This is a genomic window from Streptomyces sp. a15 (genome assembly GCF_059026085.1).
In genome coordinates this window covers 112,246-167,474 of sequence record NZ_JBWLKM010000015.1, presented here as the reverse complement: position 1 = coordinate 167,474, position 55,229 = coordinate 112,246, and the positions used below count along the sequence as shown (strand labels likewise).

Sequence of the window (55,229 nt, the reverse complement as noted above, 5' to 3'; positions counted from 1 at the left end):
TTGGCCACGCTTCGCCCTTCGAATCGACTACCTTGATCGACTCCCTTTGCGTCCCTTACGGGCGCATGCGGACATGCGGGTGCACGAGAGCCGACGAGTCAGTCTACGTCAGCGCACCCGGAATGACGAATCGAGAGAGTCTGCCCCGAGCGGGAGATCTCTAAGCGCGCGTCGGGCATCCCGGAACGCGCTCAGACCAGCGGGTCCGGCGCCGCCGTGATCCCGTGCTCCGCGAGCTTCGCCTTACCGCCGTCCGGAGCCGTCAGGACCAGCGGTCCCTGCTCCGTGAGGGCGACGGAGTGCTCCCAGTGGGAGGACCAGGTGCCGTCGGTGGTGATGACCGTCCAGTCGTCCTGGAGGACCTCGGTCTTCGGGGTGCCCAGGGAGACCATCGGCTCGATGGCGAGGCAGAAGCCGGGGACCAGCTTGGGGCCCTTGCCGCGGCGCCGGTCGACGTAGTTCAGCAGGTGCGGGTCCATGTGCATCTCGGTGCCGATGCCATGGCCGCCGTAGTCCTCGATGATGCCGTAGCGACCGCCGCCTGCCTTCGGCTGGCGGCGGATGTACGTCTCGATGGCCTTGGAGACGTCCACGAGCCGGTTGCCCTGCTTCATGGCCGCGATGCCGGCCCACATCGACTCCTCGGTGACCCGGGAGAGCTCGATGAGCTCCGGAGCGTGTCCGGAGCCCACGAAGGCGGTGTACGCGGCGTCGCCGTGCCAGCCGTCGATGATCGCGCCGCAGTCGATGGAGATGATGTCGCCGTCCTTGAGGACGACCTCGTCGGACGGGATGCCGTGGACCACGACCTCGTTCACCGAGGTGCAGATCGTCGCGGGGAAGCCGCCGTACCCGAGGAAGTTCGGCTTCGCGTCGTGCTCCGCGAGCACCTTGCGCGCGACCTGGTCCAGGTCCTTCGTCGTGGCCCCGGGCACCGCGGCCTCACGCGTCGCCGCGTGGATGGCGGCCACGACCAGCCCCGCCTCACGCATCTTGGCGATCTGCTCGGGGGTCTTGATCTGCACCATGGGGGCGGGGGCCTTTCTCGGACCGGGGGTGTGACGGGCGCCTTCAACGATACGTGCACCCACGCAGCAGCCGCGGCCCCCTGGGAAGGGAACCGCGGCTACGGCGACACGTATGAAGCACGTATGAAGAAGGATGTACGGAGAACGGCTACGCGGCGTCCTCGCGCTTCAGGGCCTCCATGGCCCGCGCGGTGACGTCCTCCACCTTGCCGAGCGCCGAGATCGTGACCACCAGGCCCTGCGCCTTGTAGTAGTCGATGATCGGCTCGGTCTGCGTGTGGTAGACCTCCAGCCGCTTGCGGACGGTCTCCTCGGAGTCGTCGTCGCGCTGGTAGAGCTCGCCGCCGCAGACGTCACAGACGCCGTCCTGCTTCGGCGCCTTGTACGACACGTGGAAGACGTGCGCCGAGTCGTTACGGCAGATACGACGGCCGGCGATGCGCTTGACGACCTCTTCCTCGGGGACCTCGAGGTCCAGGACCCCGTCGAGCTTCATGTCCTCGTCCTGCAGCATCTCGTCCAGCGCCTCGGCCTGCGACACGTTCCGCGGGAAGCCGTCGAGAAGGAAGCCGTTCTCGGCGTCCGGCTTCTCCATGCGGTCCTTGGCCATCCCGATGGTGACCTCGTCCGGGACCAGGTTGCCCGCGTCCATGTAGGACTTCGCCAGTTTGCCGAGTTCCGTCTGCTGGCTGATGTTGGCCCGGAACAGGTCGCCCGTGGAGATGTGCGGGATCGACAGGTTCTGGGCGAGGAACGCGGCCTGCGTTCCCTTACCGGCACCCGGCGGCCCGACGAGGACGATACGCATCAGCGGAGGAACCCTTCGTAATTGCGCTGCTGAAGCTGACTCTCGATCTGCTTCACCGTCTCGAGACCCACACCCACGATGATCAGGATGCTGGTCCCGCCGAACGGGAAGTTCTGGTTTGCCCCGAAACCAGCCAACGCCATCGTCGGCACGAGAGCGATCAGCCCCAAGTACAGCGAACCCGGCCAGGTGATCCGGTTGAGTACGTAGGACAGGTACTCAGCGGTCGGTCGGCCAGCCCGGATGCCCGGGATGAAGCCACCATACTTCTTCATGTTGTCGGCGACTTCCTCGGGGTTGAACGAGATAGCCACGTAGAAGAAGGCGAAGAACACGATGAGGAAGAAGTACAGGATGATGTGCGGCGTGGCCGCCGTATCCGCGAGGTTCTTCTCGATCCAGGTCGCCCAGCCCGCAGTGGATCCGGCGAACTGCACGATCAACGCCGGGATGTAGAGCAGCGACGACGCGAAGATGACCGGGATCACACCCGCCTGGTTGACCTTCAGCGGGATGTAGGTCGAGGTACCGCCGTAGGAACGGCGGCCGATCATCCGCTTCGCGTACTGCACCGGGATACGGCGCTGGGCCTGCTCGACGAAGACCACCAGGCCGACCATGACCAGGCCGACCAGGATCACCGTGCCGAACTCGATCCAGCCGCCGGCCAGCGAGCCCTGCTGCTTGATGGCCCACAGCGCGGACGGGAAGGTCGCGGCGATCGAGATGAACATGAGGATCGACATGCCGTTGCCGATACCGCGGTCGGTGATGATCTCACCGAGCCACATGACGACGGCCGTGCCGGCGGTCATGGTGATGACCATGGTCATCGTGGTGAAGATCGAGCGGTCCGGCACGATCGAGGTCGCGACCGGGCAACCGCTGAAGAGCGCACCGCTGCGGGCGGTGGCCACCAGGCCGGTGCCCTGCAGGACGGCGAGCGCCACCGTCAGATAGCGGGTGTACTGCGTGATCTTCGCGGTACCGGCCTGTCCCTCTTTCTTGAGGGCCTCCAGGCGCGGGATCACGACGGTCAACAGCTGCAGGATGATGCTCGCCGTGATGTACGGCATGATGCCGAGCGCAAAAATCGTGATCTGCAGCAGCGCGCCACCACTGAACATGTTGACCAGCCCGAACAGACCCTGGTTCGCGCTGGCCTGGTCGATGCAGGTCTGTACGTTCTTGTAGTCGACACCCGGGATCGGCACATGCGTGCCGACTCGGTAGACCACGATGATGCCGAGCGTGAAGAGCAGCTTCTTGCGCAGGTCGGGCGTCCTGAACGCCCGGGCGAACGCGGTGAGCACGGAGCCTCCTGCGCCCCCCGCACGCAGAGCAGGGAGGCTAGTCGTTGACAAGGCATTGAAAGCCAGTAGACGGTCGCCCAACAGTGCTGAGGGAGACAGACACCTGTCACCACTAGCTATGGATGGACCACAGGACTCTAACAGTGCCGACCCCCTTGCAAGAAGCGGACGAACCCGACGACGGTCGCCCGGGAGCGGCTCTCCGCCACGGCCAGGAATCGTCTCTTCCTCACACACCCCCGCATTTCGCATCAATCACCTCTACGAAAGCGGCCGAACTGTGCGGAGACGCGTGCGGTGACACGTCTCATGACACGCCTCATATGAAAAAGGCCCGCCGAAATATCGGCGGGCCTTTTTCGGCCGGGGATACCCACAAAAGAGGTATCCCCGGTCGGGATCGTTCAAGTCAGCGAGACGTCCGAGGGAATCAGACGAGCTCGGTGACGGTACCGCCGGCAGCGGTGATCTTCTCCTTGGCGGAGCCGGAGACGGCGTCGACCGTCACCTGCAGCGCCACGGAGATCTCGCCCTGGCCGAGGACCTTGACGAGGCTGTTCTTGCGAACGGCACCCTTGGCGACGAGACCCTCGACGGTGACCTCGCCACCCTCCGGGTACAGCTCGCCCAGCTTGTCGAGGTTCACGACCTGGAACTCGGTCTTGAACGGGTTCTTGAAGCCCTTGAGCTTCGGGAGACGCATGTGGAGGGGCATCTGGCCACCCTCGAAGCGCGCCGGAACCTGGTAGCGGGCCTTCGTGCCCTTGGTACCACGACCTGCCGTCTTACCCTTCGACGCCTCACCACGACCCACACGGGTCTTGGCGGTCTTGGCGCCCGGGGCGGGACGGAGGTTGTGGATCTTGAGCGGGTTGTTCTCCGCCATGATCAGTCGACCTCCTCGACCGTCACGAGGTGGCGGACGGTGTGCACCATGCCGCGGAACTCGGGACGATCCTCCTTGACGACCTGCGTGTTGATCCCCTTGAGACCAAGGGAGCGCAGGGTGTCACGGTGGTTCTGCTTGCTGCCGATGTACGACTTCGTCTGCGTGATCTTGAGCTGAGCCATTACGCAGCACCAGCCCCGGCACGCGCACGCAGCAGAGCCGCGGGAGCGACGTCCTCGAGCGGCAGACCGCGGCGGGCCGCGACCTCCTCGGGACGCTGCAGGCCCTTCAGGGCCGCCACGGTCGCGTGCACGATGTTGATCGCGTTCGACGAGCCGAGCGACTTCGACAGGATGTCGTGGATACCGGCGCACTCGAGCACGGCACGCACCGGACCACCGGCGATAACGCCGGTACCCGGAGACGCGGGCTTGAGCAGCACGACGCCGGCAGCCTTCTCACCCGTGATCGGGTGCGGGATGGTGCCCTGGATACGGGGGACCTTGAAGAAGTGCTTCTTGGCCTCCTCAACACCCTTGGCGATGGCGGCCGGCACCTCCTTGGCCTTGCCGTAACCGACACCCACGGTGCCGTCACCATCGCCCACCACGACCAGCGCGGTGAAGCTGAAGCGACGACCACCCTTCACAACCTTGGCGACGCGGTTGATCGCGACAACGCGCTCAACGTACGCGGTCTTCTCGGCAGCAGAAGCGCCACCGTCGCGACCCTTCCGGTCCCGCCGCTCGCCGCCACCGGCACCGCCACCGCGGCGCTGGGGTCCAGCCATTGGAATTACCTCTCTCTGTTTCCGCTAGCTACGGAACCGGCTCAGAACTTCAGTCCGGCTTCGCGGGCGGCGTCCGCCAGCGCAGCGATGCGCCCGGCGTACTGGTTGCCTCCACGGTCGAATACGACAGCCTCGACACCGGCGGCCTTGGCGCGCTCGGCGACCAGGGCGCCGACCTGCTTGGCCTGCGCGGACTTGTCGCCCTCCGCTCCGCGGATCGAGGTGTCCAGGGTGGACGCCGACGCAAGGGTGTGACCCTTGAGGTCGTCGATCACCTGGGCCACGATGTGGCGGTTCGAGCGGGTCACGACCAGACGAGGACGCTCCGCCGTACCGTTGATCGACTTGCGGATCCGGATGTGGCGGCGCTTGATCGCGGCGCGCTTGTAGGCGTCGCCCTTGAGGATCTTCTGTCCGTATGCCATGGCTTACTTACCCGCCTTTCCGACCTTGCGGCGGATGACTTCGCCCTCGTACTTGACACCCTTGGCCTTGTACGGGTCGGGCTTGCGCAGCTTGCGGATGTTGGCCGCAACCTCGCCGACCTTCTGCTTGTCGATGCCCTCGACCTGGAAGCGGGTCGGGTTCTCCACCTTGAAGGTGATTCCCTCGGGCGCCTCGACGGTGATCGGGTGGCTGTAGCCCAGAGCGAACTCGAGGTTCGATCCCTTGGCCTGTACGCGGTAACCGACACCGCTGATCTCGAGCTTCTTCACGTAACCCTGGGTCACGCCGGTGATCATGTTCGCCACCAGCGTGCGGGACAGGCCGTGCAGGGCCTTGTTCTGACGCTCGTCGTTGGGGCGGGTGACGTTGAGCACGCCGTCCTCACCCTTGGCGATGTCGATCGGCGCAGCGACGGTGTGGCTCAGGGAACCCTTGGGGCCCTTGACCGAAACCGTACGGCCGTCGATGGTGACGTCCACGCCGGCGGGAACCGTGATGGGGAGCTTGCCAATGCGCGACATAGCTGTTTCCTCCGTTCCCTTCCGCTACCAGACGTAGGCGAGAACTTCTCCGCCTACGCCCTTCTTGCCGGCCTGCTTGTCGGTGAGGAGCCCGTGCGACGTGGAGATGATCGCCACGCCCAGGCCGCCCAGCACCTTCGGCAGGTTGGTGGACTTCGCGTACACCCGGAGACCGGGCTTGGAGATCCGCTTGATGCCCGCGATGGAGCGCTCACGGTTCGGGCCGAACTTCAGCTCGAGGACGAGGTTCTTGCCGACCTCGGCGTCCTCGATCTTCCAGCCCGTGATGAAGCCCTCCTGCTGGAGGATCTCCGCGATGTGCGACTTGATCTTCGATGCCGGCATCGTCACGGAGTCGTGGTATGCCGAGTTCGCGTTCCGCAGACGCGTAAGCATGTCTGCGATCGGATCAGTCATGGTCATGAATTGGCCTTCGGCCTCTCTCGCCGGGGTTTCCTGGTGCGCCATCCCTCTCCCCGATCCGAGACGGGGCGGGTGCGGCGCGGTGGACCTACGGCGTAGTAAGTCGTATGGGCGTCCAGGCGCCCAACCCTCCTAGCCTAAGCCACGAAGGGGTGGGCACCTGACACCGCCCTTTACTTACCGAGAGTTCCTGACATCCCGAAGTACGGGACTACCAGGAGCTCTTGGTCACGCCCGGCAGCTCGCCACGGTGAGCCATCTCACGAAGGCACACGCGGCACAGGCCGAACTTGCGGTACACGGAGTGCGGACGACCACAGCGCTGGCAGCGCGTGTAGCCACGTACTCCGAACTTGGGCTTACGAGCAGCCTTGGCAATCAGAGCCTTCTTCGCCATCTCGCTCACGCCTCCTTGAAGGGGAAGCCGAGGTGACGAAGGAGCGCACGGCCCTCAGCGTCGTTGGTCGCCGTGGTGACCACGGTGATGTCCATACCCCGGACGCGGTCGATCTTGTCCTGGTCGATCTCGTGGAACATGACCTGCTCGGTGAGACCGAAGGTGTAGTTGCCACGACCGTCGAACTGCTTGGGAGACAGGCCGCGGAAGTCGCGGATGCGCGGGAGCGCCAGCGACAGGGTGCGGTCCAGGAACTCCCACATGCGGTCGCCACGAAGCGTGACGTGGGCACCGATCGGCTGACCCTCACGCAGCTTGAACTGCGCGATGGACTTGCGGGCCTTGGTGATGGCCGGCTTCTGACCGGTGATGGTGGTCAGGTCACGGACGGCACCGTCCATGAGCTTCGAGTCACGGGCGGCGTCGCCGACACCCATGTTGACCACGATCTTGACGAGACCGGGGATCTGCATGACGTTCTCGTACTTGAACTCGTCACGCAGCTTGCCCGCGATCTCCTCGCGGTACCTCGTCTTCAGACGCGGAGTGGTGGTGGTCGTCATCAGATGTCCTCACCCGTCCGCTTGGCAACGCGAACCTTGTTGCCCTCTTCGTCGAAGCGGTAACCGACACGCGTGACGACCTTGTTGCCGTCCTTCTCCACGACGAGCTGAACGTTGCTCACGTGAACAGGGGCCTCGGTCGTGACGATGCCACCGGCCTGCGAACCCTTGGCGGTCGGGCCGGCCTTGGTGTGCTTCTTGACCCGGTTGACACCCTCGACCAGGACACGGTCCTCACGGGGGAAGGCCGCGATGACCTTGCCCTGCTTGCCCTTGTCCTTACCGGTGATGACCTGGACCAGGTCGCCCTTCTTGATCTTCATGCTTACAGCACCTCCGGCGCGAGAGAGATGATCTTCATGAACTTCTTCTCGCGCAGCTCACGACCCACCGGGCCGAAGATACGGGTGCCGCGAGGGTCGCCGTCGTTCTTGAGAATGACGGCGGCGTTCTCGTCGAAGCGGATGTACGAGCCGTCCGGACGGCGGCGCTCCTTGACGGTGCGAACGATGACCGCCTTGATGACGTCACCCTTCTTCACGTTGCCACCGGGGATCGCGTCCTTGACGGTGGCGACGATGACGTCACCGATGCCCGCGTAGCGGCGACCGGAGCCACCGAGCACACGGATGCAAAGGATTTCCTTCGCACCAGTGTTGTCGGCGACACGCAGTCGCGACTCCTGCTGGATCACGTCTATCTCCTGTTTGTCTGCCGGTTCCCGGCAGGGGCCGCCTCGTTACGAGGTGGAGCCCCTGCCGAGCCTGGCGGAACTGTCCTGCGGGGATGCCCGCAGGAGATTTACTTGGCCTTCTCGAGGATCTCGACGATGCGCCAGCGCTTCGTGGCGGACAGCGGACGCGTCTCCATCAGGAGGACGCGGTCGCCGACGCCGGCAGCGTTCTGCTCGTCGTGTGCCTTGAGCTTGTTCGTACGGCGGATGACCTTGCCGTACAGCGCGTGCTTGACGCGGTCCTCGACGGCGACGACGACGGTCTTGTCCATCTTGTCGCTGACGACGAGACCCTCACGGGTCTTGCGGAAGCCGCGGGCCTCTGCAGTCTGCTCAGTCACGTTGTTCTCACTCATCAGGCGCTCTCCACCGTCTCGATGCCCAGCTCGCGCTCACGCATCAGGGTGTAGATCCGCGCGATGTCCTTACGGACGGCCTTCAGCCGACCGTGGTTCTCGAGCTGACCCGTCGCCGCCTGGAAGCGGAGGTTGAACAGCTCTTCCTTGGCTTCGCGGAGCTTCGCGAGAAGCTCCTCGTCACCCAGTTCGCGCAGCTCGGACGCCTTGGTACCGGCCGACATCACGCTTCACCTGCCTCGCGCTTGACGATCCGGCACTTCATCGGCAGCTTGTGGGCTGCGCGAGTCAGGGCCTCACGGGCGATCTTCTCGTTGGGGTAGGACAGCTCGAACATGACCCGGCCCGGGTGCACGTTCGCGATCCACCACTCAGGCGAACCCTTACCGGAACCCATGCGGGTCTCAGCAGGCTTCTTCGTGAGCGGGCGGTCCGGGTAGATGTTGATCCAGACCTTGCCACCACGCTTGATGTGGCGGGTCATCGCGATACGGGCCGCCTCGATCTGGCGGTTGGTCACGTACGCCGGCGTGAGGGCCTGAATGCCGTACTCGCCGAACGCGACCGTCGTACCGCCCTTGGCCTGGCCACGGCGCTTCGGGTGGTGCTGCTTGCGGTGCTTGACCCGTCGGGGGATCAGCATTTCGGTCAGGCCTCCGTTCCGGTGCTCTCAGCCGGAGCGGCAGCCGGAGCGTCGGCCTTGGGGGCCTCGGCAGCGGGAGCCTGCTGCGGCTTGCGACCGCGACCGCCACGCTCGCCACCACGGCCACCACGGGCCGGGCGGTCGGCGCCGCCGCCACCACGGGCCGGGCGGTTGCCGGCGCGGGCAGCAGCGTTCTCGGCGCGGACCTCGGCGATGTTCTTGACGTCGCCCTTGTAGATCCAGACCTTCACGCCGATGCGGCCGAAGGTCGTCTTGGCCTCGAAGAAGCCGTAGTCCACGTTCGCGCGGAGCGTGTGCAGGGGCACACGGCCCTCGCGGTAGAACTCCGAACGGGACATCTCGGCGCCACCGAGGCGGCCACCGCACTGGATCTTGATGCCCTTGGCGCCGGCCTTCATCGTGCCCTGCATGCTCTTACGCATGGCGCGACGGAAGGAGACGCGGGAGGAGAGCTGCTCAGCAACGGCCTGGGCAACCAGCTGAGCGTCGGTCTCGGGGCTCTTGACCTCGAGGATGTTCAGCTGGACCTGCTTGCCCGTGAGCTTCTCGAGGTCACCGCGGATGCGGTCGGCCTCGGCGCCACGGCGGCCGATGACGATGCCCGGACGGGCCGTGTGGATGTCCACACGGACGCGGTCACGGGTGCGCTCGATCTCCACCTTGGAGATGCCGGCGCGCTCCATGCCGGACGTCATCATCCGACGGATGGCGACGTCTTCCTTGACGTAGTCCTTGTACAGCTTGTCGGCGTACCAACGGGACTTGAAGTCCGTGGTGATGCCGAGCCGGAACCCATGCGGGTTAACCTTCTGGCCCATTACCGGGTTCCTTCCTTGCTGCTGACGACCACGGTGATGTGGCTGGTCCGCTTGCGGATCCGGTAGGCGCGGCCCTGGGCACGCGGACGGAACCGCTTCAGGGTCGGACCCTCGTCGACGTACGCCTCGGAGATGACGAGGCTGTCGGCGTCGGTGTGGTCGTAGTTGTGTGCGGCGTTGGCAATGGCGCTGTCAAGCACCTTGCCGACCGGCACGCTCGCGGCCTGCGGGGCGAAACGCAGGACCGCCTGAGCCTCCGTGGCGTCCATGCCACGGATAAGGTCCACCACTCGGCGGGCCTTCATGGGCGTAACGCGGATGTACCGCGCCTGGGCCCTGGCTTCCATGGTTGTCCTTCCAGTGTCTGTCATGGTCATTCCACCCCGCGTTAGCGGCGCTTCGACTTCCGGTCGTCCTTGACGTGACCCCGGAAGGTGCGCGTCGGCGAGAACTCGCCGAGCTTGTGGCCGACCATCGACTCGGTGACAAACACCGGAATGTGGGTCTTGCCGTTGTGCACCGCGATCGTGTGGCCCAGCATGGCCGGGACGATCATCGAGCGACGGGACCAGGTCTTGATGACGTTCTTGGAACCCGCTTCGTTCTGGACGTCCACCTTCTTGATCAGGTGGTCGTCGACGAAGGGCCCCTTCTTGAGACTGCGCGGCATCTAAACCCGCTCCTAGCGCTTCTTGTTCGTCTTGCGGCGGCGGACGATGTACTTGTTCGAAGCCTTCTTCGGCGAACGAGTACGACCCTCCTTCTGACCCCACGGGGAGACCGGGTGGCGACCACCGGAGGTCTTGCCCTCACCACCACCGTGCGGGTGGTCAACCGGGTTCATCGCCACACCGCGAACGGTCGGGCGGACGCCCAGCCAGCGCTTGCGGCCGGCCTTGCCCCAGTTGATGTTGCTCTGCTCGGCGTTGCCGACCTCGCCGACCGTGGCGCGGCAGCGCTGGTCGACCAGGCGGATCTCACCGGAGGGCATACGAAGGTGGGCCATCGTGCCCTCCTTCGCCAGCAGCTGCACCGAGGCGCCGGCGGAGCGGGCGAACTTGGCGCCGCCACCGGGACGGATCTCGATCGCGTGGATCGTGGTACCGACCGGGATGTTGCGGAGCGCCAGGTTGTTGCCCGGCTTGATGTCGGCCCCGGGACCGTTCTCGACGCGGTCACCCTGCTGCAGGTTGCGCGGGGCGAGGATGTAGCGCTTCTCGCCGTCGGCGTAGTGCAGCAGCGCGATGCGCGCGGTGCGGTTGGGGTCGTACTCGATGTGCGCGACCTTCGCCGGCACGCCGTCCTTGTCGTGACGACGGAAGTCGATCACTCGGTAGGCGCGCTTGTGTCCGCCACCCTGGTGGCGAACGGTCACACGACCGGAATTGTTACGGCCGCCCTTGCTGTGCAGCGGGCGAACCAGCGACTTCTCCGGCGTGGACCGCGTGACCTCGACGAAGTCGGCGACGCTGGAGCCACGACGGCCCGGCGTAGTCGGCTTGTACTTGCGGATTCCCATTTCTCAGTCCTCGTCCGATATCGGACGATCCGGACCGCCGTCAGGCGGTCGGACCGCCGAAGATGTCGATACGGTCGCCCTCAGCGAGGGTCACAATCGCGCGCTTGGAGCCGGCGCGCTGACCGAAGCCGGTCTTGGTGCGCTTGCGCTTGCCCTGGCGGTTGATCGTGTTGACCCCGGTGACCTTGACCGAGAAGACCGCCTGGACGGCCTGCTTGATCTGGGTCTTGTTGGCGCCCGGGGCGACGATGAACGTGTACTTGCCCTCGTCGAGAAGCGCGTAGCTCTTCTCGGACACGACCGGCTTGAGCAGGATGTCACGGTGGTCCGTGAACGACTTGCTCACCGGTGTGACGACGGTGTTCTTGCCTTCGGCCTCGTGGCGGCGCGCCTTGGCGACGCGCGCGACCTTCTTGGCCTTGGCGGCCTTCGAGGCGATGCTCGGGTGACGCGTAGCCATCAGGCCTCGCTCCCTTCGGTGTCGGTGGCCTGCGGGCCGGACACGAAGGACTCGAAAGCGGCCTGGGTGAAGACCACGTCGTCGGAGACGATCACGTCGTACGTGTTCAGCTGGCCCGGCTCCAGGATGTGGACCTGGGGCAGGTTGCGGGCGGAGAGCCACGCGGCCTCGTCGGCGCGGTCGATGACCAGGAGCACGTTCTTACGCTCCGAGATCTTGCCGAACAGCGTCCTGGCGGCCTTCGTGGAGGGGTTCTCGCCCTCGATCACGCCGGTGACGACGTGGATGCGGTTGTGGCGGGCCCGGTCGGTGAGGGCGTGACGCAGAGCGGCAGCCTTCATCTTCTTCGGGGTCCGCTGCGAGTAGTCACGCGGCTGCGGGCCGTGGACGACGCCACCGCCGGCGAACTGCGGCGCGCGGGTCGAACCCTGGCGGGCGCGACCGGTGCCCTTCTGGCGGTACGGCTTCTTGCCGCCACCACGGACTTCACCGCGACGCTTGGTCTTGTGCGTGCCCTGGCGGGCAGCGGCGTTCTGCGCGACGACGACCTGGTGGATCAGCGGGATGCTGATCTTCTCCACGCCGAAGATCTCCGCGGGGAGCTCGACGCTTCCGGTCTTCTCGCCTGCAGGCGAAAGGATGTCAACAGTGCTCATCGGTACCTCAGGCCCCCTTGGCCGCGGTGCGGACCAGGACGAGGCCGCCGTTCGGACCGGGGATGGCTCCCTTGATGAGGAGCAGTCCCTTCTCCGCGTCAACAGCGTGGACGGTCAGGTTCTGGGTGGTGACCCGCTCGTTGCCCATGCGGCCCGCCATGCGCATACCCTTGAAGACACGGCCGGGGGTGGCACAGCCACCGATGGAACCGGGGGAGCGGTGCTTGCGCTGGGTGCCGTGACCGGCGCCGAGGCCCTTGAAGTTGTGACGCTTCATGACACCGGCGAAGCCCTTGCCCTTGCTCTTGCCGGTCACGTCGACCTTGATGCCGGCCTCGAACACCTCGGCGGTGATCTCCTGGCCGAGGGTGTACTCGCTGGCGTCAGCGGTACGGATCTCGACGAGGTGGCGGCGGGGAGTGACGTCGGCCTTGGCGAAGTGACCCTTGAGGGGCTTGTTCACCTTGCGCGGGTCGATCTCGCCGAAGGCGATCTGGACCGACTCGTAGCCGTCGGAGTCATTCGTACGGACCTGGGTCACGACGTTGGGGCCGGCCTTGACGACGGTGACGGGAACAACACGGTTGTTCTCGTCCCACACCTGCGTCATGCCGAGCTTCTCGCCCAGGATGCCCTTGATCTGCTTAGCCATTCTCAGATCACCGACCCCTAGAGCTTGATCTCGATGTCGACACCGGCCGGGAGGTCGAGTCGCATCAGAGAGTCAACGGTCTTGGGCGTCGGGTCGAGGATGTCGATCAGGCGCTTGTGCGTGCGCATCTCGAAGTGCTCGCGCGAGTCCTTGTACTTGTGCGGCGACTTGATGACGCAGTACACGTTCTTCTCAGTGGGCAGCGGCACCGGGCCCGCGACCGACGCACCAGTACGCGTCACCGTCTCGACGATCTTCTTCGCCGAGGAATCGATGACCTCGTGGTCGTAGGCCTTGAGCCGGATGCGGATCTTCTGTCCCGCCATGGCTACTAGTAGTCCTGTCTCTCGTTTAACGCTCTGGAACCCGGTGTTCCGAACACTTCGCTCCTCCGACCCACGCGGTCGGGTGTGTCGCGCTCTCACTGACACAGAGGTCCCATCTCTGGAACTTCCCTGCTGGGAAAGCACGGCCCTTCCGGAACCGCAAGCCAGGGGTGAAAAACCCACCGGGTGCCTGGCCGGCGCTGCACTGACACTTCCCGAAAGATTCCCGTACGTCCGCCCCAGCGCTGCCATGTGGCAGTTGGGGCGACGAGTACTGTGGGACTCGCTTCCGGTCCTCCCGGCGGGAGGCGCGCAGCATCAACACTCGACCGAGCAACTCCGACAGTCTGCCATATGGGGCAGGGGCCTGGCCAATCGAGCCGGAGACAATACCCCGCACGTGACGCAGGTCAAACCAGCGGGGCGAGCAGGGACCGGTCAGGGCCCCGCCGGCCTCACAGCTTGCCGAAGACCACGCTGCGCCAGGTCCAGCCCGACGTGAGGACGGCGTCCCGCAAGGGGTTGCGCAGCTCCCCGCTGTCGAAGCGGAACGTCTCCGTCGCTTCCAGGCTGCCGCTGTCTCCACGCTGGACCGTGTAGCGGCGGGAGACGGTCCTGTCAGGCCCGCGCGTGTACTGCTTCGAGATCGCGAGCCTCGGCGGATTCCCGACCCGGGTGACCTCCCACCCCTCTTCGAGGACGCGCACCTCATGGCCGTCCTGGACGAGGCGCATCCGGATCCGGACGGCGCGGGACAGCTGCGACCGGACGAAGAAGTTCTCCCAGGCGGGGTCCCGCACCCGCCACTCCGCCACCAGGTCGGCGTCCTCCGGAGCGCCGTCGCGGATGACGTACGGGGCATCCGGCCGGTTGAGGCCGAGCAGGGCGGTCCGCACCTCCTCGGCCGAGCGCGGCGCGACCCCTTCGTCGGGGTGCTTGGTTCCGGTCAGCTTGTCGAGGAGTCCCATGAAGTCAGCCTATTCGGGGGCGAGTTGCTCCGGTTATCCCCCTGACCCCGCGTTCCGCAGCCGCGCGAACGACGTGTCCAGCCCGCTCTTGAGCAGCCGCGAGACCGGCCGTTCCACAGCCCGGTGCACCAGCCAACTCAGCACCAGGAAACCGGCGATCACCACGGCGACCAGCAACCGGGCGTCCATGGTGTCCCGCAGGCGGTTGATGAGCGTCGTACCGGCGGCGTAGTGCATCAGGTACAGCGGATACGTCAGTGCGCCGGCCGTCACCAGCCACTTCCAGCGGACGCGGTCCGTCGCGCCGAGGGCGATGGCCACCATGGCCAGCAGGAAGACCGTGAAGATCAGGACACTTCCCCGCCACCCGGACACATGCTCGACCTCGTCGATCCGGTGCCCGAGCTCCAACTGGCCCATCAGCCACGCCATGGTGAGGATGCCCCACAGCAGCAGGTCCTGGCCGAAGCGGTGCATGAGGTACAGCGCGAGCCCCGCGATGAAGTACCAGGCGCCCTCCGGGTTGGCGACCAGCTCCAGCAGGGGGAACTCGGACACCGGTGCGAGCATCGCCGCCGCACCCCACACACAGCAGAAGACCACGACCTTGCGGTACGTCAGCCCGGTGGCGACCACCAGCAGGAACAGCAGGTAGAAGCGCAGCTCGGACCAGAGTGTCCAGTACACGCCGTCGACGTTGGCCACGCCCGAACCGGACTGCAGCATCGTGAGGTTGAGCAGGACCTCGCGCAGCCGCAGCCGCTCCCACACCCCCGGTACGGCCATCAGCACGCCCGTGGTGAACAGCACCGCGAACCAGTACGCCGGGTACAGCCGGATCACCCGCGACACGAAGAACTGCCGCGGCGTGCGCCCCCAGCAGGACATGCAGATCACGAAGCCGCTGATCACGAAGAAGATCTCGACGCCGATCCAGCCGTAGGAGGCGAAGCGGAACACCGTGGGCATGATCTCGGAGACCGGCCGGTCCCAGATCGCGTTGCCGCGCTGGTTGACGCGGTTGGTGCCGGCGAAGTGGTGCACGGCGACCATCAGGGCGGCGAGCAGCCGGATGCCGTCGATGGCGTACAGCCGGCGGCCCACCCGCTCTCGTACGACGGCCCGGCGGCCCGCTCGGGCGGGCTGCGGCGGCCGTCCTCCGGGCGCGACGAGCGGGGGCAGCGGCTGCTGCAGCCCGCCGCCGAAGCCCGCCACCCGCGTCGTCGGGATCGTCGTTCTGCCGTCCGCAGCACGCATCGGCACCTGTCAGTCCGTCCTCACGAGGGAATCCCGGTCCGGGCGGCTCCCGGCCGCCGCTCACGCTACGACCGTCGCCATCACCCCAGAGAGAACAGACCAGAACATTCCGCACCATCGCGACCCGGAGTTGCCCGAAACCTCGCCGGCACGTCTCCCGGCGTTCCGCAACACTTCACTTGACGCACGCCCCTCGGCAACTCCCCTGCCCGCAAAGGACGTTCGGCACATAGCCTCGGCCCCATGCCCCGCACCACCCCACCCCGCCCGGTCGACGTCGCCGCCCACTTCCCCGAGCTCGCGCCCTTCGCCCGCACGACCGTGCGACTGCACCCCCGCCCCGGGTCCCCCACCGCGGCGGACAGCTCGATCGGCGGCCCCCTGCTGTGGCCGGCCCAGGAGCCGTGGCCCACCTGCCCGGACCATGGTGGCCCCCGTCAGCTCAGTCCTCGGTCACACACCCGAGGACGTACGGCTGCGACGGCGGATCCTCCGTGAGGCCTGGAGCAGGCCGCGCGAGGAGGGCGCCGCCCTGCTGACTCCACAGGAGCGCGCGCTCGTCGACCGCATCGAAGAGGCCAGGCCGATCTCGCTCGACGGCCCGCTCCCCCTGCTGCCCGTCGCCCAGCTGTACGCCACCGACGTCCCCGGACTCCCCCGCCCGGACGGCACCGACCTCCTGCAACTCCTGTGGTGCCCGTTCGGCCACGAGGGTCACATGCCCCGCGCCGCACTGCGCCGGCGCACCGCCGCCGAGGTCACCGATCCGGTCCCGGCCCCGCGGACCCCCGTACTGGGCAGCGAGCGCTTCCTCCCCGTGCTGCACCCCGAGACGGTCACCGAGTACCCGGCACCGCACGAGCTGCCCGAGGAGCTGGCGGACCGGGTCGAGGCGTGGGCGGAGGAGCAGGGGCTCTTCTACCAGTACGACCTCGGCGTCGCCCCGGGCTGCAAGGTCGCCGGCCACGCCCCCTGGAGCTACACCGACCCGTTCCCCATGGCCTGCCCCGACTGCGGCTCGGCCGTGCGCCCCCTGCTCACCGTCGACAGCGGCGAATGGGGCGGCGGCAGCCGAAGCCGGCGGCCGCTGGAGGACACCGACCGCACCCCGGCCGGTCCCACAGAGCTCCGCATCGGCCGGGACCACGCCCTTCAGTTCTACGTCTGCACGGTCTCGTACGACCATCCGCAACTGCAGAACATCCAGTGACGCCTCTTGTCACGTCTGCCGGCCCGACCTCATGATCACGCCCATGTACAAGCGAAGACGCATGGTCGGCACCTCCCTGGGAGTGGCCCTCGCCACCGCCCTGCTGACCCACGGCGCGATCGGCCTCCTCCAGGACACGCTGATCTGGCTCCTCGTCTCCTGGCTGGGCTCGCGGATGGACTACGGCGTCCATGTCGACGGTCTGCTGGCCGCGCTGCTCGGGGGCCTCATCGTCCGGGCGACCGTCCTCGTGTGCCTGGCACTCGGCCCGCAACCCGTGCCGGAAGCGTCCTGAAGGCGCCCACGGACAGCGAAGAGGCCCGCACGACCGAAGTCGTACGGGCCCCTTCAGGTGCTCGCGCTGGAGCTACCAGGTCAGGTCAACAAGCTTACTTGTTGATCTTGGTGACCTGGCCGGCGCCGACCGTCCGGCCACCCTCACGGATGGCGAACTTCAGGCCCTCTTCCATGGCGACGGGCTGGATGAGCTCCACCTTCATCTCGGTGTTGTCACCCGGCATGACCATCTCGGTGCCCTCGGGGAGGGTCACGACGCCGGTCACGTCCGTCGTACGGAAGTAGAACTGCGGACGGTAGTTGTTGAAGAACGGCGTGTGGCGGCCACCCTCGTCCTTGGACAGGATGTAGGCCTGCGCCTCGAACTCGGTGTGCGGGGTGACCGAGCCCGGCTTGATGATGACCTGGCCGCGCTCGACGTCCTCGCGCTTGATGCCACGAAGCAGCAGACCGACGTTCTCACCGGCCTGGCCCTCGTCGAGCAGCTTGCGGAACATCTCGATGCCGGTGACCGTGGTGGTGGTCTTCTCCTGCTTGATGCCGATGATGTCAACGGTCTCGTTGACCTTCAGGACACCACGCTCGATACGGCCGGTGACGACCGTACCGCGACCGGTGATCGTGAAGACGTCCTCGACGGGCATGAGGAACGGCTTGTCGACGTCACGCTCGGGGGTCGGGATCGCCTCGTCGACGGCGGCCATCAGGTCCAGGACCGACTGGCCCCACTCCTTGTCGCCCTCGAGCGCCTTGAGCGCCGAGACCTTGACGACCGGCAGGTCGTCGCCCGGGAACTCGTACTCGGAGAGGAGCTCACGGACCTCGAGCTCGACGAGCTCCAGGATCTCCTCGTCGTCCACCATGTCGGCCTTGTTCAGGGCGACAACGATGTACGGCACGCCGACCTGGCGGGCCAGGAGCACGTGCTCCTTGGTCTGCGGCATCGGACCGTCGGTGGCGGCGACCACGAGGATGGCGCCGTCCATCTGCGCCGCACCCGTGATCATGTTCTTGATGTAGTCCGCGTGACCGGGGCAGTCGACGTGGGCGTAGTGACGCGTCTCGGTCTGGTACTCGACGTGCGCGATGGAGATCGTGATACCGCGCTGGCGCTCCTCAGGAGCCTTGTCGATCTGGTCGAAGGCCGAGGCCTCGTTCAGGTTCGGGAACGCGTCGTGCAGCACCTTGGTAATGGCGGCCGTGAGGGTCGTCTTACCGTGGTCGATGTGACCGATGGTGCCGATGTTGACGTGCGGCTTAGTCCGCTCGAACTTCGCCTTCGCCACTGGGTCCTCCTGTGGAGTGGTTCTGGTACGCCTTGCTCATCGGCGCCAGGGTGATCTTTGCTGGGATGCCGCCCGCCGGGGTTTTCCCTTGCCGGGTGAGCCCCGGCGGTCGGTGTCAAGCCTAAAGCGTGGGAACGGGGTGCGTTACTCGCCCTTGGCCTTCGCGATGATCTCCTCGGCGACGTTCCGCGGAACCTCGGCGTAGGAGTCGAACTGCATCGAGTAGCTTGCGCGACCCGAGGTCTTGCTGCGGAGGTCTCCGACGTAGCCGAACATCTCCGAGAGGGGCACGAGGCCCTTCACGACGCGGGCACCGGCCCGCTCCTCCATGGCCTGGATCTGACCACGGCGGGAGTTGATGTCGCCGATGACCTCACCCATGTAGTCCTCGGGCGTGGTGACCTCGACGGCCATCATGGGCTCGAGCAGCACGGGGCTGGCCTTGCGGGCGGCCTCCTTGAAGGCCTGCGAACCGGCGATCTTGAACGCGAGCTCGGAGGAGTCGACCTCGTGGTAGGCACCGTCGAGAAGCGTGACGCGAACGCCCGTCATCTCGTACCCGGCGAGGATGCCGAACTGCATGGCCTCCTGCGCACCGGCGTCCACCGAAGGGATGTACTCCTTCGGGATACGACCACCGGTCACCTTGTTCACGAACTCGTACGAGGTGTCGCCACCCTCGAGCGGCTCGATCGCGATCTGCACCTTGGCGAACTGGCCGGTGCCACCGGTCTGCTTCTTGTGGGTGTAGTCCACACGCTCGACGGCCTTGCGGATCGTCTCACGGTACGCGACCTGCGGCTTACCAACGTTGGCCTCGACCTTGAACTCACGGCGCATACGGTCGACCAGCACCTCGAGGTGCAGTTCGCCCATGCCGCCGATGATGGTCTGGCCGGTCTCCTCGTTGGTGTGAACCTGGAAGGAGGGGTCCTCCTCCGCGAGACGCTGGATGGCTACACCCAGCTTCTCCTGGTCACCCTTGGACTTCGGCTCGATGGCGACCTGGATGACCGGCGCCGGGAAGTCCATGGACTCCAGGATCACCGGGTTCTTGTCGTCACAGAGCGTCTCACCGGTCGTGGTCTGCTTCAGACCCATCACGGCGACGATGTCGCCGGCGCCCACCGCCGCGATCTCCTCACGCTTGTTCGCGTGCATGCGGTAGATCTTGCCGATGCGCTCCTTCTTGCCCTTGACGGAGTTCAGCACGGCGGTGCCAGTCTCCAGGCGGCCCGAGTAGACCCGGACGAAGGTGAGCTTGCCCAGGTGCGGGTCGCTCATGATCTTGAACGCGAGGGCGGACAGCGGCTCGTCCTCGGACGGCTTGCGCTTGACGACCAGCTCCGGGTCCTTCACGTCGTGGCCCTCGATGGCCTCGACGTCGAGCGGAGTCGGCAGGTAGCGCACGACCGCGTCGAGCAGGGGCTGGACGCCCTTGTTCTTGAACGCGGTGCCACAGAACACCGGGGTGACCGTGACGCCGTTGGACTTGCCGGACGCGATGGTGACGCGGCGGATCGCGGCGTACAGCTGCTCCTCGGTGGGCTCCTGGCCCTCCAGGAACAGCTCCATGATCTCGTCGTCGTTCTCCGCGACGGCCTCGACCAGCTTGCCGCGGTACTCCTCGGCGGCCTCGGTGTGCGTGGCCGGGATGTCGACGACGTCGTACATCTCGCCCTTCGCCGCCTCGGCGGACCACACGAGCGCCTTCATGCGGACCAGGTCCACAACGCCCTTGAAGTCCATCTCGGCACCGATCGGAAGCTGCATGATCAGCGGCACCGCACCGAGGCGGTCCTTGATCATGTCCACACAGCGGTGGAACTCGGCGCCGGTACGGTCCAGCTTGTTCACGAAGCAGATGCGGGGCACGCCGTAACGGTCGGCCTGACGCCACACCGTCTCGGACTGCGGCTCGACACCGGCGACACCGTCGAACACCGTCACGGCACCGTCGAGCACCCGCAGGGAACGCTCCACCTCTACGGTGAAGTCGACGTGCCCGGGGGTGTCGATGATGTTGATGGTGTAGTCGTTGTCCTCAAGCGGCCAGTGACAGGTGGTCGCAGCAGACGTGATCGTGATGCCACGCTCCTGCTCCTGCTCCATCCAGTCCATCGTGGCGGCGCCGTCGTGGACCTCACCGATCTTGTACGAAACGCCGGTGTAGAACAGGATCCGCTCGGTGGTGGTCGTCTTGCCCGCGTCGATGTGGGCCATGATCCCGATGTTGCGGACCTTGGCCAGGTCAAGTGAAGTGGTAGCCATAAGGCTTTCGTCTTCTCTCGGTCTCGATGTGGGTAGCGACTACCAGCGGTAGTGCGCGAAGGCCTTGTTGGACTCGGCCATCTTGTGGGTGTCCTCGCGCTTCTTCACAGCGGCACCGAGGCCGTTGGAGGCGTCGAGAAGCTCGTTGAGCAGACGCTCGGTCATGGTCTTCTCGCGACGGGCGCGGGAGTAACCGACCAGCCAGCGCAGCGCGAGCGTGTTGGCGCGACCGGGCTTGACCTCGATCGGAACCTGGTACGTCGCACCACCGACACGGCGGGACTTGACCTCGAGGGTCGGCTTGATGTTCTCCAGCGCGCGCTTCAGCGTGATGACCGGGTCATTGCTGGTCTTCTCGCGCAGGCCCTCCATGGCGCCGTACACGATGCGCTCGGCGGTGGAGCGCTTGCCGTTCAGCAGCACCTTGTTGATGAGGGAGGTCACCAGAGGAGAACCGTAGACCGGGTCGATGATGACCGGGCGCTTCGGGGCGGGGCCCTTACGAGGCATTTCTACTTCTCCTTCTTGGCGCCGTAGCGGCTGCGGGCCTGCTTGCGGTTCTTGACACCCTGGGTGTCGAGCGAACCGCGGATGATCTTGTAGCGAACACCGGGCAGGTCCTTCACACGACCGCCACGCACGAGCACGATGGAGTGCTCCTGCAGGTTGTGTCCCTCACCCGGAATGTAAGCGGTGACCTCGATCCCGCTGGTCAGACGCACACGCGCGACCTTACGCAGGGCCGAGTTCGGCTTCTTCGGGGTGGTCGTGAACACACGCGTGCAGACGCCACGACGCTGAGGGGAACCCTCGAGTGCGGGCGTCTTGTTCTTCTCGACCTTGTCCTGCCGGCCCTTCCGGACCAGCTGCTGGATCGTAGGCACTACTTCTCCGGTTTCTGTGTGCCGAATGGTGAAGCTAACCTGGAACGTCGCCGACCCACGCGGTCGGGTGTGTCGAATGCTGCAGGCCCCCGCCGCGAGGCAGAAAGAGCGCAGATTACGGTGGCCAGTGACGGCTCCCTATGTGCGGTTGAAGGCACGCACGGGAGCCAGGGCACACCCCAGGCACAAGGTCTGAGCGTACCTACCTCATACGCTGCGGTCAAAACAACTGGACCTCGCCCCTACCTGCTACCTGCGGGCGGACCTGTCAAGTCTCATCCGGACGCGAGGCCCGCCAAGAGCAACAGCGTCAGAACGAGCGCCCAGCCCCCGGTGTACAGCCAGCCGAGGACCAGCCCGGTCAGGGCCAGCCCTTCGCCGCCCTCCCCCGTGGACCGCATCTCCGAACGCGCCGCGTGCCCGAGGATCACCGCCGGAATCCCGGTGAACCCGAAGGTCGGCACGCACAGCAGCCCGCACACGGCGGCACCCACGGCCTTCCCGTTCGTCCGCGGCTGCGGCGCGGGCAGAAACGTCCGCGGTACGGCCGTGACGGGCGCCGGGTGCGGTACGGGGCCCAGAGGGAGGTCGGCGACCAGCAGAGCCAGCTCCCCCACCGTACGAGCCGCGTACGCCCGCCCCACCCGCTTGTCGAACTCGGCCTTCTCCAGCCGCCCCTCGCCGTACCCGGCCCTGAGCACGTCGACGGCACGCTCACGGTCGGCGTGGGAGGCGAGCATGGACGGGGCGCTGTAGGGCTGCCAGGACTGCGGCACACCTCCGCCCTGCCACAGCCGCGGAACACCACCGCCGGCACTGCCGCTCAATCCTGACGGCGACGACGACTCGTCCTTGTCCTGCCACGGCTGCCATGACGGTTGCGACACGGAGTACCCCCTGAGAGGTCGAATGCCTCCATGATGCTCCAACGCGCCGATATGGGGACAGGTTCCCGCGCCGACCACGGTCGTCAGCCCATGACGTGGTAGGCGAAGGAGAGAGCCGCACCGGCGCCGGGGACGATCGCGGTGGCGACGGAGAATCCTGCGACGCTCTCCGAGGTCACGTACAGGCCGACCGCGGCGGCGGCCGCGTTGCGCGCGGTGAGGACGACCTTGGGAATGGCGTCGTAGGCCGTGGCATAGGTGACGCGGGCGATGGTTCCCGCCGCGGGAGAGGCCGCGGCCGTGGTGTTGATGACGCCGGCATTGCCCTTGGCCCCGTTGCTCCCGGCGGCCGCGGATGCCGACTGCGCCCCCGCGGTGACGGTCACGGCGGTGCCTCCACCGATGACGTGGGCGTTCAACCGGATGTCACCGTTGAAGCGGTGCGCGGCCTGCCATGTGCGGGTGGGACCGGTCTCCAGCGGATTGCCGGCCTGCCGAGTGCCGGTCACCGTGTTGAGATGGGCGTTGACCGCCGAGGCGCTCTGAGGGACCAGACCTTGGTTCGTGTACGGGGTCGCTCTTGTGTCGACCACCGAGTTCAGGGCGACGGTGACATCGGCGGAGGTCACCGGGTTCTCCATGAGGATTCCGATGTTCTGCGTGAGATCACCGCTCCCGATGACGGTCGTCCCGTCCGCGAGGTGTGCGGTGCCGACGTCGCTGATCTGGTTGCCGGTCACCTGGACGTGCCTGACGCCGTTCAGATAGACGCCGGCGCGGGCGGCCCTGCGGATGTGGTTGCCGACGACGGTGATGCCCTCCGCCCAGTCGGTGGGGTTGCCCCGGTCCGTGATCGGAAATCCCCCGAGGTAGATCCCGGCTCCGTTCAGGTCGCTCGGTCTGTCGGAGGGGCCCCGGAAGAGTCCGCAGTCGATCTCGTTGCCCGTGATCGCGCCGTACTTGGAGGCGTAGTCGACGTAGATGCCGTTGTGGCCGACATCGCGGACGACGTTGCCTGTGACCGTGAAGTTGGCCGGGCCTTTGTCGGTGAGGAATCCGGCGACCCAGATGCCGTTGAAGGCGCAGTTCTCGAATGTGTTGCCGACACAACTGATCTTGTAAAAGCGGCGTCTGACTTCACGGCATCACAGCCCGTCGACCCGGTGACCGACTCACGTCACGGCACCGACGATACAGAGCAGCGCCCCAACTGCGAGTAGCGCAAGGCCGGTGCCCCCAGCGAACAGCACGACAAGCCGCTCCTCGTCGAAGTTGAGATCCTTGCGGGTTCCCGTCTTCGCGCGCCGGGGCTTCCTGCTGTCGTACACGACCGGCACAACCGTGCCCACGGGACCGGGCGACACCTGCATGAATTCGTGGAAGTTGGCACGCGGCTCCCCCTCCGGCAGGCAGACGTCGAAGAAGACTCGACATTTTCCGCTCATGTAGCCCTGGGACCTGGAAACCGCATGCCCCTCGACGCCGTGGCGCTTCAAGTTCCGCATGAGGCGATATTCCACGAAATTACCCGATTGGGCCAACAAGGCAAAGAATCCGAACAGCATGAGAACAAGTCCCAGGCTCGGCAAGAAATCCGGCACGCTCCCGCACCCCTCCCACTCCCGTTGAAAATCGGCGCAGCCTAACAGTCGACAACAATATGGAGCAACCCCGGCTTGCCCCCTACATTCAAGCAGAGGTGAAAATGGCCAGCGACTCGAACGCCGACATCCTTGCGAAGATCATCGATCTCAAGGAAGAGATTAGCACAGTCAAAACCACGCTGAACTCGCATGTCAAACCCGAGAACAACGTGACAAATGAAGAACTCACGACCGTCGAGACCAACCTCAAGAATAAAATCAAGGAGGGCAAGGATGAAACGAAGACAATATGGCAAGCTCTAATGGAGTCGATTGGCCTCAAGGAATTCTTTGAGTCGTTCAAGCAGAAAGATTTCTGGGTCCAGGTCACTTTGGTCATCGGTGCCCTCGGTGCGGTCATCATGGGAAAGCTTTTCGACCTCGGAAAGCTTTTCAACCTGGGTCTAGAAACAATTTCAAGAGCGATCGCCCGTGGCATGCTCGGCCACGCGAACAGTGAAGGCCGTGTTCTCGCCACGGGAGATAGCGGACTGCCGCGAGCTATGCCCCGCCAGCAGGCGGAAGCCATGACTGCGGTGTCCATCAACCCGCGCGGCCTCGACGAGGCCACACTCAACAGCCTCAGGGACGCTCTCGCAGGCCTCACGCCGAAGATCCAGGACTTCAACACGGCGACCCGGAACATGGATACTCCGGGGAAAATCAACAAGCTCGCCAAGGCGATAGGAAACCTCAAGGCCAAGCTCACCCGGAACCCCGCCGAGGACATCAAGGAAGTGGCCACGGCCATCGGCGAGCTCAATGGAAAGCTCCAGCACTACGACCCCGAAAAACTCCCCAAGCCGCAGGCCTTCAAGAAGATCGCCGACGCCGCCAAGGACCTCAACCGGAGCGCCGGCACTCTGCGCCAGACGTTCGTGGAGCTGGCCACCGCGTCCAACACCGCCGCGGGCGCCATCGGCGGCGGCGCCACCGCCCCCGCCGCCAGATGACCCCGTTCCGCCCGAAGGAGGTGTGCCATGAGTCTCGTTAGTTCACTGAAGCAGGCGTCCGGATCCCTGCAGGACTTCAAGTCGAAGGCGTCCGGCGCCGAGTCGGCGGCGAAGGGTGTCGTAAACGCTGGCAAGGCTGGAGCAACCCAGCTCAAGGCCCTCAAGACCGCCGCCCAAAGCTCCGAAAAGGAACTCAAGGACCTCAAGAAGGCCTCCGACCAAGCCGAGAAGTCCATAGCCAAGGCCGGCAAGACCGGCTCGACCGCCGGAAAGAACCTCGGCAAGTACGAGTCCGGGGCAACCAAGGCGGCCAAGGGCCAGGACAAGATGAACAGGTCGATGAAGGGCAACTTCTTCGGCATGCTCATGGACCTGCTCATGCCGCTCATCGAGAAGGTCGTCGAGATGGCGACCAAGTCGAAGACCATGCAGAAGGTCCTCAAGGCGGCCTTCGGCGCCATCAAGGCCGTGATCAGCAGCGTCATGAAGGCCATCGGGCCGATCATGAAGAACGCCGCGAAACTGATCAAGTCGGTCTGGAGCGGGATCAAGAAGGCGATCTCGGCGGTCGTCAAGGCCGTCGCCACCGTCATCAAGACCTACGTCGGCATCTGGAAGAAGGTCATCAGCACGGCGCTGAAGGCCATCAAGACAGTCGTCTCCAGCGTCTGGAAGGGCATCAAGGCCGTCATTTCACCGGTCGTGAACTGGATCAAGTCCGCGATCCCGAACGCCTTCCGCGCCGTCAAGGACAGGCTGTCCAGCGTCTGGGGCGGCCTCAAGGGCATCGCGGGCCGCGCCTTCGACGGCATCAAGAGCGCCGTCAAGGGTCCGATCAACGCCGTCATCGGCATCATCAACTCCGCGATCGGCGCCCTCAACGGCATCAAGGTGTCGATCCCGGGCTGGGTCCCGAAGGTCGGCGGCAAGACCTTCGGCGTCAGCCTGCCGAGGATCCCCGCCCTCGCGGCCGGCGGTGTCGTCATGCCTCGCTCCGGCGGTGTACCGGCGATCCTCGCCGAGGCCGGTGAGGCGGAAGCCGTACTGCCGCTCAGCAAGCTGGACCGGCTGCTCAGGCGCGCCGCCGCGCAGGGCCCGGCCTACGCCGGCGCGGCCGGAGCACGCGGCGCGCTGCACATCGAGCACTACTACGCGGCCGAGGCCGGCAGCCCCCAGCGCACCGCCGACGCCCTGATGTTCCTGGCGAAGGCCCGCGGATGAGTGCCGCCTCGATATCGGCGGGCGGCATACCGCTGCCGGTCAACCCGTTCGCCGGGGTCGCGCCGGTCCTCAGTTCCTTCCGTACGAAGGTGACGCAGACCCAGTCCACCCTCCGCAGCCTCACCGACCGGATCAAGGGCGCCGCCACCGCCGTTGACCGCATCCGTCCCGCCGCCGACCAGGGCGCCACCGCCCTGCGCCAGGTCAAGGCGAACGCCGACGCCGCCGCCCGCTCCGTCACCAGGACCGGGCAGACCGCCACCACCGCCGCACCCGGCATCAAGGCGGTCGGCGGCGCAGGCAAACGCTCCACGAAGGCCCTCGGCAGGCTCACGTCCGCCGCCGGCGGCATCCTGGCCCTGGCCGCCGGTCTCATCGACGTCGCCGGAATCGTCGGCGACCTGATGGGCGCCTTCGGCACCGCCATGACCATCGGCTCCGGCGTCATGCTCGTCATCAACGCCCTCACCCGCGCCAACCCCATCGGTTTCGTCACCGGCCTGCTGCTCCCGGTCGCGGCCTGGCTGCTCGACCTCGCGATGAACTCCGAGACCGGACAGCGGCTCATGAAGCAGCTCGCCACGCTCGTACTGAAGTACGTCGAGGGCTACCTGACCGTCATGACGCCGCTGCTCAAGGCGATCGCGAGCGCGGTGAACACGTACGTCACCGCCTACCTCACCCTCATCACCACCGCGATCTCCGTCATCAGCACGCTCCTCGGCACCGCGTTCGCCGCCCTCAAGGCCCTCACCACCGGCGACACCCGCGCGCTCAGCGGCAGGGTGTCGTCGATCTGGCGGGGCTTCAAAAGCGCGGTCAGGCCGGCGCTGACCTGGATCACCAAGGACATCCCCCGGATGTTCGCCCGGATCAAGGAGGCGACCTCCAACACCCTGCGTGCGATGGGGCAGTTCGTCACGACCGGCGCCCAGACCGTCGCCGGTGTCATCAAGGGACCGGTCAACGGGCTGATCGCGTTCTGCAACTGGGTCATCGACGGGCTCAACTCCCTGAGCTTCTCGCTCTTCGGCAAGAAGTTCGGCGTCGACCTGGACAAGGTCCCGATGCTCGCGGAGGGCGGCGTCGCGGTCCCCGGCGCCTCCCGCCGGGCGGGCCGGGTGCTGCCGCTCACCCACCTGGAGCGGCAGCGGGCACTCGCCCGGCGAAACCTGTCCCGGCCCCAACTCCCGCACCAAATCAAGGAGTTCCACGAGAGCGCGGGCGGCGGCGCCCGGGGCACCGCCGAAGACCTTCTCTTCCTCGCGTCGGCACACGCGTGAGCACCACGACACGCATGAGCACCCGCGAGGACCTGAACCCGAGAGCGACGAGAGTAGTGAGGTGACGGCCCGATGGCCGACATAACCACAACCGCATACACCGACGACGTTCCCCCCGGCTCACTCATCACCCGCGACGGGCAGATGCAGTGGGCCGGACTGCTGCTCGGCCCCGGCACCCCGTACGAGATCGACCGCGGCGGCCTCAGCGGCTGGGAGGACCTGCCCGAGTACGACAGCTCCGACGCCGACCACCCCACCGCGCACGGCGCCTGGCCGGGCACCCGCTACGCCAAGCCCCGCAAGGTCGGCGGCACCCTGTGGACCGTACCGGCGGAGAGCGGCACCGAGTCCTCCCTCGCCGCGATGCGCGTCCTGCGCCAGGCCCTCCTCCTCGGCGACGCCGAGCGCTGGCTCGCCGTGCGGCTGCACGGCGAGACGCTGGCCGTGCGGGCCCGGGTCAGCCAGCGCGTGCTGGCCGCCGACCGGACGTACACCACCCAGGGCGTCTCCAAGGCGTCCGTGCAGTGGTACGCCACCGACCCGCGCCGCTACTCGGTCACCGAACAGACCTCGGTCACCGGCGCCCCGCAGCCGGAGAGCGGCCTCACCTGGCCGCTGGCCTGGCCGCTGTACTGGGGTCAGACGGCCTCCACCGGAGACGTCAACGCCGACAACACCGGCTCGGCGCCCACGCACCCGGTGCTCACCTTCAACGGCCCGTGCGCCAACCCGACCGTCACCGACCGCACCTCCGCCCGCCGCCTGCGCTACGACATCACCCTCGCCGCCGGTGACGAGCTGGTCATCGACACCGCGGCCGGCACGGTCACCCTCAACGGCACCGCCTCGCGCCGCCACACCGCGGCCGCCGACAGCAGTCCCGAGGAACTGTTCGCCTTCGAACCGGGCCGCGCCCAGCTGGCGTTCCGGCCGGACACGTACGACACCGGCGCCCGGATGACCGTCCGCTGGCGCGACGCCGAATGGTGACCCAGCCCGGGCCCAACTCCGTGCCCTACTCCGTGCCCAACTCCGGGCCCAACTCCGGGCCCAACTCCGGGCCCAACTCCGTGCCGAACCCCGCGACCCGCCCCGTGCCCCACCCCAGAGGAGAACACTCATGAACCTGCGCAGCTCATGGGTGGCCGAGACCGGCCAGACCCGCGAGGACACCCGCCTCACCCAGCTGGGCGCGACCACGCCGAGCAACCCCATCGGGGTCCGCTCCGGCATCCTGCCCGGCTCCTACAGCGGCCAGCACCGAGTCTCCGGCTTCTGGATGGAGGGCGGCGCCGGCACCATGAAGGCGACCGTGTACGAGGGCCGGGCGGTCATCCAGGCCGAGAACAACCAGGGCGCCTACCCGGTCACGCTCCCCGAGTCGCTGTCCCTCACCTTCGCCGACGGCGACGCCTCCAACGCCCGGATCGACCTCGTCGTACTCCGTATCTACGACGACCTGTACGACGACTCCGGCTTCACGAAGGCCGCCGTCGAGATCATCAAGGGCACTCCGTCCGCCACCCCCGTCGACCCCCCGCTCCCGGACATCGCGCTGCCGATCTACCGGGTCACCGTGCGGGCCGGCATCAGCGCCGGTACCGGCGGCGTCAACTGGAACAACGACGCCGAGGACCTGCGGACGTCCGTCGTCGCGCTCGGCGGCATCCTCCCGGCGTACGGCGACACCGGCAACGGCGCATACCCCGGCCAGTACCGGGACTCCGGGGGCACGCTGCAGCGCTGGGACGGCTCGGCGTGGGTGTCGTATCCGAGTGCGCTGGGCGGGATCGCCCCGGCCGGTGCGGTCACCACGGCGAGCTACACCGGCCAGTACCGGGATTCGTCCTCCGGGCTGCTACAGCGCTGGAACGGCACGACGTGGGTGTCGTACCAGCCGGTGCCGAGCTGGACCGACTACACGCCGGTCTGGGGCGCCGAGAACGGCATCGCGCCCGCGATCGGCAACGGGACACTCGCCGGGTCGTACATGAAGATCGGCACGGTCGTGCACGTCCGGATCTACCTGAAGATCGGTTCGACGACCAACCTGTCCGCCCAGGATGCCAACGCCAACTGGACGTTCTCGCTGCCGGCCGCCCCGGTCGCCACCCCCGCCTGGAAGCTGGACGGGCGGGTGCTGAACGCGGAGGCGTTCGACTCCTCGGAATCGCTGCTCTACCAGGGCTCCGGCCTGCTGGCCACGACCAACGCCGACATCGTCCGCTCGGTGCGCGACACCCTCGGCAGCAGCATCGGCATCTGGGACAGGTCGCTGCCCTTCACCTGGGCCTCCGGGGACGTCCTGTCCATCCACGGCACGTACGAAGCCGCCTCACCCTCCTGAGCCGACACAGCCCGCAGACCGACCGAAGGACTCGCTGACCATGACACTGCACTCCGGCTGGCTGTCCCTCACCGGCCAGACCCGCCAGGCCACCCGCCACACCGCACTCGGCGCCACCACCCCGGCCGGCCCCCTCCAGTCCCGCTCGGGCATCCTGCCGGGCACCTACGACGGCCAGTACCGGGTGGGCGGCCTGTGGATGGGCGGCAATGCTGGCACGATGACCGCCGTCGTCTACCACGGCAGGGCCGTCATCCAGGGCACCACCACCCAGGGTGCCTACCCGGTCGCCCTCGACGAGGACATCACGGTGACGTTCGCGGACGGCGACGCCCAGTACGGCCGCGTCGACCTGCTCGTGCTGCGCGTCTACGACGACGCCTACGACGGCTCCGGCCGCACCGAGGCAGTCGTCGAGATCGTCCAGGGCACCCCGGCCGCCGCCCCCGTCGCACCGACCACCCCGGACCTGGCGCTCCCGCTGTTCCGGGTCTCCGTCCCGGCCGGAACCAGCGCGGGGACCGGCGGCATCGCCTGGGCCACCGCAAGCACCGACCTGCGCACCACGCTGGTCCCGGCCGGCGGCATCCTCCCGGTCTACAACAACGGGGCGGTGGCCGGCAGCTACCCCGGCCAGTACCAGGACGACGACAACTTCGGTTACCTCCAGCGCTGGAACGGCACCGAGTGGGTCAGGTACCCGAAGGCGCTCGGCGGCATCGCCCCGGCCGGCACGGTCACCACAGGCAGTTACACCGGCCAGTACCGCGACTCCTCCCTCGGCGTCCTGCAACGCTGGAACGGCTCCGCATGGCAGTCGGCGATCACGCCGCCGCCGTTCGCGTCGTCCCTGGACTCCGGCTACACCACGTCGACGACCTACACGGCCGCGCTCACGGAATCCGCCGTCACCGCGCTCACCCTTGCCTTCACCGCTCCGACCACCGGCGCCGTACTGCTCCACTTCGGCGCGCGCATGCTGACGCAGAGCAGCACCACCGCCACGGCGTTCATGGCCCCGCAGGTCACCCAGGGCAGCACCGTCGTGCTGAGCGCGAACGACGAGAACTGCGCCTCCCACGGCGGCACCGTCTACTCGTCGGTCTCGACGGTGTGGCGGCTGGGCGGGCTCACCCCGGGCACGAGCTACACGGCGACCGCCATGCACCGCTCCAGCGACGCCGCCGTGACCTGCTGGTTCGACAACATCTTCCTGCGCACCGAACCAGCCAACTGACCCGGCCGGCTGACCTGCCAACTGACCTGCCCCAGAAAGGGAGTTCCCTATGCCCGTACGCTCCGGCTGGCTGTCCCCGGACGGCCAGTCCCGCGAGGACACCCGGCTCGTCTCGCTCGGCGCCCTCACTCCGACCTCGGCCGTCGCCACCCGCTCCGGCATCCTGCCGGGCTCCCCCGACGGCCAGTGGCGGATCTCCGGATTCACCCTGACCGGTACCCCGAACACCATGACCGTGAGCGTCAGCCCCGGCCGCGCGGTCGTCCAGGGCACCGACAGCCAGGGCGCCTACCCGGTCGCCCTGACCGGGTACCTGCCCCTGACCTTCGCCGACGGCGACGCCCAGTACGACCGGATCGACCTGGTCGTGCTGCGGGTGTACGACGACGCGTACGACGGCCTGGGCCGTACCGAGGCCGTCGTCGAGATCATCCCGGGCACCCCGGCCGCCACCCCGGCCGTCAAGCCCGTACCCGCCCTCGCGATCCCGCTGTACCAGGTCACCGTGGCCAAGGGCACGAGTGCGGGCGGCGGCGGTCTCGCCTGGTCCTCCGTCCTCGCCGACCGCCGTACCCCGACGGTCGCCGTCGGCGGCATCCTGCCGGTCACGTCCGACACCGCGATCGGCTCCTACCCCGGCCAGTACCGCGACCTGAACGGCCAGTTGCAGCGCTGGACCGGCAGCGCCTGGGCCGACTACCCCGTGCTGCCGACCTGGCAGAGCTGGACGCCGGCCTGGACGACCGGCACCGGGAGCGCCACACCGTCGTACGGCAACGCCTCCGTCAACTGCCGGTACCTCAAGTCCGGTACGACCGTGCACCTCAACTTCACGATCCAGTTCGGCACCACCACCAACTTCGGCACCAGCCCCACCACCGCGGACAACTGGCGGTTCTCGCTGCCGGTGACCGCATCCGCGGCCCACCCTGTGATCGGCTTCGCCGAACTGTCCGCCGCCAACAACGCCCGCCTCATGGGCCGGATCTACCTCGCCACGACCAGCACCTTCGAGTTGAACATCGGCACGGGCCGGGTCGACGCCGCCACGATCGCCAGTGCCAGCCAGGGCACCGCGGACGCCCTGTCGCCCTGGACCTGGGCCGCCTCGCACGCCGTCCGGGGCACCGCCACCTACGAGGCCGCCTCATGAGCACGATCAACACGCCCTACCGGGCGATCTTCTGCGACCTGCTCACCGACAACACCATCGACATCCTGCCGCTGCGCGACGTCACCGTCGACGACTACATAGGCAAGGCCGGTTCCCTCTCCGGCACCGTCCCCCTCCCCAACGCCGAGATGGCCGCCCGCGCCCGCCGCATCGAAGAGGGCCGCACCTCGGTGTATCTCCAGCGCGGCAACGACCTGTGGTGGGGCGGCATCATCTGGACGTCCACCCTGCAGAGCGACACCCGGGGCGTTCTCACCCTCGGCATCCAGGCGGCCACCTTCGAGTCGTACGCGGGCCGCCGCCGCATCCGCAAGGACCTCGCGTTCACCGACGAGGACCAGCTGGAGGTGGCCCGCAAGCTGTGGCGGCACCTCCAGACCGGGACCGTCGACGCCGAAGCCGAGCCCACCGAGGTCGGCGGCGACATCGCCGTCACGTCCGGCGACGAGACCTCCACGCAGACCCGCACCGTCTCCTACCGCGACGGCGACGAGACCGTCTACCTGGAGGCGCTCGACGCGCTCGACGCCGTGGACAACGGCTTCGAGCACCACATCGCCGTCTACCGCGACCCGTCCACCGGCGAACGGACTCGCCGGCTGCGCCTGGGCAACCCGAAGATCCTGATCGGCACCACCGACCTGCTGTTGGACCGGCCGGGCACGATCCTGTCGTACTCCTTTCCGCGCGACGCCACCCGTGGCGGCACCACCGCGCGGACCCGCGGGGCCTCCGTCAACGACAACCAGGCCGCGGAGTCCCGCCCGCAGTGCTCCGACATCCAGGTCGCCGGCGACCTGATCACCAAGGCGGGCTACCCGCGCATCGACCTGTCCTCCGACCACACCGAGATCACCAGCAAGGCCACCCTGAACTCGCTGGCCAAGGCCGAACTGGCATCGGCCACCGCGGCCGTGGTGATCCCGGAGATCAGCGTCCGCCTCGACGACCTGGTCCCGCCCGCCCTGCTCGGCCGGACCGTCCGTATCCGCATCACCGACGAGTGGTGGGCCGAGGGCCTGGACGCCCGTTACCGGATCATCGGCGTCAAGGTGAGCCCGGCCCAGCGCGGCCGCCCCGACACCGCCGAGCTCTACCTGGAGGAGGTCTGATGCCCCAGCTCCCCGAAGACATCATCGACCGGCTCACCCAGATGGAACGCCGCATCCAGCAGCTGTCCACCGCCGTCAACGGCCTGCCCGCGCTCAACAAGGGCTCGGGCGCGGGCGGTTACATCTCCGTACGGACCCCGGACAACAGCTCCGAGGTGTTCCGGGTCGGCAAGTGGACGGGCGACGAGTTCGGCCTCGCGATCCGCCGCCAGACCGGCAAGCTGGCCCTGAGTGTGTACAACGGCGACGGCACCAGCACCTCCCAGCAGCCGCTGCGGGTCCACGACGTCAACGGCCGCGAGATCTTCTCCGACGACATCGACACCGGCGGCCTGGCCCGGCCCTGGCTCCCGATGGCGCTCCCGACCGACCTGGACAGCGCCCGCTGGCCGCGCACCACTCTGACGGACTGGTCCACGGTCGCCCGGTCCTGGAACCCGCTGTGGCAGCCGCGGATGCGCATCTTCGTCGCGACGGCGGTCAGCTCCGGTGCCACGGGCGAGGTCCGGGTCCTGATCAACGACGCCGAGTGGTCCGGTGCCGTCACCGCGCCCACGTCCCTCGACCACACCGGCGCCGTCGCCGCCGACTTCAACGCCTCGTTCGGTTCGCTGCTCAAGGTGGAGATCCAGGCCCGGGTCACCTCGACCTCCGGCACGGTCTACGCCCAGCCGCGAATGATGTTCGGCCTCCAGACCTCGTAAGCCCCTTCAGCCCTAAGGCCCTTCAGCCCTCACGGAGAAACCCATGGACATCGACACCAGCCAGCCCTGGGGCGTCGCGATCGACTACGCGGGCCGCGCCACGGTCGTCGAGGACGGTCACACGATCCACGTCAACGTCTCCGACGCCAGCCTCAGCAGCATCATCGCCCCCGATCCGCTCACCGGACGCCACGCGTCCGTGACCGTCACGGCCCAGTTCTCCGAGACCGACGGCAGCGGCGCCGTCCTGCGCGGCGGCGGCCGCGTCACCGTCCAGCCAACCGGCACTGCCCCCGTCATACCGGACCAGACGGCCGTGCAGCGGGCGGTCGCCGCCGCACTGGACGACTTCCGGGCGAACACGGAGAAGTACGCGGCCCTGTGCGCCACGTGGACGAGCCCGAGCACCCCGGATCCGGAGACGGACACGGAAACGGACACAGAGACAGAGGCAGAGACAGAGGCAGAGACAGAGGCAGAGACAGAAACCTCCTGACCCACCCCGCGCCACATCCACCCCGAGCCGCCCGGCCGGGGTTTTCTCATGCCCGCGTCACCCCTGAAAGGCAGCCCATGGCCACACCCCTCTCCGCCGACGCCCTCGTCTCCGCCCTGCGGGCCGAGGGCGTCACCGTCCTCGAACACCCCGGCTGGCGCACCAACAACCGTAATCACAAGGGAAGTTGGGGCCCGGTCAACGGCGTGGTCATCCACCACACCGTCACCTCGGGCACCGCCGCCACCGTCAACCTCTGCTTCAACGGCCGCTCCGACCTCCCCGGCCCCCTCTGCCACGGCGTCATCGCCAAGGACGGCACGGTTCACCTGGTCGGCAACGGCCGCGCCAACCACGCCGGCAGCGGCGACGGCGACGTACTGAACGCCGTAGTCGCCGAACGCACCCCCTCCCCTCCCCCAACGAGAACGACACCGACGGCAACGTCCACTTCTACGGCTTCGAGTGCATCAACCTCGGCAACGGCAAGGACCCGTGGCCCGAGGCCCAGCTGGACGCGATGGCACGCGCCTCGGCCGCGCTGTGCCGGGCACACGGCTGGAGCGCCGGCTCCGTCATCGGGCACAAGGAGTGGACCAGCGCGAAGATCGACCCGCGCGGGTTCACGATGACCGACTTCCGGGCCAGGGTCGCCACCCGGCTCGGCAAGCAGCCGACCAGTGCGACCAGGCCCACGTACCAGCCCTTCCCCGGCGCCGCCTGGTTCAGGAAGCACCCCCGGTCGCCGATCGTCACAGCGATGGGCAAGCGCCTGGTCGCCCTCGGCTGCTCCGCCTACACCGACGGCCCCGGTCCCCAGTGGACCGAGGCTGACCGGGAGTCCTACGCCAAGTGGCAGCGCAGGCGCGGCTACACCGGCTCAGCCGCCGATGGCTGGCCCGGCGCGAAGTCCTGGGCGGCACTGAAAGTCCCGTACAGCTCCTGAGACCGGTACAGCTCCTGAGAGAAAGGGGCCCTCATGTCAGAGGCCGCCAAGCGGACCTTCCGCACCGTTGTCCAGACCGCTGCCGGCCTGTGCGTCCTGCTGCCGACGGTCGTCGACGCCGCCGGCATCTCCAGGGCACTCCCCTGGGTGGCCGGCGCCCTCGCCGTCGCCGCGGGCGTGACCCGGGTCATGGCCGTACCCGGCGTCCAGACCCTGCTTCCCGCCTGGCTGCGTACGGACAGCCCGGACTCCGGGGGTGACGGATGACGCCTCCGGAACAGCAACAGCACGACGTCGCCCTCGAACTGGAACGCCTGCGCGGCACCGTCGAGGCCGGCTTCGCCCGCGTCGACGGCTCGCTGGCCCTCCTCGTCCAGCGCAGCGACCAGACCGACAAGCAACTCGCCGACCACGAACAGCGGTTGGACGCCCTGGAGCACTCCCGTTGGCCGCTCGCCAGCATCGGCGCGCTGGCCGCCGTAGCCACCATGATCGTCATGGCCTGGGAACTGGCAGCACGCTGAACAGGCCGAAGGGCGGCCACCCCGTACGAAACGGGGTGACCGCCCTTCAGGACCTCAGGACCTCAGAACCAACTACTACTGGTTGTACGGACCGTAGTCGTAGTCCTCCAGCGGAACGGCCTGGCCGGAGCCCGTGCCGAACGGCGAGTAGTCGATGTCGTCGTAGCCGACGGCCGAGTACATCGCGGCCTTGGCCTCCTCGGTCGGCTCGACCCGGATGTTGCGGTAGCGGGACAGGCCCGTACCGGCCGGGATGAGCTTACCGATGATGACGTTCTCCTTGAGGCCGATCAGGGAGTCGGACTTGGCGTTGATCGCCGCGTCCGTCAGAACCCTGGTCGTCTCCTGGAAGGACGCCGCCGACAGCCACGACTCGGTCGCCAGCGAGGCCTTGGTGATACCCATCAGCTGCGGACGACCGGAGGCCGGGTGACCGCCCTCCTGGACCACACGACGGTTCTCGGTCTCGAACTTCGAACGCTCGACCAGCTCGCCGGGCAGCAGCTCCGCGTCGCCCGACTCGATGATCGTCACGCGGCGCAGCATCTGCCGGATGATGATCTCGATGTGCTTGTCGTGGATCGACACACCCTGCGAGTTGTAGACCTTCTGGACCTCGCCGACCAGGTGGACCTGGACGGCACGCTGACCCAGGATGCGCAGCACGTCGTGCGGGTTGGTGGCACCCACGGTGAGCTTCTGGCCCACCTCGACGTGCTCGCCCTCGCTGACCAGGAGTCGGGCACGCTTCGAGATCGGGAACGCCGTCTCGTCGCTGCCGTCGTCCGGGGTGACGACGATCTTCTTGGTCTTCTCGGTCTCCTCGATCCGCACGCGGCCCTGGGCCTCGGAGATCGGGGCGACACCCTTCGGCGTACGAGCCTCGAAGAGCTCGACGACACGGGGCAGACCCTGGGTGATGTCGTCACCGGCCACACCACCGGTGTGGAAGGTACGCATCGTCAGCTGGGTACCGGGCTCACCGATGGACTGGGCGGCGATGATGCCGACCGCCTCACCGATGTCGACCAGCTTGCCGGTGGCCAGCGAACGGCCGTAGCACATGGCACAGGTGCCGACGTGCGACTCGCAGGTCAGGATCGAACGGGTCTTGACCTCCTCGACACCGTGGCGCACCAGTTGGTCGATGAGGACATCGCCGAGGTCGACGTTGGCCGGCGCGATCACCTTGCCGTCGATGACGACGTCCTCGGCGAGCATGCGGGCGTAGACGCTGGTCTCGACGTCGTCCGTCTTGCGCAGCACACCGTCGGCGTCGCGGTTGGCGATCCGCAGCTTCAGACCGCGCTCGGTGCCGCAGTCCTCCTCGCGGATGATGACGTCCTGCGAGACGTCCACCAGACGACGGGTCAGGTAACCCGAGTCGGCGGTACGCAGGGCGGTGTCCGCCAGACCCTTACGGGCACCGTGCGTGGAGATGAAGTACTCCAGCACGGACAGGCCCTCACGGAAGGACGCCTTGATCGGACGCGGGATGGTCTCGTTCTTCGCGTTCGACACCAGACCGCGCATACCGGCGATCTGCCGCATCTGCATCATGTTTCCTCGGGCACCCGAGTCAACCATCATGAAGATGGGGTTCGTCTTGGGGAAGTTCGCGTTCATCGCCTCGGCGACCTCGTTGGTCGCCTTGGTCCAGATCGCGATGAGCTCCTGCGTGCGCTCTTCCTTGGTGATCAGACCGCGCTCGTACTGCTTCTGGACCTTCTCGTCCAGCGCCTCGTAACCCTTGACGATCTCCTTCTTCGCCTCGGGAACGACGACGTCGGAGATGGCCACGGTGACACCGGAACGGGTCGCCCAGTAGAAGCCGGACGCCTTCAGGTTGTCGAGCGTCGCCGCCACGATGACCTTGGGGTAGCGCTCGGCGAGGTCGTTGACGATCTCGGAGAGCTGCTTCTTGCCCACCGAGTAGTCGACGAACGGGTAGTCCTCGGGCAGCAGCTCGTTGAAGAGCGCGCGGCCCAGGGTGGTGCGCAGGCGGAAGGTGTCCCCCTGCTGCCACTCGGGCTCGCCCTCCTCGCGCACCGGCGGGGTCCAGCCGCGCGGCGGGATGGTGCCCACCGGGAAGCGGATGTCGATCGGCGACTGAAGCGCGAGCTCGCCGGCGTCGAACGCCATGATCGCCTCGGCCGTGGAGCCGAAGGACCGGCCCTCGCCCTTGGTGTCACGCAGTTCGCCGTCGGTGGTGAGGAAGAACAGACCGAGGACCATGTCCTGGGTCGGCATCGTCACCGGACGGCCGTCGGCGGGCTTGAGGATGTTGTTCGAGGACAGCATCAGGATGCGGGCCTCGGCCTGCGCCTCCGCGGACAGCGGAAGGTGCACGGCCATCTGGTCACCATCGAAGTCCGCGTTGAACGCGGTGCAGACGAGCGGGTGGATCTGGATGGCCTTGCCCTCGACCAGCTGCGGCTCGAAGGCCTGGATGCCGAGGCGGTGCAGGGTGGGCGCACGGTTCAGCAGAACCGGGTGCTCGGCGATGACCTCTTCGAGGACGTCGTACACGACCGTGCGGCCGCGCTCGACCATCCGCTTGGCGCTCTTGATGTTCTGCGCGTGGTTCAGGTCGACCAGGCGCTTCATCACGAACGGCTTGAAGAGCTCCAGCGCCATGGCCTTGGGCAGACCACACTGGTGCAGCTTCAGCTGCGGACCGACGACGATCACGGAACGCGCGGAGTAGTCCACGCGCTTGCCGAGCAGGTTCTGACGGAAACGACCCTGCTTGCCCTTGAGCATGTCGCTCAGGGACTTCAGCGGGCGGTTACCGGGACCGGTGACCGGGCGACCACGACGACCGTTGTCGAAGAGGGCGTCCACGGCCTCCTGGAGCATGCGCTTCTCGTTGTTCACGATGATCTCGGGCGCGCCGAGGTCGAGAAGCCGCTTCAGGCGGTTGTTCCGGTTGATCACACGGCGGTACAGGTCGTTCAGGTCGGAGGTCGCGAAGCGGCCACCGTCCAGCTGCACCATCGGGCGAAGGTCCGGCGGGATGACCGGGACGCAGTCGAGGACCATGCCCTTGGGGCTGTTGGAGGTCTGCAGGAAGGCAGACACGACCTTCAGCCGCTTCAGCGCACGGGTCTTCTTCTGGCCCTTGCCGGTACGGATGATCTCGCGCAGCCGCTCGGCCTCTTCGTCCAGGTCGAAGGACTCCAGGCGCTTCTGCAGCGCCGCGGCACCCATCGAACCGTCGAAGTACGTGCCGAAGCGGTCACGCAGCTCGCGGTAGAGCAGCTCGTCGCCCTCGAGGTCCTGGACCTTGAGGTTCTTGAACCGGGTCCACACCTCGTCGAGACGGTCGATCTCGCGCTGCGAACGGTCGCGCAGCTGCTTCATCTCCCGCTCGGCACCTTCGCGCACCTTGCGGCGCACGTCGGCCTTGGCGCCCTCGGCCTCGAGCTCGGCCAGGTCGGTCTCGAGCTTCTTGGCGCGGGCCTCCAGGTCGGAGTCGCGTCGGTTCTCGATCTGCTGACGCTCGACGGAGACGTGCGCCTCCAGCGAGGGCAGGTCACGAGTACGGCGCTCGTCGTCGACGTACGTGATCATGTACGCCGCGAAGTAGATGACCTTCTCGAGGTCCTTCGGGGCGAGGTCGAGCAGGTAGCCCAGCCGCGACGGAACGCCCTTGAAGTACCAGATGTGCGTGACCGGCGCGGCGAGCTCGATGTGGCCCATCCGCTCACGACGCACCTTGGCGCGCGTGACCTCGACGCCACAGCGCTCGCAGATGATGCCCTTGAAGCGGACGCGCTTGTACTTGCCGCAGTAGCACTCCCAGTCCCGGGTCGGACCGAAGATCTTCTCGCAGAAGAGTCCGTCCTTTTCGGGCTTGAGCGTGCGGTAGTTGATCGTCTCGGGCTTCTTGACCTCGCCGTGGCTCCACTGACGGATGTCGTCAGCGGTGGCCAGACCGATCCGGAGCTCGTCGAAGAAGTTGACGTCGAGCACTATGCGTCAATCCCTCTCAGGGTTGTAAGTCATGGGGTCTGATACGGGGGTCCTGGGGCCGGAGGCCTTCATGGTGAAGGCCTCCGAACTCCCGTCAGACCTCTTCGACGCTGCTCGGCTCACGCCGGGACAGGTCGATGCCAAGCTCCTCCGCAGCGCGGAAGACGTCCTCGTCGGTGTCGCGCATCTCGATGGACATGCCGTCCGAGGACAGCACCTCCACGTTGAGGCACAGGGACTGCATCTCCTTGATGAGCACCTTGAAGGACTCGGGGATGCCGGGCTCGGGAATGTTCTCGCCCTTGACGATGGCCTCGTAGACCTTCACGCGGCCGGTGACGTCGTCGGACTTGATGGTCAGCAGCTCCTGGAGGGCGTACGCGGCGCCATAAGCCTCCAGCGCCCACACCTCCATCTCACCGAAGCGCTGGCCACCGAACTGGGCCTTACCACCCAGCGGCTGCTGGGTGATCATCGAGTACGGACCGGTCGACCGGGCGTGCAGCTTGTCGTCGACCAGGTGGTGGAGCTTGAGGATGTACATGTAGCCGACCGAGATCGGCTCCGGGAACGGCTCGCCGGAGCGGCCGTCGAACATCCTCGCCTTGCCGGACGGGAGCACCATGCGCTCGCCGTCGCGGTTCGGGATGGTGTGCTGCAGCAGACCGGTCAGCTCGTCCTCGCGGGCGCCGTCGAACACCGGCGTCGCGACGTTCGTGCCGGGGTCGACCTGGTCGGCGCCGATGACCTGGAGGCGCTGCGCCCAGTCCTCTCCGAGGCCGGAGACGTCCCAGCCGCGGCTGGCGAGCCAGCCGAGGTGGATCTCCAGGACCTGTCCCGGGTTCATTCGGGACGGCACACCCAGCGGGTTCAGGATGATGTCGACCGGGGTCCCGTCCTCGAGGAACGGCATGTCCTCGATGGGCAGGATCTTGGAGATGACACCCTTGTTGCCGTGACGGCCGGCCAGCTTGTCGCCGTCCGTGATCTTGCGCTTCTGCGCCACGTAGACACGAACCAGCTGGTTCACGCCCGGCGGCAGCTCGTCGCCCTCTTCACGGTCGAAGACGCGGACGCCGATGACCTTGCCGATCTCGCCGTGCGGCACCTTCAGCGAGGTGTCACGGACCTCACGGGCCTTCTCACCGAAGATCGCACGGAGCAGACGCTCCTCCGGGGTCAGCTCGGTCTCACCCTTGGGCGTGACCTTGCCGACCAGGATGTCGCCGGCGACGACCTCGGCACCGATACGGATGATGCCGCGCTCGTCGAGGTCGGCGAGGACCTCCTCGGAGACGTTCGGGATGTCCCGGGTGATCTCCTCGGGGCCGAGCTTGGTGTCACGGGCGTCGACCTCGTGCTCCTCGATGTGGATCGAGGAGAGGACGTCGTCCTGCACGAGGCGCTGCGACAGGATGATCGCGTCCTCGTAGTTGTGACCCTCCCACGGCATGAACGCCACGAGCAGGTTCTTGCCCAGCGCCATCTCGCCGTTCTCGGTGGCCGGGCCGTCGGCCAGGACCTGGCCGTCGATGATCCGGTCGCCCTCGTTGACGATGACCTTCTGGTTGACCGAGGTGCCCTGGTTGGAGCGGGCGAACTTGGCCAGGCGGTACGTGATGTACGTGCCGTCGTCGTTGGCGGTGGTGATGTAGTCCGCGGAGACCTCCTGGACCACACCCGCCTTCTCGGCCTTGACCACGTCGCCGGCGTCGACGGCGGAGCGGTACTCCATGCCGGTGCCGACGAGCGGGGACTCGCTCTTGATGAGCGGCACGGCCTGACGCATCATGTTCGCGCCCATCAGGGCACGGTTGGCGTCGTCGTGCTCGAGGAACGGGATCATGGCGGTCGCGACCGACACCATCTGGCGCGGCGAGACGTCCATGTAGTCCACGTCGTCACCGGGGACGTAGTCGACCTCGCCGCCACGGCGGCGGACCAGGACGCGGTTCTCGGTGAAACGCATGTCGTCATTGAGCTCGGCGTTGGCCTGCGCGATGACGAATCGGTCCTCTTCGTCGGCCGTCAGGTAGTCGACGTCGTCGGTGACGACACCGCCGGTGACCTTGCGGTACGGCGTCTCCACGAAACCGAACGCGTTGACGCGGCCGTAGGAGGCGAGCGAACCGATCAGACCGATGTTCGGGCCTTCAGGGGTCTCGATCGGGCACATACGTCCGTAGTGGGACGGGTGCACGTCACGGACCTCGAAGCCGGCCCGCTCACGGGAGAGACCACCCGGGCCAAGAGCCGACAGACGGCGCTTGTGGGTGAGACCCGACAGCGGGTTGTTCTGGTCCATGAACTGCGACAGCTGGCTGGTGCCGAAGAACTCCTTGATGGAGGCGACGACCGGCCGGATGTTGATCAGGGTCTGCGGCGTGATCGCCTCGACGTCCTGGGTCGTCATGCGCTCGCGGACGACTCGCTCCATACGCGCCAGACCCGTACGGACCTGGTTCTGGATGAGCTCGCCGACGCTGCGCAGACGACGGTTGCCGAAGTGGTCGATGTCGTCGGTCTCGACGACGATCGTCTGGCCGTTGTCGGCGGCCGTCTCGGTCTCGCCGGCGTGCAGCTTCACCAGGTACTTGATCGTCGAGATGACGTCCTCGACGGTCAGGACACCCGCGTTCAGCGGAGCGTCCCCACCCAGCTTCTTGTTGACCTTGTAGCGGCCGACCTTGGCGAGGTCGTAGCGCTTGGGGTTGAAGTAGAGGTTCTCGAGCAGGGTCTGCGCGGCCTCACGCGTCGGGGGCTCGCCCGGACGCAGCTTGCGGTAGATGTCGAGCAGCGCGTCGTCCTGGCCCTGGGTGTGGTCCTTCTCCAGGGTGGCGCGCATGGACTCGTACTCGCCGAACTCCTCGAGGATCTGCTCGGTGGTCCAACCGAGAGCCTTGAGCAGGACGGTGACGGACTGCTTGCGCTTGCGGTCGATGCGCACACCGACCATGTCGCGCTTGTCGATCTCCATCTCCAGCCAGGCACCCCGGGACGGGATGATCTTGGCGGAGAAGATGTCCTTGTCGGACGTCTTGTCGATCGAGGAGTCGAAGTAGACGCCCGGCGAGCGGACCAGCTGCGACACCACGACACGCTCGGTGCCGTTGATGACGAAGGTGCCCTTGCCGGTCATGAGCGGGAAGTCGCCCATGAAGACGGTCTGGGACTTGATCTCGCCGGTCTCGTTGTTGGTGAACTCGGCGGTGACGAAGAGCGGGGCCGCGTACGTGAAGTCGCGGTCCTTGCACTCGTCGATGCTGTTCTTAGGCGGCTCGAAACGGTGGTCGCGGAACGTCAGCGACATCGACCCGGAGAAGTCCTCGATCGGAGAGATCTCCTCGAAGATCTCCTCCAGACCGGACTTGGTGGGGACGTCCTGACCGGACTCCAGAGCCGCCTCGACACGAGCCTTCCACGCGTCGTTGCCGAGCAGCCAGTCGAAGCTCTCGGTTTGCAGCGCAAGAAGGTTCGGAACCTCGAGGGGCTCCTTGATCTTTGCAAAGGAGATGCGCAGCGGGGCGGTGCTGGCGCCGTTGTTCGTATTCGCGGTCGAGGCAGTGCGCGAGGCGGCCAAGAGGGGGTCCTTCCGAGGGCTCGGACTCACTACGCGCGTACCGGTCCCTCTCCCGGGCACAGAGACAGACGGTTCCTTCTCCGGCTCAAAGGGCCAGGTCAGATACGGTCTGATCGTCGGTGCTCAAGTGAGGGTATGCCCCTGGTGACGGGCAGGAGGCAGCTAACAGGCAGCGCAAAGGGTCAGTGTAGCCATTTGGCACACTGATGTCCAGTCCGGGTTTATCAAGACCCTCGTTGCTCTCAACACCTTCGGCAAGCCCACGTCCTCAACGCACGGTGATACTGCCCTCTTCGTCGCCGATCCATGCCTCGGATTCGGATCCTTGTGACGACGCGTCCTGAGAATTGCGCGCTGCGTGCGGTTCGTCAAGGCCCTCCTTGCCCGAACCGGGTGCTGCGCTCGTCACGTGCAGCCTGCACCGGGGGCGCCCGGAGACACGACGAAGATCACCATACTCCGCGCGAACGTCGGTGCAAGGCAGCCGCCGCCCGGCTCCCCGGAACGCCGAAGAGCGACCACCCGGATGGATGATCGCTCTTCGGTGCGTCAGCGTTACAGCCCTCTCGGAGGAACTGTGTCAGCTAGCAACAGGAGTCCTGCGGACTCCGTGGGGTCACTTGACCTCGACGGAGGCGCCGGCGCCCTTGAGGGACTCGGCGGCCTTCTCCGCGGCCTCCTTGGCGACCTTCTCGAGAACGGGCTTGGGGGCGCCGTCCACGAGGTCCTTGGCCTCCTTGAGGCCCAGGGAGGTCAGCTCACGCACGACCTTGATGACCTGGATCTTCTTCTCGCCGGCGCCGGTGAGGATGACGTCGAACTCGTCCTGCTCCTCGGCAGCCTCGGCCGGGGCGGCCGGGCCGGCCGGGCCGGCAACGGCGACCGCGGCGGCGGCGGTGACGTCGAACTTCTCCTCGAACGCCTTCACGAACTCGGAGAGCTCGATGAGGGTCATCTCCTCGAACTGCGCGAGCAGGTCTTCCTGGCTGAGCTTCGCCATGATGGGCGATCCTTCCACTTTTTCGGCTGGTGCCGGTATGTACATGTCTGGCGGGCGTACGTTCGGCCCGCGACGACCGTCGCCTCAGGCGGGAAGCCTCAGGCAGCGATCATTTCGGGAGCCGAGTTACTCGGCACCGCCCTGCTCGTCCTGCTTGGCACGAAGCGCGTCCACGGTGCGGACGAGCTTCGACGGGAGCGCCTGGAAGACCTGAGCAGCCTGAGTCTGCTTGCCCTTGAAGGCACCCGCCAGCTTGGAGAGCAGAACCTCGCGGGACTCGAGGTCCGCGAGCTTCTTGATCTCGTCGGCGGACAGCGCCTTGCCGTCAAGGACACCGCCCTTGATGACGAGGTTCGGGTTGTCCTTGGCGAAGTCACGAAGACCCTTCGCCGACTCCACCGGGTCACCGGTGACGAAGGCGACTGCCGTCGGACCGTTGAACAGGTCGTCGAGCGTAGAGATCCCGGCCTCGTTGGCCGCAATCTTGGTCAGCGTGTTCTTCACCACGGCGTACTGGGCGTTCTCACCGAGCGAACGACGCAGCGTCTTGAGCTGCGCCACGGTGAGACCCCGGTACTCGGTCAGCACGGCGGCATTCGAGCTACGGAACTGCTCCGCGAGCTCGGCCACCGCGGCAGCCTTGTCGGGCCTTGCCATAGAGCGTCGGCCTCCTTCCGGGTGATGAGGACCGCTCAGAAGGGGCTGGGACGAACGAAACGCCCCGGCGCAGGCGCACGGGGCGTAGCTCGACCGGCATTCGCAACGCAAGCAGCGAACTCCGGGAGCACATCCACGGTCACCTGCGCGGGTCGTCCGCAGTTCAGCGGATCCTTCGGCCACCGCGCCCTCTTACGAGCACACGGCAACGACCAGCGGTCTTTGGCTTCCTCAGGAGGATACGCGACCGGATCGCCGTCGAGCAAATCCGCTCGTACGGGGCTCAGCTCTCGGCGCCTGCCATGGAGTCCATCGCCTCGGCGATGTCGACGGTGTCCTTCGCCGGCGGGGCCGTGACCGTCACCGGTTCGTTGACGTCGAGGAAGGTGATGGTCATGTCGAGCGGGCCCTTGTCGGCGTCGCCGCGCATGCGGAACTGCTTGGTGTGGTCCTCGCCGTCGATCCACATGTCCATCGTGACCTCGTCGACGCGCAGCGCCATGAACTGGTCGAGGCTCTTGATCAGACGCTCACGGGTCGCCTCGTCCTTCGCCGCGTCACGAGCGGCACGCAGGTCGCGGCTTGTGACCGTGCCCTTGTAGTGCGTGGTCCGGGTGCCGTCGATCGTCTCGGTGCCGGCCTCCTGAAGGTCCTTGGAGCCGTTCAGGATGGTGGACTGCGTGGCCGGGTTCCCCTCGGCCTGGCGGGGCAGCGCACCGTAGGAGTTGTTGTCGACCGCGCCCCCGCCCAGCGTGGCCATGTCGAGCTTGATCCAGCTCTTGCCGTCCAGCTCCTCGGCGGCCGCGGCTCCTCCGCCCATGTACATGACCTTGTCCACGAACCGGATCTCCGCGACCTGGTCCGACCCTTGGTCGAGCGCCGTCATCTTCATGCTCATGGCGACGGTGGGCTCGGTGCGCATCGAGGCCTCGGCTCTGATCCGGCCCTGCTCCGGGACCCTGCCGGTCATCCGGTAGCGGAAGGACGTGATGTCGTCCGCGTTCTTCGCCGCCTCGGCGACAGCCGCCGCCGGCGTCATCTTCGGCGACTCCTCCGCGGCCGTCCCGCAGCCCGCGGCACCGGCGGCAAGGAGCAGTGCGGCAACTCCGGCGCCTGCCGCCCGGCGGCGCGCGGAACCACGTACGGATGCCTCCATCGTTTCCCCCCAAGGAGCACACGGGCCATTCACAGCAAGGGCGCGAGCGTATCCCAGGGGGGCGTGAGCGGTCTCGTGAATTCCCTGTGGTTCAGGGGGTGTTGCCGAGCGCGCCCTGCTGCTTCAGGAGCTCCTTGAAGTCCTCGGTGTCGTCGGCCGGAGGCTTTTGTACCCAGACCCGCACGCCGTAGTCGCTGTAGTACGCGGTCTGGGTCAGCTCGCCGGCGGCCATCCGGCCCTTCTCGACCTTCTTGACCAGCAGGTCCTGGTCGTCGACCCAGATGTCGACGGTCTGTGTGGTCACCCCGGCCCCTTCCAGCTGCTGCCGCAGTTCGGCGTCGGCGACGTCGCTCACCTCGACCGTGCCGGAGTAGTGCGTGGTGGGCTGCCCGCTCACCGTCTCCGCGCCGACCTTGCGCACGTCCTCGCAGTCCAGGAGCAGCTTCACCGACTGGTTGGGCGTGGTGTTGCGCATCTGGTCGGCGAAGTTCGCGCCACCGCCGCCGAGGGCCTCGAGATCGTCGTAGACGTACCTGAGCCAGTGCTTGCCGCCGGCCTTCTCGGCGAACGCGTCGCCCATCCGCGCGTAGTAGGCGTCGGACAGATAGCGGGCCTCCATCGACGTGATGCCGAGGCCGCGCATCGTCTCGGCCGTGGTGCCGCCGGTGTACGTGATGGTCAGGGTGCCGGTGAGCGCGCTGCCCCAGTCGAGCGCGCCCTCGGCCTCGACGGACAGCTGGGTGCCCATGACGGTGGTGGACCGCACCCTGGCCGACTCGGCCCGGTCGGTGGACCGCTCGGCCAGGCGCAGGGCCGGGAGGAACTCGGAGGTCGCCGCGCGGTCGTTCTCGGGCTTCGGGGAGGGCTCGGAGGAGGTACAGGCGGTCAGCACCGTCAGCGCGGCCGCCATCGCGACCGAGCGGACACCGCATCGCCCCGTCGTGCACTTCATACGTCCCCCTGTGCCATCGCCCTGTGCGCACGCTAACCCAGGGCACAGTCCCCTCACACAGGAACGGGCCCCGCACCGAGAAGGTGCGGGGCCCGTCGCCGACTGGGCGATCCGGCAGGCTCGGCCTGATCAGACAGCCGCCGGGTCCTCCTCGACGAGGAGGTTGCGGGTGCGGTTCGGGTCAACCGGAATGCCGGGGCCGATCGTGGTGCTGATCGCGGCCTTCTTGATGTAGCGACCCTTGGCGGCGGACGGCTTCAGACGAAGGATCTCGTCCAGGGCCGCGCCGTAGTTCTCCACCAGCTGGGTGTCGTCGAAGGACGCCTTGCCGATGATGAAGTGCAGGTTCGAGTGCTTGTCGACGCGGAACTCGATCTTGCCGCCCTTGATCTCGTTGACGGCCTTGACGACGTCAGGAGTCACGGTGCCGGTCTTCGGGTTCGGCATCAGACCACGCGGGCCCAGGACACGGCCGAGGCGGCCGACCTTGCCCATGAGGTCCGGGGTGGCGACGACGGCGTCGAAGTCCAGACGGCCCTTCGACACCTCGTCGATGAGCTCGTCGGCGCCGACGATGTCGGCGCCCGCGGCACGAGCGGCCTCGGCACGGTCACCGGTCGCGAAGACCAGGACCCGGGCGGTCTTGCCGGTGCCGTGCGGGAGGTTCACGGTGCCACGGACCATCTGGTCGGCCTTGCGCGGGTCGACACCCAGACGGAAGGCGACCTCGACGGTGCCGTCGAACTTGCTCGTGGAGGTCTCCTTGGCGAGACGGACGGCCTCGAGCGGGGCGTAGAACTTGTCCCGGTCGATCTTGGCGTCCGCAGCGCGGAGAGACTTGCTGCGCTTGCTCACTACTGCTCCTGTGTGTTCTTGAGGAGTCGTGGTGCGGGCCGAGCAGGCCCTGCCACTTCTTCTGCTCTGCGGGGGTTGGGGCTCAGCCCTCGACCGTGACGCCCATGGAACGCGCGGTACCGGCGATGATCTTCGCGGCGGCGTCCAGGTCGTTGGCGTTGAGGTCGGCGAGCTTGGTGGTGGCGATCTCGCGGACCTGCGCCTCGGTGATCTTGGCGACCTTGGTCTTGTGCGGCTCGCCGGAGCCCTTCTCGATGCCCGCGGCCTTGAGGATCATCTTGGCGGCCGGCGGCGTCTTGGTGATGAAGGTGAAGGAGCGGTCCTCGTAGACCGTGATCTCCACCGGGATCACCCAGCCACGCTGCGACTCGGTCGCGGCGTTGTACGCCTTGCAGAACTCCATGATGTTGACGCCGTGCTGACCCAGCGCGGGGCCGACCGGCGGCGCCGGGTTGGCGGCACCGGCCTGGATCTGGAGCTTGATGAGCCCCGTGACCTTCTTCTTCTTGGGAGGCATTCCGGGTCCTCTGTCTTTTCTGTCAGTTTCCTGATGCCCGAAGGCAACCGCACAACCCTAACGGGTATCTCTGCGCGGCTAAAAACCGAGCAGGTCAGACAGGCTGTGAAGCCGTCTGACCTGAACGGTGGCTTTGTCGCCGAAGGCGTTAGTTCTTCTGGATCTGGTCGAAGGAGAGCTCGACCGGAGTCTCGCGGCCGAAGATCTCCACGAGGCCCTTGACCTTCTTCGAGTCGGGGTTGATCTCGTTGATGGTCGCCTGCAGCGTGGCGAACGGGCCGTCGGTGACGGTGACCGAGTCGCCGACCTCGAAGTCCAGCACCTGGACCTCGAGCTTGCGCTGCGGAGCCGGCTTGCCCTCGGCCTCGGCGGCCTCGCGGGCGGCCTTCTCCTCGGCCTCCGGGGCGAGCATCTTGACGATCTCGTCCAGGGTCAGCGGGTACGGGTCGTAGGCGTTGCCCACGAAGCCGGTGACGCCGGGGGTGTTGCGGACGACGCCCCAGGACTCGTTCGTCAGGTCCATGCGCACCAGGACGTAGCCGGGGAGCTTGTTCTGGCGGATGGTCTTGCGCTCGCCGTTCTTGATCTGCGCGACCTCTTCCTGCGGCACTTCGGCCTGGAAGATGAAGTCCTCGACGTTCAGCGAGACGGCACGCTGTTCGAGGTTGGTCTTCACGCGGTTCTCGTAACCGGCGTAGGTGTGGATGACGTACCACTCGCCGGGGAGGGTGCGCAGTTCCTCGCGCAGGGCGGCGACGGGGTCGACCGGCTCGGCCGGCTCCTCCTCGACGTCCTCTTCCGCTTCCGCTTCGTCTTCCGCGACGGTCTCGTCGGCGGCGGACTCGTCGGCGTCAGTCTCGTCCGCGACGGTCTCGTCCTCGTCCTCGACGTGCACGGCGGCGTCCTCGGCGGGCTCACCAGCGTCGGCGTCGGCAGCCTCGACCTCGTCCAGATCCTCGTCCGCGCCCTCGACGATGTCGAGTTCGTCTTCCACGGACTCGTCCGGCTCGACGGCCTCGTTCAGGTTCGGGTCAGACACGGTGGCTGCTTCTTCCTGGATACATGGGGGTGGAACACGCGAAAGGGGCGCCGGTGACGGCGCCCTTCGCTCTTGGCTCAGCCAAAGACGTACTTGGCGGCGTGGTCGAGTCCATAGTCAATCACGGTGACCAGGCCGATCATGATGACGACGAAGACGATCACGACGGTCGTGTACGTCGTCAGCTGGCCGCGCGTAGGCCAGACGACCTTGCGCAGCTCGGCGACAATCTGACGATAGAAGAGAGCGAGGCGCTTCAGCGGGCCCTTCTTGGCACGCTTTCCGCCCTTACGAGTCTTCTTCTTGGACTCCGGCGCCTCGTCCTCGGCATCAGGCATGTCGATGGAGCCCACGGCGTCCGTCACTCGTCCTCACCTGATTCCGGGTCGTGGCCGTGCCGCGCCCGGTCTGAGCCGCACGGCGGTGCATTGCTGTACGTACATGCGCACACATCCTGGCGAAGGAGTGTGTAGCAGGGCCGGAGGGACTTGAACCCCCAACCGCTGGTTTTGGAGACCAGTGCTCTACCAATTGAGCTACGACCCTTTGTGTGTTCCCCAACAACGTACCGCATCCGACCGAGTGCTCGGTGTGCACCGATTGAGCGCAGCCTGCTGAAGGCCAACGAGGTGAGAGTGTACGTGTTCTGTGGCCCATCGTCGAACAGAAAGTGCCCGTGGGCGCCCTGCCGACGGAAGAACGGCGGAAGATCGACTGTGGATCGCCCTGGCCGCGGCCGGGTTCCGGACGGGTGTTCAGGGGTTTGCCCGTACATGTTCAGTCTGTGAAACCCGCGTGCCGGGGTGGTTTCCGGTCTGAAACGATGGGCCCCATGAGCGCTGCAACCCCTCCCACCGAGCGCCGGGTCTCCGCCCGAGTCGGCGCGATCTCCGAGTCCGCCACTCTCGCCGTGGATGCCAAGGCCAAGGCCCTGAAGGCCGCCGGGCGGCCGGTGATCGGCTTCGGCGCCGGTGAGCCCGACTTCCCGACCCCGGACTACATCGTCGAGGCGGCCGTCGAGGCCTGCAAGAACCCGAAGTACCACCGCTACACACCGGCCGGTGGTCTGCCCGAGCTGAAGGCCGCGATCGCCGCGAAGACGCTGCGCGACTCGGACTACGAGGTCGATCCGTCGCAGATCCTCGTCACCAACGGCGGCAAGCAGGCCATCTACGAGGCCTTCGCCGCGATCCTCGACCCGGGCGACGAGGTCATCGTCCCGGCGCCGTACTGGACGACGTACCCGGAGTCGATCCGGCTGGCCGGCGGCGTCCCGGTCGATGTCGTCGCGGACGAGACGACCGGCTACCGCGTCAGCGTCGAGCAGCTGGAGGCGGCCCGCACCGAGAAGACGAAGGTCGTCCTCTTCGTCTCCCCCTCGAACCCGACCGGCGCGGTCTACAGCGCCGAGGACGCCGAGGCGATCGGCCGCTGGGCCGTCGAGCACGGCCTGTGGGTCATGACGGACGAGATCTACGAGCACCTGGTCTACGGCGACGCGACGTTCACGTCCCTGCCCGCGATCCTCCCGGAGCTGCGGGACAAGTGCATCGTGGTCAACGGCGTCGCGAAGACGTACGCCATGACGGGCTGGCGGGTCGGCTGGATCATCGGCCCGAAGGACGTCGTGAAGGCGGCGACGAACCTCCAGTCGCACGCCACGTCGAACGTGTCGAACGTGGCGCAGGTCGCGGCGCTGGCCGCGGTGTCGGGTGGACTGGACGCCGTCGCGACGATGCGGGAGGCCTTCGACCGCCGCCGCAAGACGATCGTGCGGATGCTCAACGAGATCGACGGCGTCGTCTGCCCCGAGCCCGAGGGCGCCTTCTACGCCTACCCCTCGGTGAAGGGCCTGCTCGGCAAGGAGATCCGCGGCAAGCGCCCGCAGGACACGGTCGCGCTGGCCGCGCTGATCCTGGAGGAGGCCGAGGTCGCGGTCGTTCCGGGTGAGGCCTTCGGTACGCCGGGCTATCTGCGGCTGTCGTACGCCCTGGGGGACGAGGACCTCGTCGAGGGTGTCTCGCGGATCCAGAAGCTGTTGGCGGAGGCCCGGGACTGACGTTCGTCGCAGGGCACCACTTCCGAATTTTCGGAGGTGGTGCCCTGTTTGTTTGTGCGAGCAAGACCACTAATTTGTGCGAGCAAGACCACTAAAGGGGAAAGTGCTACCGGGACGGCAGGGACGTACGGCAGGATCCTGGAATGGAGCGTGTACGTGATGTCTCTGAGCTGCCGAAAGCCCATCTGCACCTGCACTTCACCGGTTCGATGCGGCCCGGCACCGTGCTGGAACTGGCCGACAAGTACGGCGTGCGTCTGCCCGAGACGCTCAGCGAGGCCCTGACCAGCGGGGAACCGCCCAAGCTACGGGCGACGGACGAACGGGGCTGGTTCCGTTTCCAGCGCCTGTACGACGCGGCGCGCTCGTGCCTGAGAGAGCCCGAGGACATCCAGCGGCTGGTGCGGGAGGCCGCGGAGGAGGATGTGAAGGACGGCTCGGGCTGGTTGGAGATCCAGGTCGACCCGACCTCGTACGCCCCGAGGCTGGGGGGACTGATCCCGGCCCTGGAAGTCATCCTGGACGCGGTGGAGACGACCTCGCGGGAGACCGGGCTGGGCATGCGCGTCCTGGTCGCCGCGAACCGCATGAAGCACCCTCTGGACGCGCGCACGCTGGCCCGCCTCGCGGTGCGTTACGCCGACCGGGGCGTGGTCGGCTTCGGGCTCTCCAACGACGAACGCCGGGGCATGGCGAGGGACTTCGACCGGGCCTTCGCCATCGCGCGGGAGGGCGGTCTGCTGTCGGCGCCGCACGGGGGCGAGCTGACAGGGCCGTACTCGGTACGGGACTGTCTGGACGACCTGCATGCGAACCGGCTCGGTCACGGGGTCCGGGCGGCGGAGGATCCGCGCCTGTTGAAGCGGCTCGCGGAGCGGGGCGTGACGTGTGAGGTGTGTCCGGCGTCGAACGTGGCGCTGGGTGTGTACGAGAAGCCTGAGGACGTGCCGCTGCGGACGTTGTTCGAGGCGGGTGTGCCGATGGCGCTGGGGGCCGACGATCCGCTTCTCTTCGGTTCTCGTCTGGCCGCCCAGTACGAGATCGCCCGCCACCACCATGACTTCACGGACCTGGAGCTGGCGGAGCTGGCACGTCAGTCCATTCGGGGTTCGGCGGCGCCCGAGGACATGAAGGGGAAGCTGTTGGCGGGGGTGGAGGACTGGCTTGCGGAGTAGGCGGTGGAGCCTTTGAGAGCTTTTACTGAAGCTTCTTGGAGCTTGGGGAGCTTGGGGAGCTTGGGGAGCTTTCAGAGGCTGACGCCGACCGTCACCGGTTCGTTGACGAGGGTGACCCCGAAGGCGTCTTTGACACCGGTGACCACCTCGCGGGCCAGGGTGAGGAGGTCCTCGGTGGTCGCCGAGCCGCGGTTGGTGAGGGCGAGGGTGTGCTTGGTGGAGATGCGGGCCGGGCCGGTGCCGTATCCCTTGCTGAAGCCGGCCTTGTCGATCAGCCAGGCGGCGGAGGTCTTGGTGCGGCCCTCCCCTGCCGGGTACGCGGGAGGCTCCACACCTTCGCCCAGGCGCGCACGTACGCGCGCGTGGAAGGCTTCGAACTCCTCCTGGGTGAGGATCGGGTTGGTGAAGAAGGACCCGGCCGACCAGGTGTCGTGGTCCTCGGGGTCCAGGACCATGCCCTTGCCGGAACGAAGCTTGAGGACGGTCTCGCGGGCGTCCGCGAGGGGCACGCGGTCGCCGGGTTCGACGCCCAGGGCCCGGGCCGTCTCGGCGTACTTGACCGGGCCGGACAGTCCGTCGGCGTCCTCCAGCTCGAAGCGGACGCGCAGGACGACGTAACGCTCGGGGGTGGCCTTGAAGCGGCTGTGGCGGTATGAGAAGGCGCAGTCGGCGTTCGGGATCGTGACCGTCTCGTGCGTGGTCCGGTCGTAGGCGATCACCTCGGTGATCGTCGAGGAGACCTCCTGGCCGTACGCCCCCACGTTCTGGATGGGAGTCGCGCCGGCTGAGCCGGGGATGCCGGCCAGGCACTCGATGCCGGCGAGTCCGGCCTCCACGGTGCGGGCCACGGCGTCGGTCCATACCTCGCCGGCGGCGAGCTCCAGCCGGGTGCCGTCGAGGGCGAAGCCCTTCGTGGCGATGACGAGCGCGGTGCCGTCGAAGCCCTTGTCACCGATGACCAGGTTCGATCCGCCGCCGATGAGCAACAGGGGCGTCCCGCTGTCGTCCGCCTCGCGGACTGCGGCGATCACCTCGGCGTCGGTCGTCGCGGTGACCAGACGGGCCGCGGGACCGCCCAGCCGGAAGGTGGTCAGCGGGGCGAGGGGGGCGTCGTGGAGTTCCTGCACGCGCTCAAGAGTACGAGACGGGGGGCGGGGCGTTGTGCCTGCGGCGGCCTGTGCGGGGTGGGCGGGGGCGGGCGTAGCGCCTTCGGTTGTGTGGGGGGCGGGGCCGCGCCGGGGGGTGTCCGTCCTCGGAACGGCGCGGAATCGGTCGGCTGTTGAGGTGCTGGCTTTGACGCGCCAACCGCTGCGGGCGGACACCCCCGACACGCCCCCTTCCCGCCGTACGCGACTACGGGAACGTCCACCTTCCGGCGGCCACCTCTCGGGGCGACGCTCACTTGTCGGCCAACCGAGTCGGGTGGCGGGTGGAGACCGTCCCCAGCCCCCACCCACCCGCTGAGGGCGCAGCCCCGGGACAAAGCCCAGCCACCTCTCAACCAACTGATACGGCCGGTGGGTAAAAACCATCCCCGGCCCCGACCCACCCCTGGCGCAGCCCACCAGGGTGGCGCTCACCTCACGACCAACCGAAACGAGCCGTGGATGGAAACCATCCCCAGCCCCCACCCACCCCCCGGGGGACGCAGCCCCAGGACGACACTCACCTCACGACCAACCGAGACGAGCCGTGGGTGGAGACCATCCCCAGCCCCCACCCACCCATGGGGGCGCAGCCCCCGGGGTGAGGCCCGCCTCTCGACCCACCGAGTCGGGTGGTGGGTGGGCATAGGTCGGGGGTCTGGGGGCGGAGCCCCCAGGGACGCCCGCACCCAACGCCGGGTGACTGGGAACGCGGGGTACCCAAAACCAAGCCACCACCCGACACCGACCCCGCGACACTCACCGAGAAGCCGTCTCCCTCACCGGCGCCGCCACCGCATCCTCCGTCGCCGCCAGCCGCGCGGCACTCTTCCGTCCCGGGATCAGCAACGCCGCGATCCCGGCGACAGCCACCACCGCCGCCCCCGTCACCAACGCCGGCCGCAGCCCGTCGACAAAGGCCTGCCCGCTCTCGTAACCACCCTGCGCTGCGAAGATCGACGCCATGACGGCGATGCCGAGCGCGCCGCCGACCTCGCGCAGGGCGTTGTTCGCGCCGGAGGCGATGCCCTGTTCGTGGGCGCGGACGCTGGA

62 protein-coding genes, 1 tRNA gene and 1 pseudogene (2 of these 64 only partly in view) are annotated in these 55,229 nt (G+C 67.3%); 17 read left to right on the top strand and 47 right to left on the bottom strand.

What is annotated here, in order from left to right:
- From infA to AC5P09_RS18440, 27 genes are all read right to left on the bottom strand, one after another.
- Nucleotides 1-8 carry the 5' end (the start) of a translation initiation factor IF-1 gene (gene infA / locus AC5P09_RS18570; RefSeq protein ID WP_003948620.1) on the bottom strand. Its footprint begins 214 nt before the window's first position, so only the first 8 of its 222 coding nucleotides appear in the window; the start codon lies at nt 6-8; its stop codon lies beyond the left edge, outside the window.
- Nucleotides 9-191: 183 nt separating this feature from the next.
- Nucleotides 192-1,028 carry a type I methionyl aminopeptidase gene (gene map, locus AC5P09_RS18565; protein ID WP_493874954.1) on the bottom strand — a complete coding sequence of 279 codons (837 nt, stop codon included), beginning with the start codon at nt 1,026-1,028 and terminating at the stop codon, nt 192-194.
- Between the two features lie 148 nt (nt 1,029-1,176).
- Complete coding sequence (locus AC5P09_RS18560) at nt 1,177-1,836, bottom strand: adenylate kinase (protein WP_493874953.1); 660 nt, start codon at nt 1,834-1,836, stop codon at nt 1,177-1,179.
- Entirely contained in the window at nt 1,836-3,149 is a 1,314-nt protein-coding gene (gene secY, locus AC5P09_RS18555; RefSeq protein WP_493874952.1) for a preprotein translocase subunit SecY, read from the bottom strand. The genes AC5P09_RS18560 and secY overlap by 1 nt, the downstream gene beginning before the upstream one ends.
- Nucleotides 3,150-3,579: 430 nt before the next feature.
- On the bottom strand, nt 3,580-4,035 hold the full coding sequence (rplO, locus tag AC5P09_RS18550) for a 50S ribosomal protein L15 (protein WP_493874951.1): 456 nt from the start codon (nt 4,033-4,035) through the stop codon (nt 3,580-3,582).
- A 2-nt stretch (nt 4,036-4,037) separates the two neighbouring features.
- A complete protein-coding gene (gene rpmD, locus AC5P09_RS18545) occupies nt 4,038-4,220 on the bottom strand; it encodes a 50S ribosomal protein L30 (protein ID WP_005481207.1) in 183 nt (60 codons plus the stop codon).
- Nucleotides 4,220-4,828, bottom strand: a complete 609-nt coding sequence (rpsE, locus tag AC5P09_RS18540; protein WP_307676745.1) for a 30S ribosomal protein S5 — start codon at nt 4,826-4,828, stop codon at nt 4,220-4,222. The genes rpmD and rpsE overlap by 1 nt, the downstream gene beginning before the upstream one ends.
- A 41-nt stretch (nt 4,829-4,869) precedes the next feature.
- Entirely contained in the window at nt 4,870-5,253 is a 384-nt protein-coding gene (rplR, locus tag AC5P09_RS18535) for a 50S ribosomal protein L18 (protein WP_053753923.1), read from the bottom strand.
- 3 nt (nt 5,254-5,256) lie between these two features.
- Nucleotides 5,257-5,796 carry a 50S ribosomal protein L6 gene (gene rplF / locus AC5P09_RS18530; RefSeq protein ID WP_217237694.1) on the bottom strand — a complete coding sequence of 180 codons (540 nt, stop codon included), beginning with the start codon at nt 5,794-5,796 and terminating at the stop codon, nt 5,257-5,259.
- 24 nt (nt 5,797-5,820) lie between these two features.
- Nucleotides 5,821-6,219 (bottom strand): 30S ribosomal protein S8, encoded by a 399-nt coding sequence (gene rpsH, locus AC5P09_RS18525; RefSeq protein WP_007494756.1) that lies wholly within the window; start codon nt 6,217-6,219, stop codon nt 5,821-5,823.
- A 211-nt stretch (nt 6,220-6,430) separates the two neighbouring features.
- Nucleotides 6,431-6,616 carry a type Z 30S ribosomal protein S14 gene (locus AC5P09_RS18520; RefSeq protein ID WP_003948630.1) on the bottom strand — a complete coding sequence of 62 codons (186 nt, stop codon included), beginning with the start codon at nt 6,614-6,616 and terminating at the stop codon, nt 6,431-6,433.
- A gap of 5 nt (nt 6,617-6,621) precedes the next feature.
- The gene (gene rplE / locus AC5P09_RS18515) at nt 6,622-7,179 is read right to left on the bottom strand and encodes a 50S ribosomal protein L5 (RefSeq protein ID WP_307676744.1); all 558 of its coding nucleotides are present in this window, start codon (nt 7,177-7,179) and stop codon (nt 6,622-6,624) included.
- Nucleotides 7,179-7,502 (bottom strand): 50S ribosomal protein L24, encoded by a 324-nt coding sequence (rplX, locus tag AC5P09_RS18510; RefSeq protein ID WP_329338029.1) that lies wholly within the window; start codon nt 7,500-7,502, stop codon nt 7,179-7,181. Before rplX ends, rplE begins: the two co-directional genes overlap by 1 nt.
- Nucleotides 7,503-7,504: 2 nt before the next feature.
- Nucleotides 7,505-7,873 (bottom strand): 50S ribosomal protein L14, encoded by a 369-nt coding sequence (gene rplN, locus AC5P09_RS18505; protein ID WP_003992364.1) that lies wholly within the window; start codon nt 7,871-7,873, stop codon nt 7,505-7,507.
- A gap of 107 nt (nt 7,874-7,980) precedes the next feature.
- Entirely contained in the window at nt 7,981-8,268 is a 288-nt protein-coding gene (gene rpsQ, locus AC5P09_RS18500; protein WP_010354232.1) for a 30S ribosomal protein S17, read from the bottom strand.
- Entirely contained in the window at nt 8,268-8,492 is a 225-nt protein-coding gene (rpmC, locus tag AC5P09_RS18495) for a 50S ribosomal protein L29 (protein WP_003998824.1), read from the bottom strand. The genes rpsQ and rpmC overlap by 1 nt, the downstream gene beginning before the upstream one ends.
- Nucleotides 8,492-8,911: a 50S ribosomal protein L16 gene (gene rplP, locus AC5P09_RS18490; protein ID WP_004927269.1), complete on the bottom strand. Its 420-nt coding sequence runs from the start codon at nt 8,909-8,911 to the stop codon at nt 8,492-8,494. The genes rpmC and rplP overlap by 1 nt, the downstream gene beginning before the upstream one ends.
- Nucleotides 8,912-8,916: 5 nt before the next feature.
- Nucleotides 8,917-9,750, bottom strand: coding sequence for a 30S ribosomal protein S3 (gene rpsC, locus AC5P09_RS18485; protein WP_217237697.1), 834 nt, complete (start codon nt 9,748-9,750; stop codon nt 8,917-8,919).
- On the bottom strand, nt 9,750-10,097 hold the full coding sequence (rplV, locus tag AC5P09_RS18480; protein WP_030619142.1) for a 50S ribosomal protein L22: 348 nt from the start codon (nt 10,095-10,097) through the stop codon (nt 9,750-9,752). Before rplV ends, rpsC begins: the two co-directional genes overlap by 1 nt.
- Before the next feature lie 41 nt (nt 10,098-10,138).
- Nucleotides 10,139-10,420, bottom strand: coding sequence for a 30S ribosomal protein S19 (rpsS, locus tag AC5P09_RS18475; RefSeq protein WP_030619138.1), 282 nt, complete (start codon nt 10,418-10,420; stop codon nt 10,139-10,141).
- 12 nt (nt 10,421-10,432) lie between these two features.
- Nucleotides 10,433-11,269, bottom strand: coding sequence for a 50S ribosomal protein L2 (gene rplB, locus AC5P09_RS18470; RefSeq protein ID WP_097285858.1), 837 nt, complete (start codon nt 11,267-11,269; stop codon nt 10,433-10,435).
- Between the two features lie 40 nt (nt 11,270-11,309).
- The gene (gene rplW, locus AC5P09_RS18465; RefSeq protein WP_030039756.1) at nt 11,310-11,729 is read right to left on the bottom strand and encodes a 50S ribosomal protein L23; all 420 of its coding nucleotides are present in this window, start codon (nt 11,727-11,729) and stop codon (nt 11,310-11,312) included.
- On the bottom strand, nt 11,729-12,385 hold the full coding sequence (rplD, locus tag AC5P09_RS18460) for a 50S ribosomal protein L4 (RefSeq protein ID WP_307676743.1): 657 nt from the start codon (nt 12,383-12,385) through the stop codon (nt 11,729-11,731). Before rplD ends, rplW begins: the two co-directional genes overlap by 1 nt.
- Nucleotides 12,386-12,392: 7 nt before the next feature.
- Complete coding sequence (gene rplC, locus AC5P09_RS18455; RefSeq protein WP_217237700.1) at nt 12,393-13,037, bottom strand: 50S ribosomal protein L3; 645 nt, start codon at nt 13,035-13,037, stop codon at nt 12,393-12,395.
- A 17-nt stretch (nt 13,038-13,054) separates the two neighbouring features.
- Entirely contained in the window at nt 13,055-13,363 is a 309-nt protein-coding gene (rpsJ, locus tag AC5P09_RS18450) for a 30S ribosomal protein S10 (protein WP_003948644.1), read from the bottom strand.
- A gap of 455 nt (nt 13,364-13,818) precedes the next feature.
- The gene (locus AC5P09_RS18445) at nt 13,819-14,331 is read right to left on the bottom strand and encodes a hypothetical protein (RefSeq protein ID WP_493874950.1); all 513 of its coding nucleotides are present in this window, start codon (nt 14,329-14,331) and stop codon (nt 13,819-13,821) included.
- Between the two features lie 33 nt (nt 14,332-14,364).
- Entirely contained in the window at nt 14,365-15,588 is a 1,224-nt protein-coding gene (locus AC5P09_RS18440; RefSeq protein WP_493874949.1) for an acyltransferase family protein, read from the bottom strand.
- Nucleotides 15,589-16,012: 424 nt separating this feature from the next.
- Here AC5P09_RS18440 and AC5P09_RS18435 point away from each other — a divergent pair, with 424 nt between their 5' ends.
- Both AC5P09_RS18435 and AC5P09_RS18430 read left to right on the top strand, forming a co-directional pair.
- Nucleotides 16,013-16,798 (top strand): hypothetical protein, encoded by a 786-nt coding sequence (locus AC5P09_RS18435; protein WP_493874948.1) that lies wholly within the window; start codon nt 16,013-16,015, stop codon nt 16,796-16,798.
- 43 nt (nt 16,799-16,841) lie between these two features.
- On the top strand, nt 16,842-17,093 hold the full coding sequence (locus AC5P09_RS18430; RefSeq protein WP_493874947.1) for a hypothetical protein: 252 nt from the start codon (nt 16,842-16,844) through the stop codon (nt 17,091-17,093).
- A 94-nt stretch (nt 17,094-17,187) separates the two neighbouring features.
- Here the strand turns inward: AC5P09_RS18430 and tuf are convergent, their stop codons facing one another.
- From tuf to AC5P09_RS18395, 7 genes are all read right to left on the bottom strand, one after another.
- Nucleotides 17,188-18,381, bottom strand: a complete 1,194-nt coding sequence (tuf, locus tag AC5P09_RS18425) for an elongation factor Tu (RefSeq protein ID WP_307676736.1) — start codon at nt 18,379-18,381, stop codon at nt 17,188-17,190.
- 144 nt (nt 18,382-18,525) lie between these two features.
- Entirely contained in the window at nt 18,526-20,652 is a 2,127-nt protein-coding gene (gene fusA, locus AC5P09_RS18420) for an elongation factor G (protein WP_493874946.1), read from the bottom strand.
- Nucleotides 20,653-20,691: 39 nt separating this feature from the next.
- Nucleotides 20,692-21,162, bottom strand: a complete 471-nt coding sequence (gene rpsG, locus AC5P09_RS18415) for a 30S ribosomal protein S7 (RefSeq protein WP_005481264.1) — start codon at nt 21,160-21,162, stop codon at nt 20,692-20,694.
- 2 nt (nt 21,163-21,164) lie between these two features.
- Nucleotides 21,165-21,536 carry a 30S ribosomal protein S12 gene (gene rpsL, locus AC5P09_RS18410; RefSeq protein WP_003948652.1) on the bottom strand — a complete coding sequence of 124 codons (372 nt, stop codon included), beginning with the start codon at nt 21,534-21,536 and terminating at the stop codon, nt 21,165-21,167.
- A 275-nt stretch (nt 21,537-21,811) separates the two neighbouring features.
- Nucleotides 21,812-22,423 carry a DUF1707 and DUF4190 domain-containing protein gene (locus tag AC5P09_RS18405; protein WP_493874945.1) on the bottom strand — a complete coding sequence of 204 codons (612 nt, stop codon included), beginning with the start codon at nt 22,421-22,423 and terminating at the stop codon, nt 21,812-21,814.
- Between the two features lie 83 nt (nt 22,424-22,506).
- The gene (locus AC5P09_RS18400) at nt 22,507-23,163 is read right to left on the bottom strand and encodes a hypothetical protein (RefSeq protein WP_493874944.1); all 657 of its coding nucleotides are present in this window, start codon (nt 23,161-23,163) and stop codon (nt 22,507-22,509) included.
- A 432-nt stretch (nt 23,164-23,595) separates the two neighbouring features.
- On the bottom strand, nt 23,596-24,024 hold the full coding sequence (locus AC5P09_RS18395) for a hypothetical protein (RefSeq protein ID WP_493874943.1): 429 nt from the start codon (nt 24,022-24,024) through the stop codon (nt 23,596-23,598).
- 104 nt (nt 24,025-24,128) lie between these two features.
- On the opposite strand from AC5P09_RS18395, the gene AC5P09_RS18390 reads away from it, so the two are divergent.
- The 13 genes and pseudogenes from AC5P09_RS18390 (at nt 24,129) to AC5P09_RS18330 (ending at nt 36,066) form a co-directional block, all read left to right on the top strand.
- A complete protein-coding gene (locus AC5P09_RS18390; RefSeq protein ID WP_493874942.1) occupies nt 24,129-25,019 on the top strand; it encodes a hypothetical protein in 891 nt (296 codons plus the stop codon).
- A gap of 27 nt (nt 25,020-25,046) precedes the next feature.
- Complete coding sequence (locus tag AC5P09_RS18385) at nt 25,047-26,240, top strand: phage tail protein (RefSeq protein WP_493874941.1); 1,194 nt, start codon at nt 25,047-25,049, stop codon at nt 26,238-26,240.
- Nucleotides 26,237-27,523, top strand: coding sequence for a tape-measure protein (locus AC5P09_RS18380; protein ID WP_493874940.1), 1,287 nt, complete (start codon nt 26,237-26,239; stop codon nt 27,521-27,523). Before AC5P09_RS18385 ends, AC5P09_RS18380 begins: the two co-directional genes overlap by 4 nt.
- 72 nt (nt 27,524-27,595) lie before the next feature.
- A complete protein-coding gene (locus AC5P09_RS18375) occupies nt 27,596-28,516 on the top strand; it encodes a phage distal tail protein (protein WP_493874939.1) in 921 nt (306 codons plus the stop codon).
- A 130-nt stretch (nt 28,517-28,646) separates the two neighbouring features.
- Nucleotides 28,647-29,873 carry a hypothetical protein gene (locus tag AC5P09_RS18370; protein WP_493874938.1) on the top strand — a complete coding sequence of 409 codons (1,227 nt, stop codon included), beginning with the start codon at nt 28,647-28,649 and terminating at the stop codon, nt 29,871-29,873.
- 40 nt (nt 29,874-29,913) lie between these two features.
- Nucleotides 29,914-31,110: a hypothetical protein gene (locus tag AC5P09_RS18365; RefSeq protein WP_493874937.1), complete on the top strand. Its 1,197-nt coding sequence runs from the start codon at nt 29,914-29,916 to the stop codon at nt 31,108-31,110.
- Nucleotides 31,111-31,159: 49 nt separating this feature from the next.
- Nucleotides 31,160-32,263, top strand: a complete 1,104-nt coding sequence (locus tag AC5P09_RS18360; protein ID WP_493874936.1) for a hypothetical protein — start codon at nt 31,160-31,162, stop codon at nt 32,261-32,263.
- Nucleotides 32,260-33,396, top strand: a complete 1,137-nt coding sequence (locus AC5P09_RS18355) for a hypothetical protein (protein WP_493874935.1) — start codon at nt 32,260-32,262, stop codon at nt 33,394-33,396. The genes AC5P09_RS18360 and AC5P09_RS18355 overlap by 4 nt, the downstream gene beginning before the upstream one ends.
- A complete protein-coding gene (locus AC5P09_RS18350) occupies nt 33,396-34,100 on the top strand; it encodes a hypothetical protein (protein ID WP_493874934.1) in 705 nt (234 codons plus the stop codon). Before AC5P09_RS18355 ends, AC5P09_RS18350 begins: the two co-directional genes overlap by 1 nt.
- 43 nt (nt 34,101-34,143) lie before the next feature.
- Complete coding sequence (locus tag AC5P09_RS18345; protein ID WP_493874933.1) at nt 34,144-34,596, top strand: ATP-binding protein; 453 nt, start codon at nt 34,144-34,146, stop codon at nt 34,594-34,596.
- Between the two features lie 77 nt (nt 34,597-34,673).
- A pseudogene (locus tag AC5P09_RS18340) lies at nt 34,674-35,542 on the top strand (peptidoglycan-binding protein).
- 33 nt (nt 35,543-35,575) lie between these two features.
- Nucleotides 35,576-35,809, top strand: a complete 234-nt coding sequence (locus tag AC5P09_RS18335) for a hypothetical protein (protein ID WP_493874932.1) — start codon at nt 35,576-35,578, stop codon at nt 35,807-35,809.
- Nucleotides 35,806-36,066 carry a hypothetical protein gene (locus AC5P09_RS18330; RefSeq protein WP_266435116.1) on the top strand — a complete coding sequence of 87 codons (261 nt, stop codon included), beginning with the start codon at nt 35,806-35,808 and terminating at the stop codon, nt 36,064-36,066. Before AC5P09_RS18335 ends, AC5P09_RS18330 begins: the two co-directional genes overlap by 4 nt.
- 75 nt (nt 36,067-36,141) lie before the next feature.
- Here the strand turns inward: AC5P09_RS18330 and AC5P09_RS18325 are convergent, their stop codons facing one another.
- The 11 genes from AC5P09_RS18325 to AC5P09_RS18275 all read right to left on the bottom strand — a co-directional run bounded on the left by AC5P09_RS18325 (nt 36,142) and on the right by AC5P09_RS18275 (nt 50,343).
- Nucleotides 36,142-40,041: a DNA-directed RNA polymerase subunit beta' gene (locus AC5P09_RS18325; protein WP_493874931.1), complete on the bottom strand. Its 3,900-nt coding sequence runs from the start codon at nt 40,039-40,041 to the stop codon at nt 36,142-36,144.
- A 94-nt stretch (nt 40,042-40,135) separates the two neighbouring features.
- Nucleotides 40,136-43,621: a DNA-directed RNA polymerase subunit beta gene (gene rpoB / locus AC5P09_RS18320; protein WP_493874930.1), complete on the bottom strand. Its 3,486-nt coding sequence runs from the start codon at nt 43,619-43,621 to the stop codon at nt 40,136-40,138.
- A 616-nt stretch (nt 43,622-44,237) separates the two neighbouring features.
- Entirely contained in the window at nt 44,238-44,621 is a 384-nt protein-coding gene (gene rplL / locus AC5P09_RS18315) for a 50S ribosomal protein L7/L12 (protein ID WP_266435141.1), read from the bottom strand.
- Nucleotides 44,622-44,747: 126 nt separating this feature from the next.
- The gene (gene rplJ, locus AC5P09_RS18310; protein WP_030039746.1) at nt 44,748-45,278 is read right to left on the bottom strand and encodes a 50S ribosomal protein L10; all 531 of its coding nucleotides are present in this window, start codon (nt 45,276-45,278) and stop codon (nt 44,748-44,750) included.
- A gap of 283 nt (nt 45,279-45,561) precedes the next feature.
- Nucleotides 45,562-46,434 (bottom strand): SCO4651 family lipoprotein, encoded by an 873-nt coding sequence (locus AC5P09_RS18305; RefSeq protein WP_493874929.1) that lies wholly within the window; start codon nt 46,432-46,434, stop codon nt 45,562-45,564.
- A 91-nt stretch (nt 46,435-46,525) separates the two neighbouring features.
- Nucleotides 46,526-47,386, bottom strand: coding sequence for an SCO4651 family lipoprotein (locus AC5P09_RS18300; protein WP_493874928.1), 861 nt, complete (start codon nt 47,384-47,386; stop codon nt 46,526-46,528).
- Between the two features lie 129 nt (nt 47,387-47,515).
- Nucleotides 47,516-48,241: a 50S ribosomal protein L1 gene (rplA, locus tag AC5P09_RS18295; RefSeq protein WP_266435148.1), complete on the bottom strand. Its 726-nt coding sequence runs from the start codon at nt 48,239-48,241 to the stop codon at nt 47,516-47,518.
- Nucleotides 48,242-48,323: 82 nt separating this feature from the next.
- Nucleotides 48,324-48,758 carry a 50S ribosomal protein L11 gene (rplK, locus tag AC5P09_RS18290; protein ID WP_266435150.1) on the bottom strand — a complete coding sequence of 145 codons (435 nt, stop codon included), beginning with the start codon at nt 48,756-48,758 and terminating at the stop codon, nt 48,324-48,326.
- Nucleotides 48,759-48,906: 148 nt separating this feature from the next.
- A complete protein-coding gene (nusG, locus tag AC5P09_RS18285; protein ID WP_493874927.1) occupies nt 48,907-49,797 on the bottom strand; it encodes a transcription termination/antitermination protein NusG in 891 nt (296 codons plus the stop codon).
- A gap of 77 nt (nt 49,798-49,874) precedes the next feature.
- Nucleotides 49,875-50,162 carry a preprotein translocase subunit SecE gene (secE, locus tag AC5P09_RS18280; RefSeq protein ID WP_266435154.1) on the bottom strand — a complete coding sequence of 96 codons (288 nt, stop codon included), beginning with the start codon at nt 50,160-50,162 and terminating at the stop codon, nt 49,875-49,877.
- A 108-nt stretch (nt 50,163-50,270) separates the two neighbouring features.
- Nucleotides 50,271-50,343, bottom strand: a tRNA-Trp gene (locus AC5P09_RS18275).
- Nucleotides 50,344-50,629: 286 nt separating this feature from the next.
- Between AC5P09_RS18275 and AC5P09_RS18270 the strand changes: the two genes are divergently transcribed.
- Nucleotides 50,630-51,856: a pyridoxal phosphate-dependent aminotransferase gene (locus tag AC5P09_RS18270; protein WP_493874926.1), complete on the top strand. Its 1,227-nt coding sequence runs from the start codon at nt 50,630-50,632 to the stop codon at nt 51,854-51,856.
- Nucleotides 51,857-51,999: 143 nt separating this feature from the next.
- Nucleotides 52,000-53,031, top strand: coding sequence for an adenosine deaminase (locus tag AC5P09_RS18265; protein ID WP_493874925.1), 1,032 nt, complete (start codon nt 52,000-52,002; stop codon nt 53,029-53,031).
- 71 nt (nt 53,032-53,102) lie between these two features.
- Here the strand turns inward: AC5P09_RS18265 and AC5P09_RS18260 are convergent, their stop codons facing one another.
- Both AC5P09_RS18260 and AC5P09_RS18255 read right to left on the bottom strand, forming a co-directional pair.
- Nucleotides 53,103-54,158: a UDP-N-acetylmuramate dehydrogenase gene (locus AC5P09_RS18260; RefSeq protein ID WP_493874924.1), complete on the bottom strand. Its 1,056-nt coding sequence runs from the start codon at nt 54,156-54,158 to the stop codon at nt 53,103-53,105.
- A 777-nt stretch (nt 54,159-54,935) separates the two neighbouring features.
- On the bottom strand, nt 54,936-55,229 hold the final stretch of the coding sequence (locus AC5P09_RS18255; RefSeq protein ID WP_493874923.1) for a DHA2 family efflux MFS transporter permease subunit. Its footprint extends 1,149 nt past the window's final position; the window shows 294 of its 1,443 coding nt (coding positions 1,150-1,443); its start codon lies beyond the right edge, outside the window; the stop codon is at nt 54,936-54,938.

Excerpts from the sequence above, each read along its gene's own strand:
- map (WP_493874954.1), bottom strand. The coding sequence starts at position 1,028 with ATGGTGCAGATCAAGACCCCCGAGCAGATCGCCAAGATGCGTGAGGCG.
- AC5P09_RS18560 (WP_493874953.1), bottom strand. The coding sequence starts at position 1,836 with ATGCGTATCGTCCTCGTCGGGCCGCCGGGTGCCGGTAAGGGAACGCAG.
- rplO (WP_493874951.1), bottom strand. The coding sequence starts at position 4,035 with ATGGCGGAGAACAACCCGCTCAAGATCCACAACCTCCGTCCCGCCCCG.
- rpmD (WP_005481207.1), bottom strand. The coding sequence starts at position 4,220 with ATGGCTCAGCTCAAGATCACGCAGACGAAGTCGTACATCGGCAGCAAG.
- rpsE (WP_307676745.1), bottom strand. The coding sequence starts at position 4,828 with ATGGCTGGACCCCAGCGCCGCGGTGGCGGTGCCGGTGGCGGCGAGCGG.
- rplR (WP_053753923.1), bottom strand. The coding sequence starts at position 5,253 with ATGGCATACGGACAGAAGATCCTCAAGGGCGACGCCTACAAGCGCGCC.
- rplF (WP_217237694.1), bottom strand. The coding sequence starts at position 5,796 with ATGTCGCGCATTGGCAAGCTCCCCATCACGGTTCCCGCCGGCGTGGAC.
- rpsH (WP_007494756.1), bottom strand. The coding sequence starts at position 6,219 with ATGACCATGACTGATCCGATCGCAGACATGCTTACGCGTCTGCGGAAC.
- AC5P09_RS18520 (WP_003948630.1), bottom strand. The coding sequence starts at position 6,616 with ATGGCGAAGAAGGCTCTGATTGCCAAGGCTGCTCGTAAGCCCAAGTTC.
- rplE (WP_307676744.1), bottom strand. The coding sequence starts at position 7,179 with ATGACGACCACCACCACTCCGCGTCTGAAGACGAGGTACCGCGAGGAG.
- rplX (WP_329338029.1), bottom strand. The coding sequence starts at position 7,502 with ATGAAGATCAAGAAGGGCGACCTGGTCCAGGTCATCACCGGTAAGGAC.
- rpsQ (WP_010354232.1), bottom strand. The coding sequence starts at position 8,268 with ATGAGTGAGAACAACGTGACTGAGCAGACTGCAGAGGCCCGCGGCTTC.
- rpmC (WP_003998824.1), bottom strand. The coding sequence starts at position 8,492 with ATGTCGGCCGGTACCAAGGCGTCCGAGCTGCGCGAACTGGGTGACGAG.
- rplP (WP_004927269.1), bottom strand. The coding sequence starts at position 8,911 with ATGCTGATCCCCCGACGGGTCAAGCACCGCAAGCAGCACCACCCGAAG.
- rpsC (WP_217237697.1), bottom strand. The coding sequence starts at position 9,750 with ATGGGCCAGAAGGTTAACCCGCATGGGTTCCGGCTCGGCATCACCACG.
- rplV (WP_030619142.1), bottom strand. The coding sequence starts at position 10,097 with ATGGAAGCCAGGGCCCAGGCGCGGTACATCCGCGTTACGCCCATGAAG.
- rpsS (WP_030619138.1), bottom strand. The coding sequence starts at position 10,420 with ATGCCGCGCAGTCTCAAGAAGGGGCCCTTCGTCGACGACCACCTGATC.
- rplB (WP_097285858.1), bottom strand. The coding sequence starts at position 11,269 with ATGGGAATCCGCAAGTACAAGCCGACTACGCCGGGCCGTCGTGGCTCC.
- rplW (WP_030039756.1), bottom strand. The coding sequence starts at position 11,729 with ATGGCTACGCGTCACCCGAGCATCGCCTCGAAGGCCGCCAAGGCCAAG.
- rplD (WP_307676743.1), bottom strand. The coding sequence starts at position 12,385 with ATGAGCACTGTTGACATCCTTTCGCCTGCAGGCGAGAAGACCGGAAGC.
- rplC (WP_217237700.1), bottom strand. The coding sequence starts at position 13,037 with ATGGCTAAGCAGATCAAGGGCATCCTGGGCGAGAAGCTCGGCATGACG.
- rpsJ (WP_003948644.1), bottom strand. The coding sequence starts at position 13,363 with ATGGCGGGACAGAAGATCCGCATCCGGCTCAAGGCCTACGACCACGAG.
- AC5P09_RS18445 (WP_493874950.1), bottom strand. The coding sequence starts at position 14,331 with ATGGGACTCCTCGACAAGCTGACCGGAACCAAGCACCCCGACGAAGGG.
- AC5P09_RS18440 (WP_493874949.1), bottom strand. The coding sequence starts at position 15,588 with ATGCGTGCTGCGGACGGCAGAACGACGATCCCGACGACGCGGGTGGCG.
- AC5P09_RS18435 (WP_493874948.1), top strand. The coding sequence starts at position 16,013 with ATGGTGGCCCCCGTCAGCTCAGTCCTCGGTCACACACCCGAGGACGTA.
- AC5P09_RS18430 (WP_493874947.1), top strand. The coding sequence starts at position 16,842 with ATGTACAAGCGAAGACGCATGGTCGGCACCTCCCTGGGAGTGGCCCTC.
- fusA (WP_493874946.1), bottom strand. The coding sequence starts at position 20,652 with ATGGCTACCACTTCACTTGACCTGGCCAAGGTCCGCAACATCGGGATC.
- rpsG (WP_005481264.1), bottom strand. The coding sequence starts at position 21,162 with ATGCCTCGTAAGGGCCCCGCCCCGAAGCGCCCGGTCATCATCGACCCG.
- AC5P09_RS18390 (WP_493874942.1), top strand. The coding sequence starts at position 24,129 with ATGGCCAGCGACTCGAACGCCGACATCCTTGCGAAGATCATCGATCTC.
- AC5P09_RS18385 (WP_493874941.1), top strand. The coding sequence starts at position 25,047 with ATGAGTCTCGTTAGTTCACTGAAGCAGGCGTCCGGATCCCTGCAGGAC.
- AC5P09_RS18380 (WP_493874940.1), top strand. The coding sequence starts at position 26,237 with ATGAGTGCCGCCTCGATATCGGCGGGCGGCATACCGCTGCCGGTCAAC.
- AC5P09_RS18375 (WP_493874939.1), top strand. The coding sequence starts at position 27,596 with ATGGCCGACATAACCACAACCGCATACACCGACGACGTTCCCCCCGGC.
- AC5P09_RS18370 (WP_493874938.1), top strand. The coding sequence starts at position 28,647 with ATGAACCTGCGCAGCTCATGGGTGGCCGAGACCGGCCAGACCCGCGAG.
- AC5P09_RS18365 (WP_493874937.1), top strand. The coding sequence starts at position 29,914 with ATGACACTGCACTCCGGCTGGCTGTCCCTCACCGGCCAGACCCGCCAG.
- AC5P09_RS18360 (WP_493874936.1), top strand. The coding sequence starts at position 31,160 with ATGCCCGTACGCTCCGGCTGGCTGTCCCCGGACGGCCAGTCCCGCGAG.
- AC5P09_RS18355 (WP_493874935.1), top strand. The coding sequence starts at position 32,260 with ATGAGCACGATCAACACGCCCTACCGGGCGATCTTCTGCGACCTGCTC.
- AC5P09_RS18350 (WP_493874934.1), top strand. The coding sequence starts at position 33,396 with ATGCCCCAGCTCCCCGAAGACATCATCGACCGGCTCACCCAGATGGAA.
- AC5P09_RS18345 (WP_493874933.1), top strand. The coding sequence starts at position 34,144 with ATGGACATCGACACCAGCCAGCCCTGGGGCGTCGCGATCGACTACGCG.
- AC5P09_RS18335 (WP_493874932.1), top strand. The coding sequence starts at position 35,576 with ATGTCAGAGGCCGCCAAGCGGACCTTCCGCACCGTTGTCCAGACCGCT.
- AC5P09_RS18330 (WP_266435116.1), top strand. The coding sequence starts at position 35,806 with ATGACGCCTCCGGAACAGCAACAGCACGACGTCGCCCTCGAACTGGAA.
- rplL (WP_266435141.1), bottom strand. The coding sequence starts at position 44,621 with ATGGCGAAGCTCAGCCAGGAAGACCTGCTCGCGCAGTTCGAGGAGATG.
- rplJ (WP_030039746.1), bottom strand. The coding sequence starts at position 45,278 with ATGGCAAGGCCCGACAAGGCTGCCGCGGTGGCCGAGCTCGCGGAGCAG.
- AC5P09_RS18305 (WP_493874929.1), bottom strand. The coding sequence starts at position 46,434 with ATGGAGGCATCCGTACGTGGTTCCGCGCGCCGCCGGGCGGCAGGCGCC.
- AC5P09_RS18300 (WP_493874928.1), bottom strand. The coding sequence starts at position 47,386 with ATGAAGTGCACGACGGGGCGATGCGGTGTCCGCTCGGTCGCGATGGCG.
- rplK (WP_266435150.1), bottom strand. The coding sequence starts at position 48,758 with ATGCCTCCCAAGAAGAAGAAGGTCACGGGGCTCATCAAGCTCCAGATC.
- AC5P09_RS18270 (WP_493874926.1), top strand. The coding sequence starts at position 50,630 with ATGAGCGCTGCAACCCCTCCCACCGAGCGCCGGGTCTCCGCCCGAGTC.
- AC5P09_RS18265 (WP_493874925.1), top strand. The coding sequence starts at position 52,000 with ATGGAGCGTGTACGTGATGTCTCTGAGCTGCCGAAAGCCCATCTGCAC.